Source organism: Lacrimispora xylanisolvens (assembly GCF_002934545.1).
In the GTDB taxonomy this organism is placed as follows: Bacteria; Bacillota; Clostridia; order Lachnospirales; family Lachnospiraceae; genus Lacrimispora; species Lacrimispora xylanisolvens.
This window is the reverse complement of record NZ_PTJA01000022.1, coordinates 1-53,573: the sequence shown is the minus strand read 5'-3', so window position 1 is coordinate 53,573 and position 53,573 is coordinate 1. Positions and strand designations below refer to the sequence as shown.

The following is a 53,573-nucleotide window of genomic DNA, read 5'->3' as shown; positions in this document are numbered from 1 at the left end:
GGAGAATCCCCAGAGATGTCCTTACCACTATACTTATAAAAAAGAATAAGTCTGAAAGCAATTTTTCTTGCTTACAAACTTATTATACGAGGAGAAGTCACATGGAACTGAAAATTAAGAAACTCAGTAAGCAGTTTAAGGATAAGACTGCCGTTGATGATGTCAGCCTGACTCTTACACCAGGTATATGGGGGCTGCTAGGCGCTAACGGAGCAGGTAAAACCACGCTGATGCGGATGCTGGCAGGAATTCTTAAACCTGCCAGAGGCGAAATTTTTTATAATGGTAAAGATATTCATACTATGGGAGAAGCATACAGGGACCGACTGGGGTATCTGCCACAGGAATTTGGATTCTTTCATGATTTTACAGTAAAGGATTACCTGGAATATGTAGCCGCTCTAAAAGATATCCCCCGAGAAGAGACCGGAGACCGGATTGATCATCTGCTTCATACCCTCACCCTGAGGGAAGTAAAGAATAAAAAAATCATCAAATTATCCGGTGGGATGAAGCGTCGGGTAGGGATTGCACAGGCAATGCTCAACGATCCTGAAATTCTGATTATGGACGAACCAACGGCTGGTCTTGATCCCGGAGAACGGGTTCGTTTCCGAAATCTTATTTCAGAATTTTCCCAAGAGCGTATTGTACTGATTTCTACCCATATTGTTTCTGATATTGAGTATATTGCCACACAAAATGCCATTATGAAATCGGGAAAAATTCTGGCTGCAGGAAAAACGGAGCAATTGGTACAACTGGCAGACGGAGAAGTCTGGTCCTGTCTGGTACCAGCTGAGAAGATGCCATTGTATGAAATGCAGCTGCGTATTATTAACCGGCGCAGTGAAGGTAACAACAGGGTTGCTATCCGTTATTTATCAGAAGAGAAAAAGATAAGTGATTCTGTAACAGTACCGCCCAGTCTGGAAGATTTATATTTATGGCTGTTTCCTGAGGAGAACATAAATGAGGGAGGAAGATAACTGATGAGAATGTTTTTACTTGAAATAAAACGAGTGGTTCAATCTCGCCGTGTCATATTCTTAATGTTTATTGCCCTGGCTATGTCGGTCTTAATGGCCTGGCTTCCAGTTATGTATGAGGATATTAACCAATATGGAGAGAATGGGGAAAAAGTAAGAGAATTAAATGGCCTGAGTGCCATTGCCTATAAAAAATCTCTTCGTTCTGCTTACAACGGAGAAGTGCTTCCGGAAAAACTCAATCGTGCTTTAATGGTTTATCAGAATGCGGTTTCTCCATATGGAGAAAACAGTCTCTATAGCGGAGACTTTCCGGTGTCCCTTTATATGGAAAACGTATTTCCGACAGAATCGCTGCTGGGCAGATTGCCGGAAGCATTTTCAAATCCAAAAACGGGTCAGGCAGCCAGCTTGATGGAAATTTCTTCGGCTGATACGGAGCGGTTTTACCAGCAGACAGTCGAACATTTAAAACATATTATGCAGATGGAGCAAAAGGACCATAAAGAAGTACAGGAGCAGGCGCTGAGAAAATTTGCCAAAGTGAAAATACCGTTTCAGCTTTATTCCGGATATTCCAGGGATGCTTTTGATTATATCGCTTTATATATCTTCCTTCTTATTATTCTGTGTACAGCTGCCGTTACACCTACCTTCTCCAATGAGTATCAGACTGGCTCGGACAGCATTTTACGCTGTACCAGGAATGGGGGTATGAAACTGGCTATCGTGAAAATATTGGCGGCACTGACTATTTTTTCATCTGCGTTTATTATTTGTATCTCCCTTCATCTGTTAATCTCAGACCTGGCATTTGGAACGGAGTGCATGAAAACATCCATGCAGATGCTGTTTTCTGTCATCAGTCTGCCTGCTCTTAATTTAGGACAGCTTCAAATTGTTCTGGCAATTGGAGGACTTGGGTCTCTGCTGGCAACGATCAGCTTTACCTTGTTTTTGTCGGCCAGATTTAAAGACTCTGTTTCTGTTGTTTTAATTGCTGTTATCGTGTGCCTGCTCCCGGTTTTTACCTATTCTTCCGGATTTGACTGGCTTACGTTTCTTTTACCGTCTGGAGGAATGGGCATGCAGAACAGCTTACTTTATCAGCTGACAGATTTTAAATATCTGCATATTGGAACAGTCAGCATCTGGACTCCTTATGTAATCATGGCAGCAGCGGTAATTGAAACACCGTTATTTCTTTTTCTGACAGTGCAGACTTATTGCAATCATCAGGTTGATTAGAGATTTCGTTTCCTGGCTTTGAACCGTATAAAAGCTTAAATAAGTTTTATACTAATAAAAAAGTCAAAATGGAGTTAATATGAAAGCAAATAAGAGACTGACAAAAGCATTTAAACATGCTGAAACCATACCCTTTGATAAAAATTCTAAATTTATATTTTTTAGTGACAGTCACCGCGGTGATGACAGTGTTTCAGATGAATTTATCCGCAACCAGAACATTTTTTTACATGCTCTAAATTATTATTACAAAGAGAACTACGTTTATATAGAAGTGGGCGACGGCGATGAATTATGGGAATATAAAAATTTCAGTGTCATCCGATTGGCCCATACGGATGTGTTCACTGTAATGAAGAAGTTTTACGATTCCGGACGGTTCATTATGTTATATGGGAATCATAATATTTATCTTAAGTCCAAACATTTTGTAAAATCCAATTACTATGAATTTTATGATTATTACAATCAAAAGACGGTGGATTTATTTAAGGGAATCAAACCAAAAGAGGCTTTGGTTTTACAATATAAAGAAAATGGGCAGAAGATCTTTGTACTTCATGGACATCAGGGAGATTTTATGAATGATCAGTTATGGGTTGTGTCCATGCTGCTTTTGCGCTATTTTTGGAGATATCTCCATCTGGTGGGTTTTGATAATCCCACAAGCCCTGCCCGTAATTTATTTAAAAGGCATAAGATAGAACGGATCTATGATGAATGGATCAAGAAAAAAAAGGTTATGCTGATCTGCGGTCATACCCACAGACCTAAATTCCCAAAAGCAAATGATCTGCCCTATTTTAATACTGGCTGCTGTACCCGGACAAGAGGAATATCAGGCATTGAGATAATGAATGGTGAGATCCTGATGGTTGACTGGAGGATCGCAGCCGATGAAGAGGGAGGGCTGAAAGTCCTCCGAACTGTAGTCAGAGGACCGGAGCCCATTGAAAAATACAATAGCAGGAAATAAACCAGACTTTTTAAAAGGATATTTCAAAAACAGCTCCCTGTTCCTGGTTATACGCTTTAATTCTGCCGTTCAGCAGCTCAGCTGCAGATTTTGCAATGGCAAGCCCTAATCCGAAATTACCATTTTTCCCTTTATAGAAACGGTCGAAGATAAAGGGAATGTCGTTTAGGGGAATTCCGTCGCCGTCATCTGATATGATCAAAGATACGATTCCGCCTTTTTTTTCCAGGGAAATGGTGACTTTCTGCCTGGCATAGCGCATGCAGTTGGACACGATGTTAATTACTGCCTGGGAGAGAATAACGTCGTCAGTCTGAATCATTACGTCATATTCAGGCAGAAGCAGTTCTAACTGTTTCTCTGATTTAGCCGCCAGCCCCATAAGACGCTGGGTATAATCTTTTAATAAATGACACAGGTTGACCTCTTCCCACTGTGGTTTGTACGTTCCGCTTTCGTAGCGGGAGAGTGTGAGCAGCTCACTTACAAGTTCGTTTAAGCGTATGCTTTCACGTTTGATGATCTGAGCTGCTTCTTTTGTATCAGGGAAGATGCCGCTTTCAATTCCTTCGGCATACCCCTGAATGGACATGAGTGGAGTTCGTAGTTCATGAGAAGCATTTTGCAGAAATGTCTTCTGATTTTTATCATAGGTCTCCAGCCTTCCCACCATGATACTGATGTTATCATAAAGCTGCTTAAACTCCAGTGTATCCTGGGGAATGTTAAAATGGCTCACATCAAAATCCCCCTGCCCGATCTGCAGGGAAAGAACTCCAAGCCTGGTGATGGGCACTGTAATATGTGCCGCAATTTTCTCTGAAAAATAGATGGCGATAAGGATACCAAGAAGCATGATGGCAAAAAGGATAAGATTGACTGCTCCCAGATATTTATTCATTCGGTCTGCCGGAAGGACAAATACGGCTGTCAGATTGCTTAAATCGTCATTATTCAGGGAATAGGCGATGGTGAAGTACTTTTTACCGTTTACAGGAATGGTGTAAACGGTGCCCTGGTTCATCTTAAGATACTCATCCTTTATCACATCTAAATATGCAATCTGGGAGGGGGCAAGCTTTATCTGTGATGGAAATACAGGTTTTGCATCCCGGTCCAGAAGATAGAAATCCATACCTTGTGAAAAATGAGAGGATTTAAGGGCCATGAGGATATTCCTTGCCATACTCAATGCTTTCTTCTCTGAGGGCTGGCCTCCGTCTGTTTCCAGTTCACTTTTTATTTCCTTTTCCACTGCCCGGATAGTAGTTTTTAATTCATTTTTTGCAGTCGCATTGCTGTAGATGCGAAAGGAAAGATTAAATAATATAAGGGTGGCCAGGGGAATCAGTATAAGAAGGGTTAAAAATGGCTTCTGGATTTTATTTTTTATACTCTTCATGGGTATCTCCTAATTCCAGGCGGAAACCAAAACCCCAGACAGACTGTATTTTTACGTCTGCTTCCGCAGCTGCCAGTTTTTTTCGCAGTCTTTTAATCACATCATCGGTTGCTCTGGTATCCGCTTCAAAATCAAATTTCCAGACATGCTTTAGCAGTTCTTCCCTGGATACTGCCTGTTCCTTTTTTTCCAGCAAATAGACCATAAGGGCAAATTCCGTGGGGGTAATATCCAGTGTCTTATCGTTAACGGAAAACTCTCTTTTATTTACATCAGCCTTTATATTTCCAAAAAGATAGATTTCTCCCTTGTAGCTGCCTAAGTCCAGCTCCATTCTCCGAAACAGTGCTTTTACTCTGGTTACAAGCTCCATGGGAGAAAAAGGCTTTGTTAAGTAATCATCAGACCCCAAGGTGATTCCTGCTATGCGGTCTGCTTCGCTGTCTCTGGCAGAAACAATTACAATCAGTGCATTACTTCTTTTCCTGATCTCCCGGCATAACACCAGTCCGTCCGTACCAGGCATCATAACATCTAAGATTACCATATCTGAAGGATTTTTATCAAAGGCGGCATACAATTGGTCTCCGTCTGGAAATGTCTGTACCTCAAACCCCTCAGCAGCCAGAAAAAGCTGTATTAAGTCCCTGATGGGCTGTTCGTCATCTGCAAGGTAAATTCGTTTCTTTTCCATTTATTAATAACCCTTCCTTTCGGCTGTTTCGTATATTTTATCATTTTCTTTTTCGAATTCATAGAGCTGCCACAATTTTGCCACAGTTTCACCTTTGAAATGCGTCAGGTAATGGTAGTATGATTTCAAACAGAAAAGAAAAAATCCCCCTCTATGAAAGGAGTAACAATTATGAAGAAATCAATGAAATCGATTACCTCTCTTTTAACAACCGCTATGCTTATCACAGGAACAGTAGCCATTCCAGCTCAGGCAGCGACAACAGCAGTAAATCCAACGAAAGCAGCAGCAACAACACAGACAGGTAAGGCTGATACAGCAGCAAAGGCAACGGAAGCAGCAAAAACAGCAGTTGCAGCAAAAACAACAGAGGCAGCTAAGACAACAGAAGCAGCAAAAGCGGATTCCGCAAAGGCAGCAGCTGCTAAAACAGATAAGAAAGCCGTTACAAAAAAGGCAGCGAAAGTAAAGAAACATAAAAAAGCAGCTGCAAAGAAGACCAGCAAGGCTAAAACACATAAAAAAGCAGCTGCAAAAAAGACAAAAGCAGTAAAAAAACAGAAAAAAGCAGCAAAGGTCAATAATACAGCAGCAAAGACAGCAGCCAAAAAAACTGCAGCAACTACAAAAACCGCAGCAACTACGAAAACTGCAGCTACTACAAAAACTACAGCAACTACAAAAGCCGCAGCTGCTACAAAAAAATAATACATAGGAATATATAAATATATTTTAATCATCGACTGCACTATTTATAGAATTGAGACCGAATTTCTCTGGTTCTCAAATATATTAAATAGTGCAGTTTTTCTAATCATTTCTCTAATCTTCCATATAAAATCCATCTTGTGTATAATGCACAAATAAGAACTGCTATTTTAATTAGATTTTACACGTTGACATAACGCTGTTTTTTCTCTATACTTAATCCATTATAAGGATTGTTACTCTTTGAGGCATTACCTGTTTTATTTGGTATGCTTTCAGAGAGTTTTTTGTTTATTTACGTACTTTCAAGTGAGGAAATATTATGAAGGTTATAAAAAAGATTAACAATAATGTTGCATTATGTGTGGATAATCATAAAAAAGAGTTAATTGCTTTTGGCAAGGGAATCGGTTTTCCCCCTATGCCTTATGAGATCAGTGATCTTAGCTCCATTTCAATGACCTTTTATCGAATGGATCAGAGCTTTTATAAATTATTAGAGGAAATACCAGAGGAAGTTTTTGAGGTATCGGCAATCATTGTTAAAAAAGCTCAAATGACACTGGATTGCAGTTTGAATCCCAATCTTTTGCCAGGACTTGCGGATCATATTCATTTTGCATTAAAGCGTATAGAGAAATACAAAGAAATGAAAATGCTTTTTTCCTATGACATCGAACAATTGTATCCGGCAGAAACTTCCTTGGCAAGATATGCAGTTGGGCTGATTGAACGGAAGCTGCGCGTAAAGCTGCCCGACAGCGAAATAACCAATATCGCAATGCATTTCGTAAATGCAGAAGAAGAAAACATAGGTGAAACCAACGGGGAGATTGATACTGACCAGCTGATTGATGAGGTCACTGGAATGATTGAACAGACATTTGAAACAGAGATAGACCGGGAAGGGTTTAATTATAACAGGTTTGTCATGCATTTCAGATATTTTTTGAAGCGAATTATAGAAAAAAAGCAGTTTATAGATGATAATGGAGCTTTATTTGGAACACTGAAGGCTGAAAAGCCGGAGATTTACGATTGTGCCGTACAAATCAGTGACAGAGTGGTTGAACGGCTGCATGCAGAGATAACTCAGGATGAGATACTATATCTGATGATACACATTAATCGGATTATAAAAAATAATACAATCAATTAAGGAGATTAAGATGGGATTATTTGATAAAATAGGACAGAGATTCAGCAGCAGAAAAATTGTTTATATGCCGATTACCGGTAAAGTAATTTCATTAAGTGAAATTAACGACGGTGTATTTTCGGAAGGCATTCTTGGAAAAGGAGTTGGTATTATACCTGAGGAAGGTATTGTATACGCTCCATTTGACGGAGAGGTTATTTTAATTGCAGACACAAAGCATGCCATTGGTTTAAAAAGTACCCAGGGTGTTGAACTCATCATACATGTGGGAATGGACACCGTGGAGATGAATGGGAAAGGCTTTAGCCAGCAGGTAAAAGTCGGAGATTCAATAAAATGCGGACAGCAGATTATGACATTTTCTTTAGAGGAAATAAGTAAAAGCGGCTATGTGTCCACAACGGCAGTGATTGTAACCAATTCGGATCAATTTAAAACAGTTGAAGTTCTTTTAGAAGGCGATCAGGAAAAACAAAAAGAGCTGCTTAGTCTTTCTTAAATGATCAGCCCGGTTCCTATGAATGGAACCGGGCTGTTTCCTTTCTGGTTATTTTAATGATTATAAACTGGTGGACCTTTCTTCCGTCTTTGCCGCTTTTTCATCAACCTTGGTCAGCTTTACCAGCTCATACCAAAGGACCGATGCAGCTGCCAGCCCCAACGCAGTTAACATCTGCAAAGCAGAGAGTGGAGCCAGCTTTAAAAGTCCTGCGAGAGGTGAATAGAGGATGACTGCAAGGAGAATAACGGTACCTGCGTTGACAGCCCACATAACCTTATCATTCAGAAGCTGTCTGATGGAACAAAAGATGTTGTCATAGTCCGAGCTGTTGACCTGCACAAGAAATAAATTTGCCAGCATGATAATGGAAAGCCCCATGGAACGGGCGGCAGGTGCATGGGCAGGACTGTTTCTCACAGTGTAGTAATATGCTCCAAAGGAAGCTGCAAATACAAACAGACCCTGGAGAATGCTTTTTGAAAGCAGTTTCCCAGTCAGCAGCTTTTCTTTTGGATTGCGGGGATTGCGTTTCATAATGTTGGTTTCGGCCGGCTGGCGTTCCAGCACAATGGAGCAGGTGGGGTCAATCAGTACTTCCAAAAGAACCACATGAAGAGGCAGGAGTAAAAGAGCAGCAGGGGCAATGCCAAGGAATGGGCCCAGCAGGGAGGAGAAAGCGATGGGAATATGAATTGTAAACACGTAACCCACAGCTTTGCGAATGTTATCATAGATGCGGCGTCCGTCCCTGATGGTTTCCACGATGGTGGTAAAGTTATCATCCATTAAGATAAGGTCGGCGGCCTCTCTGGACACCTCGCTGCCTCGTTTCCCCATAGCAATCCCAATGTCGGCATATTTAAGGGCGGGAGCGTCATTGACGCCATCGCCGGTCATAGCCACAATATCGCCATTTTCCTTAAATGCTTTTACAATCCGCATCTTGTGCTCCGGGATAACCCGGGAGAAGATGGAAACGTTTTTAACAGCCTCCTGCAGCTGGGTATCAGTCATGGCTTCCAGCATTTCTCCCGTAATAATACGGTCGCTGCCGGGAATACCGATTTTCCTTGCAATTGCGGAAGCAGTAATACCATTGTCACCGGTTATCATGACGACACGGATGCCGGCTTCCCTGCATACGGCTATATCATTTTTCACACTTTCCCTGGGAGGGTCTGCCAGACCCACCAGTCCCAGAAATGTCAGGCGGCAGTCTGTAATAGAGGCAGGAATCGCCTCGTCATTGTCAGGATTTGCAGTTGCAATTCCAATCACCCGTAATCCTTCCCTGGATAAATCGTTAATTTGTTTTTCAGCAATTCCTCGTTCCTTATCGGTGAGTTCACAGATTGTCAGGATCCGTTCCGGGCTTCCTTTTGCAGCGATAACCAGCTGACCGTTCCGGCGCCAGACATGCCCCATCATTTTCAACTCATTGGTAAAGGCGTATTCGGTCACAAATTCATTATGAAACAGACTTTCTTTTGATATACCATGCTCTTCACAGTAGGCGAGCATGGCTTTTTCCATGGGATCATAGGTATCTGTTTCACAGCCCAGTCCCATTGTTTCGATCAGTTTTCGTTCCTGTTGGTTTCCAGTCCACACTTTTTGAACCGTCATCTGATTCATGGTGATCGTGCCGGTTTTATCCACACACAGGACTGATACGGCACCAAGTGTCTCTACACTTGGCAATTTACGCACCAGTGAATTCTTCTTAGCCAGTCTCCAGGCTCCCATAGAAAGAAAGACGGTGAGGATGACCGGAAACTCCTCCGGGATCATAGCCATGGCAAGAGTCACTCCGGAAAGGATACTTTCAATAAGCCGGTCGCTGAATCTGTGATCAGGGATATTAAACCAGGTAAAGATTCCTACCATCAGGAAAAGAACACCTGCTATTACGGCGCAGGTCTTCACCAGCTTTCCGGTCTGCTTTTGCAGCGGGGTATCTTCCTGAGGTGTAATGGCAACTCCCAGACCGATTTTGCCGTATTCAGACTGCGCTCCGATCTTATCCACTTTAATGGCTCCGGTGCCCTGCATAACCAGTGTTCCGGCATAGCAGTAGTCCTTTCGCCAATAGTCTTTTGCAGACAATTCATTTCCTGCAGGTATTTTATAGACTCTTTCAGCCTCGCCGGTCAGAGTGGATTCATCTATACATAAATCAGCACAGCGAATCACCTCACCGTCAGCCGGAATCTTCACACCTTCGTGAATCATCATTAAATCACCAGGCACAAGATCTGCGCTGGCAATCAGTTTTTCAACCCCATCCCGAATTACCGGAATTGTGGGTGCAGAAAGGTCTTTCAGAGCGTTTAAGGTTTTATCTGTTTTCCATTCCTGAATTACATCAATGCTGATTATGCCAATAACAAAAATAAGCATAATGGCACCATCTCTGGGTTCTCCCAGAATAAAATAAATGACAGCTGCAATGATTAGTAAAAGGAACATGGGTTCGCAGATAATGTGAAAAACTTTCTTGAAAAAGCGTTCCTTCTTCTGCGGTATCAGTTCGTTTTTACCATACTGATGCTGTCTTAGTCTGGCCTCCTCGCTGGATAGGCCATTGTAATTTGGGGTGTCTGTCATAAAAAAAATCCTCCATCTCTCGCCAATGCGGCGGTGTCATGATTTCTCCTATGGCACTCCATTTGAGTTCGTTGTTCCGTAAATGCGTATAAAAAAAACACACCGGCGGAACATACTACTGTCCCGCAGATGTGCAAAAATTGCAATCCGCTGCCGTTCGTTGGACGGCCCAGCCCCACGCCCATTCGGGCATCGCCTGCTCAGTTTGTACTGTTGATCTCGAATTCCATTGGAATATAATGCAGTGCAAAGAGATTTATATATTATATGAAGAGGAATAGAAAATGTCAACTACTTTATTTGAATAAATTCCATTCTCCGTCTTGACGTGTGACGGAAGAATTACGTATAATTAATAAATTGAAGGATAGAAGGGATACTGTGTGCATGGGAGATTCAATTAATAAATGTGATTGTCAGGCGATTAACGAGGAATTGGCGGAAAGAGTGAAATCAGAAATGGAAGACGACGGCTGTTTTTCCCTCCTTTCTGCATTTTTTAAAATAATCAGCGATGATACCAGAATAAAGATTATGTATGCGTTATCAAAAAGTGAATTATGTGTAAATGATCTGGCTGTAATTCTAGATATGACGAAATCTGCAATCTCTTATCAATTAAGGCTTCTTAAGGGGTCAGGCCAGGTAAAATCCAGAAAAGAAGGTAAATTTGTCTATTATTCGTTAGACGATGAACACGTATTTGAAATCATAGAGAATGCTTTAATTCATGTGAAGCACCAAAAATAGGATACCATACAGCGCCTTTGCTATTGCATGAGGCGCTGTATTAAAATTTTATCCAATGATCATATTTTTCTCATAATATTTTGATATGATTGGAGATAAAAAGGGAGGAATCAGGTATGAAGAAGAACAGGACAATCCTAATTGTGGATGATGAAGAAAAAATAGTGGAGGTATTGAAGGCGTATTTAGAGAAAGCGGAATATGAGATCCTTTATGCCTATGATGGAGCAACGGCTATACAGCTGTTTCGGGAAAATGACGTATCCTTGATGTTGTTGGACTTAATGCTGCCGGATATGATGGGAGAAGATGTGTGCCATATGATCCGGCTTCACTCCCGGGTGCCGATTATCATGCTGACAGCCAAAACAGAGGAAAAGGATTTAATAAACGGACTTAAGATGGGGGCAGATGATTATATATTTAAACCGTTTAGTCCAAGAACAGTAGTGGCTAAAGTCGAAGCAGTTCTAAGAAGAGTGGAAAGCGATCAGTTAACAGGAGTGCCTGTGTCATTTCATCAGGGAGATCTGGTCATTGATTTCAAAAATGGAGATGTAAGGGTGCGGGGAGAAGATGCAGGTCTGACGCCTACCGAGTATAAGATTCTGATTACCCTGGCAAAAGCCCCTAACCGGATTTTCACAAGAGAACAGCTGATTATGTACGCCCTTGATAATAATTTTGACGGTTATGACAGAAGTATCGATACTTATATAAAAAGTATTCGTACAAAGATAGAGCATGACAGGAAAAAACCGGTCTATATTCTCACAGTTCACGGGATGGGATATAAATTTGCCGGAGAAAAACCATGAAAAGAACGTTAAAGAACACACTGATTTTATCCTATTCTGTTCTGGCATTGCTGATTGTTTTCGGGTTGAGTTTTTTGTTTAATCTGACAGCAGACAAAATATTTGAAGAATATGCAAAGAAGCAGCATAAAAACCAGACTCAGCAGATTATTTCACAAATTGATCAGCTTTATCTTCCTGCTTCCGGTACCTATGATTTGGAAGGTCTTAAAATAATCGGATATGCCACGTTACAGAACGGAATCCTGATTCATGTACAGACGATCAACAAAGAAATCGATTGGGATATAAAAAACCATAGAAGACAGGAATGCAATATGGTACTCAGCCATGCAAAAGATCTGATGCAAAGCAGGTATCCCAATTTTAATGGAAGTTATCTGGAAGAGACCTATCCTCTGTCATATGAAGGTGCAAAAACAGGAACTCTGAAAATAGGCTACTATGGTCCCTATTCCCTCAGTGATGATGAGCTGGATTTGCTGAAGAGTTTAAACCATTCCCTTGTATTAATCGGCTGTGCAGCCCTTTTTGTAGTCATTGTTTTAGGATTTTTAATAGCCCGGTCAGTGTCAGAACCAATTACCAGCGTCATCGATGTGGCTCAGAGAATAGCCGGGGGAGAGTACGGTGCTCTGGTAGAGAAAAAATCTCCGGTGCAGGAAACAAGCAGGATGATTGAATCCATTAATGAAATGTCACTGGCTCTGAAACTGGAAGAAAAACAGAAAAGCCAGATCACATCCGATGTGGCCCATGAACTCAGAACACCATTAGCCAACCTACAAAGCCATATGGAAGCCATGATAGACGGAGTATGGGATCCGACGACGGACCGGCTGGAGAGCTGCCATGGAGAAATTCTGCGTCTGGTAGGGATTGTTGAGCAGTTAAAGGAACTGTACGATTTAGAGAACAGAAATCAGGCTCTGGATCAGTCGGAGTTTGAATTCGGAGATCTATGCAGGGCAGTATTTCGGGATTTTGAGATAACTGCAAAAGAAAAACAGATCAGCCTGATTCAGATTCTTCCAGACAAAGCTCCGGTTTATGGAGATTATTACCGTTTAAAGCAATGTATGGTAAATCTTATTTCCAATGCACTGGCTTATACCGGCCAGGGAGGAGAAATTACAGTAGAATACCACAACCGGGAAAGTGAGGTTCGGATTATGGTCTCCGACAACGGAATTGGAATACCCGGGGAAGAACTGCCCTATTTATTCGACCGTTTTTACCGGGTTGATAAGTCAAGAAGCAAGAAGACGGGGGGAATGGGAATCGGATTGTCCATTACAAAGGCAATTGTTGAAAATCATGGAGGAAGGATTGAAGCAGCAAACCGGCCAGAAAAAGGGGCTGTATTTACAATGATTCTGCCCTGTTAATATCGTGGAAAAAGAGCACCGTCAGCAGACTGCTGACGGTGCTTTTTCCATCTCCATAAAATCCCCATATTTATATGATAAATTGAAAAACGAGTCTGAATATCGCCTATGGTGAAAAAGGAGAGTGTAAAATATGCGCCAGGATGGCGGTAGAGAAAAAAGGAAATACGGAAAACGGAGTAAGGTAAAAAACAGTAACAGGACACTGCCGGTAATACTTGCGGGATGTATCTTTGCTATGGCAGCACTTTCACTGACGTTTGCTTTCTATCGAAAAGAAAAACAAAAAGACACAGAAAGCCTGGCCGTTTCCCAGGGAAAAGAAATTATCATAGAAACAGAGACAGAAAAGAAGATTCCTGATGATCTGAAAATCGATGGGATTTCTCTTACAGGGCTAAACAAAAAAGAGGCGAAAGAGAAATTGCTGGATCAATATCCATGGGGTTTAAAACTGAAGTATAAGGAACAGACAATAGCCTTAAAAAATCCGCTGACCGGGCTTATTGACCAGCAGCTGGAGGATATTTTTTCACAGAATAAAGGCGGTGAATATAATCTGGACTTGACGGCTGCGAAAGAGGATGTGGTACTTCAGGTGGAAGATGCCGCCGCTAAGTGGAATAAAAAGCCCAGAAATGCCCAGCTGACAGGTCGTGACAATAAGAATAACACCTGGATCTATTCAGAAGGCGAGAGCGGAATCCAGATTGATGAAGAAAAAACAGTTAACAAGATCATGAAGCTTATTACGGAAAAGAGTTTTCAAGGGGATGTGGAAGCGGAGACAGTAGTAACATCTCCGGAATTAACTGTTTCCAAAGCCAGAGAAGCTTACCAGGTAATTGGTACGTTTACCACAACTGCCACAAGTAATCAAAATAGAAACAATAATATCCAGCTGGCGGTAAATGCATTAGATGGTCTTATTATTAATCCGGGAGAGGAATTTTCGTTTAATAAAACCACTGGGAACCGTACGGTAGAGCGTGGGTATAAACCGGCAGGAGCTTATCGAAACGGCGAATTTGTAGAAGAACCGGGAGGCGGTGTATGTCAGGTATCCTCTACTCTTTACAATGCAATCATTGGTTCAGGATTAACAACAACGGAGCGCCACCCTCACAGTTTTGAGCCTTCTTATGTAATCCCTGGAGAAGATGCGATGGTAAGTTATGATGGTTATAGCGGACCGGATCTTCGCTTTATTAATAACGATACCACTTCCCTTGCAATACGGGCTGTTTTTAAAGATAAGAAGATAACCATTTCCATAATTGCAAGACCGGTTCTGGAAAAAGGAGTTACGGTATCCATGCGCTCTGAGAAGACAAAAGAGTATGATCCGCCAGAGCCAAAATACGAGGAAGACCAGACCCTTAACTCAGACCAGAATGTGGTAATTACACAAGGGGTTAAGGGAAGTACCTGGAAAACCTATTTAGTCACATCAAAAAGTGGCGGAAAGGCAGAAGAAGTCTATCTTCATACCAGTACTTATAAAGGAAAGCCAGGTCTGGTAAAAAGGAATACAACTGGTGTTGTAATTCCGGCGGAAACAAAGGAGACCATCAAAGAGACGGTCAGAGAGACCGTTATAGAGGAACCACCTGTGCCATCACAAGAACAGGAAACGGAAGCGGTCGTAAGTCCTTCCATTGCAGAAACGAAAGAGAGCAAAGCCCAGGTCCTGGGACCTGGGGTATAATCATACATCGGACAACGGAAAGGATTAAAAATACAGCATGTTGAATATCATAAAAGAACATAAGCAGGCAGTGGTTTTTCTCATTGCAGCTGCATTGCTGGCAGCAGTCTACGCTATATTTATATATAGTCGCCCCACAGCAAACTCTCCGACCCAGCAGAAAGAAGCAGCAGCTGCTGCAGACGAGAGCAGTCCGGTTGTAAAGCTGGAAACAGAAAGTGAACCGGTTTTGCCTGCGACAGAAAGTGAAGCACAGAAAATTCCCATGCCGGAAAATTTAAAAGAAGGTATGGAGCATCCTTTTGTTGCAGAATTACAGGAACGGCTGATGGAACTGGGATTTATGGAAAATGATGAGCCCACTCAGTTCTACGGGCCTGTAACTGCGGGAGCCATAAAGACCTATCAAAGGCAGAATAATCTGACTCAGGATGGAGTTGCGGGACAGGAGACACTGGCAGCCCTTTTTTCTGAGGGAGCAAAATATTATGCAGTGTCTCTGGGAATCTCCGGAGAAGATGTAAAACGAATCCAGAACAGACTGTATGAGCTGGGTTATCTGACTAAGAAAGAAGAAGTGAACGGAGATTTTAATGAAGAAACCCAGAAAGCAGTCATTAAGCTTCAGGAGCTGAACCAGCTGTCAATAGACGGAAAGGTTGGGCGGCAGACAATTAATCTGCTCTACAGCGAAGAGGTAAAACCCGATTATCTGGCGTATGGAGAGAAGAATGATGTCGTTCTTGAAGCTCAGAAGCGTTTAAAAAGCCTTGGTTACCTAACAACAGTGCCTGACGGCAATTATGGGAATGACACGGTTATGGCGGTAAAACAGTTCCAGTCCAGAAACGATCTGGTTGTAGACGGATTTTTAGGCCCTTCCACAAGAATTGCTTTAGAACAAGGGGAAGCTACGCCCAATGGGATTGTACTGGGAGAGCAGGGAGAGAGCGTAAAACGGATTCAGGAGCTTTTAAACAAATACGGATATCTGTCTTCTTCCAATGCTACCGGTTACTTTGGAGAGATAACAGAGCAGGCAGTGAAGCGGTTTCAGACGGACAATGGTCTGAAATCAGACGGATCGGTTGGAGTACAGACGCTTTCTCTGCTGACAGGAGATAAGGGAGTGAAAGCGGGCACGGGTTCCCGCCCCAGTGCAGGAGAGTCAGGCAATAGCGGCGGAGGCAAAACGGTAAATGGAAATATAAAAGCATTGATTGATGTTGCGGCATCAAAGGTGGGTTCAAAATATGTATGGGGGTCAAATGGACCAAGTTCCTTTGACTGTTCCGGCTTTGTTTACTGGAGTCTGAATCAGGTCGGAGTAAGACAGAGCTACCTTACCTCGAGCGGGTGGAAAAGCATGGGGAAATATAAACGCATTTCCAATTATGACGATATAAAGCCAGGTGATATTGTTGTGGAAAAGGGTCATATGGGAATCGCCGCAGAGGGCGGAAAGGTGATTGATGCTTCCTCAGGCAACGGAAAAGTAGTTTACCGGCAGCGTTCTGACTGGTGGAGAAACAACTTTATTGTGGCGTGGAGAATATTCGAATAGGAAAATTATTTATCTTGCTAAATTCATTCTTTTGTATTATACTATGGACAAATGGATGGTGATTGCATTTGCAAGCTATACCTGTTTATTATGTTATTGTGGCATTTTTTGCCCATAATACATGATAAACAGGTTTTTTTTCGCCAAAAACAGGAACTTGAGGATTATTATTACATTGGACAGGGGTGAGAAGCATGATCATTTACAAAATTTTTAATAACAACGCAGTCGTTATCAGAGATGAAAATGGGGTGGAGAAGGTTGTTATGGGCTGCGGTCTGGCATTTAAAAAGAAGAATGGAGATGAGCTTGATGAAAGCAAAATCGATAAGATCTTTGTTTTGTCTGATCCCCTAATAAACAACCGGTTTCAGGAGCTGGTCGCCAACATTCCCATCGGCTATGTGGAGCTGGGAGAAGAGCTGATTGAATATGCTTCCAAGGTATTAGAGGCAGACTTAAATGATACCATTCATCTATCGTTAATCGATCACATTTATTCTGCTGTGAAACGGTTCCAGGAAGGAATCACAATAAAAAACGCCATTTTATGGGATATTAAGAAGTTTTATAAGAAAGAGTTTGAAATTGGTTTAAAAGCACTGGATATGATTGAAAAACGTTTTTCAATCCGCCTGCCGGAAGATGAAGCGGGATTTATCGCCATTCATTTTGTGGAAGCTGTTACAAAAAAAGGTTCCGAAGAGATTCATCAGGTTGCGGAACTGATCTCAGAGATCACCAATATTGTTTCCTATAATTTTCACCTGTTTTTTAAAGAAGACTCCTTATATTATTACCGTTTTATCACGCACCTGAAGTTTTTTGCCCAGAGACTTCTGGAGGGGAAAACCTATCTTGATGATGAGCAGGATGATCTGCTGTTAATCATTAAGAAAAAATATGTGAATGCCTATGAGTGTGCGGAAAAGATTTGTGAGTTTCTCAGAAAGAAATATAACTACCAGGTATCCAATGATGAAAAACTGTATTTAACGCTTCACATTGAACGAGTTGTTTATAAGACTGTTTTATGACAAGATGGTTACATTAGGTTGGCTAAACTTTCATATTTCAAATAAAAAAGAAAAATGGAGGATTTAACAATGGGAAAATATGACCTGTTGGCAAAAGACATTATCAAAAAAGTCGGCGGCAAGGATAACATTATAAGCCTTGTACACTGCGTAACCCGTCTGCGCTTTCAATTAAAAGATGAAAGCCTTGCAGATGATGAAGCATTGAAACAGACAGAAGGTATCATAACAGTGATGCGAAGCTCCGGTCAGTATCAGGTTGTCATCGGAAACCATGTTCCACAGGTTTTTACAGATGTATGTAAAATCGCAAATATTTCATCAGAGAAAGAGTCGGAAAAAAAGAAGATGAGTTTCCGGGAGAAATCACTGGATCTGATCTCCGGGATTATGATGCCAGCAATCGGAATCCTTTGTGCCTGCGGTATGTTAAAAGGATTTAACTCCATCCTATCCTACCTGGGACTTTATTCCAATGAAGACGGTATTTATATTCTTCTCAATGCAATCGGAGATTCCATCTTTTATTTCTTCCCGGTTGTTATCGGTTACAACACCGCAAAGAAAATAGAGATGAATCCGTTCCTGGGTCTGATCATAGGAGCCGCTCTGTGTTACCCAACCATTAACGGCGTGGATGTGCCTCTGTTTGGACATGTGTTTAATGCAACTTATACGTCCACACTGCTTCCAGTCATATTAATCGTAGCTGTAGCAAAGCCTTTGGAGAGCTTTTTTAACCGGATAATCCCGGATATGGTGAAAACCTTTATCACACCAATGCTTGTGCTGTTAATATCAGTTCCTCTTGGTTATGTGGTAATCGGGCCTCTTGCCAACATGCTGTCCAATGGTATTTCACAGGCGGTATTGTCTGTATATAAACTAAGCCCAATCGCTGCCGGATTTTTAGTAGGCGGATTCTGGCAGGTAATGATTGTATTTGGTGTTCATATTGTACTGGTTGTGCTGTGCATTACAAATATTATATCAGGAACTCCGGATCCGATCCTGGCATTTACCACCTTTGTTACCTTTACAACAACCGGTATGGTTTTCGCTATGTGGCTGAAAACAAAGGATAAGGGCTTAAAGCAGATTGCACTTCCTGCATGGATTTCAGGTTTTTTCGGAGTGACGGAACCGGCTATTTACGGAATTTTACTTCCCAGAATGAAACATTTCGTTCTTTCCTGCCTCTGTGGAGCTGTCGCTGGTGCAGCAACGGCCGCTTTAGGATTAAAATATCACACAATGGCAGGTATGGGGCTGTTTGAGATTCCGGCACTGCTTGATCCGGCACAGCCGGGAGTAAGTCTGGTGAGAGCAGTAATTGCTGCAGGGATTTCACTGGTAATTGGTTTTGTTGTTTCTTTCGTAACCTTTAAAGACGAAGAACCTTCTCAGACGAAAGGGGAAGAAAGTGAATCTGAAAAATGTAAAAAAGAAGTGATTGCATCCCCGTTAACCGGTAAAGTCAAACCCCTCAGTCAGATTGAGGACGCGGCATTTTCCAATGAGACGATTGGAAAAGGGGTTGCAATTACACCTTCAGAGGGAAAAGTGACGGCTCCATTTAACGGCACGGTTATGATGCTGTTTCCAACAAAGCATGCCATAGGACTTATGTCTGATCAGGGCTGTGAAGTAATCATCCACATTGGAATGGATACGGTTCGTTTAGACGGAAAACATTTTGATGCCCATGTGAAAGAGGGCGACAAGGTGAAAAAAGGAGATCTTTTGATTACCTTTGATAAAGATGCAATAGAAAAAGAAGGATATTCTCTTGATACCCCGGTTATCGTGACTAATACAAATGATTATATGGATATTATTGCAATGATGGAAGGCGGTTCAACCGTCCGCCGCGGTGATGATTTCATTGCCATATTATAACAGACAGGAGGAATGAAATTGTTTCCAGATAAATTTTTATGGGGTGGTGCTGTTGCAGCCAACCAGTGTGAGGGAGCCTGGGAGGCTGATGGAAAAAAAGAGAGCATCTGTGATCATTTGACGGCAGGATCCCTTAATAAGAACAGGGTTTTTACCTCTGAAATTCGTAAGGAGGAACGTTATCCCAGCCATACCGCAGTTGATTTCTACCACCACTACAAAGAAGATATCGCATTGTTTGCAGAAATGGGGTTCAAGGTATTCCGGCTTTCCATCGCCTGGAGCAGAATTTTCCCAAATGGAGATGATGAAATTCCCAATGAGGAAGGATTGCAATTCTATGACCGGGTTTTTGACGAGTGCCGCAGGTACGGAATTGAACCAATGGTGACACTGAGCCATTTTGAGATACCGTACCACCTGGTAAAAGCATACAAAGGATTCACAGATCGCAGAGTAATCGGTTTTTTTGAACGCTATGTAAGGTGCGTAATGGAGCGGTATCAGGATAAGGTAAGGTATTGGCTTACCTTTAATGAAATCAATTTTGCCACCATGCCAATGGGTAATCTTGAGGTGCTTGGCATTATTAACCGGGAAGACGATGAGGTGGCAAATCCCTTAGATGATAAAAACCTCCGCTTTCAGGCACTCCATCACGTGTTTCTTGCCAGTGCAAGAGCGGTGGCGGCAGCGAGAGAAATCAATCCGGAATTTAAAGTGGGCTGTATGATTGCTCATATCACCATGTATCCGTTAACTTCCAGACCGGAGGATATGCTTCTTCTGCAGGAACTTGATCATTTAATTAATGACTTCTGTGCAGATGTTCAGGTAAAGGGAAGTTATCCCGGATATGCACTGCGCTATCTGGAAGAGAATCAGATTCAGCTGGCTGTTGAACCGGAGGATGAGGCTGTATTAAGAAATGGCTGCGTTGACTTTTATTCATTCTCTTATTATATGAGTAACTGCGTCACGACTGAGGAAGGTCATACCACCACACTTGGAAACCTGTTGGGAGGAGTGAAAAATCCCTACCTGGAAACAAGTCAGTGGGGCTGGCAGATTGATCCCAAAGGTCTCAGGTATACGCTTAATAAGATTCAGGACCGTTATGGGATTCCGATTTTCATTGTTGAAAACGGACTTGGTGCGGTTGATCAGCCCGATGACAATGGATTTATTCGTGATGATTACAGAATTAACTATTTAAGACAGCACATAACTGAAATGGAACGTGCCGTTAACAGTCATGTAAATCTCATGGGATATACCGTATGGTCCGCTCTTGATATCGTCAGCTCGGGTACTGGTGAAATGAAAAAACGGTATGGCTTTATCTATGTGGATAAGGACGATCAGGGAAATGGAACAATGAAACGGGTCAGAAAAAAATCATTCTACTGGTACAAAAAAGTGATTGAAACCAATGGGGGAGATTTAACGGATATAGAACTATAATAACAGGGACATGCCGGGGGTGTTATCTTCCGGTATGTCCCTGTTTTGTAATATACTATTGACAGAAATTCAAACCGGGAGTACTATCTATTTAGAATAATATCTAAATAGATTGGAGGATCATATTGGGCTTTCCAGATACGTTTAAGGCTCTCTCAGATCCCGCCAGACGGGAGATTCTAATGATGCTGAGAAACGGCCGTTTATCTGCGGGACAGATTGCAGAAAAATTTGATATGACAAATGCTACGATTTCATACCACCTCACTCAGTTGAAAAAGGCGGATCTGGTATTTGAATCTAAGCACAAGAATTTTGTTTATTATGAACTGAATACATCGGTATTTGAGGAGCTGATGCTTTGGCTGTCTCAATTTAAGGGAAAGGACAAGACTGATGAAGAATAAAAAAACAATTATTATAACCTCTGTTTTGTGTATGCTTCCGGAGATTCTCTCTGTAATACTTTATAAAAGGCTGCCGGAGCAAATCCCGGTACACTGGAACAGCGCAGGTGAAATTAACGGATATCTTCCCAAAGCCATGGCTGCATTTGGAATGCCATTTGTATTTCTGCTGCTCAACTTCCTGGCAAGCATTCGTCTGCTCTATGATCCCAGATGGAGGGGGCAGTCCAGGGCACTCCGCGTAATTGGAATCTGGATGGTACCTCTTATTTCCCTGGTCATGATACCCGCTACGCTTCTTATGTCACTTGGTGTTAAATTTCCAATCATGTCATTCTCCTTTTATTTAACAGGCATTGTGCTTATTATAACTGGTAACTACTTACCGAAGAGCAGAAGAAATTACGTAATGGGAGTGAGACTTCCCTGGACGTTAGATAATCCGGATAACTGGAATAAAACAAACCGGCTGGCCGGTCATATGATGGTGGCCGGAGGTCTCCTCCTCCTGGTAAGCGGTTACCTGCATCTGACTGCTGCTTTCCATGGAGTCTCTGTCCTTATTTTCATAGTGGTTCTAATCGTTGTGATACCTACTATTTATTCCTTTGCCCTATATAAAAAAGAGCAGGATACAGGTAAATTATAAGCTGCAGAAAAGGATGAAAATTATGTCGTCTTCCCTTATTACCAAGAATGCCCTGGCACAGTCATTAAAATCTCTGATGATGCATCACTCATTGAATAAAATATCGGTGAAAATGGTAACCGATGCCTGCGGTGTGACAAGACATACCTTTTACAATCATTTTCATGATGTTTATGAGCTGCTAGACTGGATATTTGAGAATGAAGTAATTGATGAACTGGATGAACACTGCCGTCTGTCCAACTGGAAGGAAGGGCTTATGATTGTACTCAATTATACTCAGGAAAACCGTGTAATCTGCACCAATACCTGCAGATCTATGGGACGTGAGCACCTGGAACTGTTTCTGTACAAAACTTTTACGAGAGCACTGACCGGGGTTATTGAGGATATTTCCAAAGACTTAACCACAGTTGTGGAAGAGAACATCAAAAAGGAAGTATCGGAATTTTATTCCTATGCAATCACTGGTGAATTTTTAAAATGGATCAATAATGGTATGAAAGAATCAAAAGAAGATGTTGCAGACAGGATTGCCAGAATGCTTGACGGAACGATTCTTTATATGATAAAGAAAATAACAGCCTGACGATGATTTTTTCACACTTTTGATAAACTGTGAAAAAATGATACAGATAAAAATTCTGTTCATTGAAAGAGAAGGCTGAAATAAGTAAAATCACCTTGTAAATGATAATCAAACGAGCATCACTGATTTATTAGGAAAGGGGATTTTATTATGAACAACTATCAAAGAATCAACCCAAAAGCACCCCACAATATTGAAAAAAGAAACGCCTATTTATTGGGAGGCGGAATTGGTTCACTGTCCGCAGCCGCATTCCTTTTAAGGGATGCTCATATGCCAGGAAAAAACATTCATATACTGGAACAGCTGGAGGTTTCGGGAGGCTCTATGGACGGGGCCGGTACTGCCGAAACAGGATATACGGCACGAGGCGGAAGGGAAATTGAAGAACATTTTGAGTGCTTCATGGAACTGTTCAGCTTTATTCCTTCTTTAAAGGATAAATCAATCAGCGTTTTAGATGAATTTGTTCAGTTAAATAAAGAGGAGCCCATTCTATCTCATTGCAGATTAGTGGAAAATCAGGGTCAAAAAGCGGATTTCTCTGATTTGGGCTTATCCACACCCAATGCCATGGAGCTGGCAAAACTCCATATGCTGACGGAAGATGCACTTGGAGCCACAACCATAGAAGAGTTTTTCAGCGAAAGCTTCTTTGAAACAAAATTCTGGTATTACTGGGCAACCATGTTTGCATTTGAAAAATGGCACAGCGTAGTAGAAGTGAAACGCTATATGGAGCGGTTTATGCACCTGATTGGAGGTATGAACCGGCTGGATGGGATACTTCACACAGAATATAATCAGTATGATTCTCTGATTCTTCCGTTAATTACCTGGCTGAAGGAACAGAATGTTTCCTTTGAATATGGCTGCAAGGTGACTGACATTGATTTTAATATTTCAGGAAATGAAAAAACAGCCACTGCGATTCATCTGATCCGAGCTGGAAAAGAAGATGTGATTGAAGTGGCAGAAGATGATTTAGTACTGTTTACAAATGGTTCCATGACTGAAAATACCACCAGAGGCGATTTAAACCACCCGGCTGTGCTCAATCGTTCTGAGGAAAAAGGGTGTTTTAGCGTATGGAAAAAGATTGCTGCAAAATCACCGGATTTCGGACACCCGGAAAAATTCTGTGAAGATATTGATAAATCCAAATGGATGTCCTTTACCGTAACATTAAAAGACGATGATACGGTATTCCCTTATCTCTATCAGCTGACTGGCGATAAACCAGGAATGGGAGGTCTGGTTACAATTAAAGATTCCAGCTGGTTTATGAGCTGGGTTGTGCCAAAACATCCCCATTTCATCAATCAGCCCGATGATGTCAAGGTTCTCTGGGCTTATGCACTGAATATGGACGTTCCCGGAGATTATGTAAAGAAGACATTTTCAGAATGTACCGGCCGTGAGATGTTGGAAGAGCTGCTGTATCATATGGGACTAGAAGAGAAAATACCGGAGATACTGTCACATACAGTCAATGTGATACCAAGCATGATGCCTTATATAACCGCCCAGTTTATGCCCCGGGTTGCCGGTGACAGACCGGCGGTAATTCCACAGGGAAGCAAAAACTTTGGATTCCTGGGGCAGTTTGCAGAAGTACCCGGCGATTGTGTATTTACTGTGGAATACTCAGTCAGAAGCGCAATGATGGCGGTATATGGTCTGATGGATCTTGGAAAAGAAGTGGATCCGGTCTACCCATCCCAATATGATATCCGGGTTCTGATCAATGCAGCCAAGACATGTCTGGGGGTAGATAAGCTTCCTCTGAAGAATATTCCTCTTGGACAGCTGATCATGAATACCGAACTTAGTAAGCTGCTTTAACTATAACAGAATAATCAGTCAGCCGCATGGCTTTTGTATTGTATTACAGAAGCCATGCGGTTTTTTCGTTCTATCAGCAGACTGTTTATCAGGTTATTGTCTCCTGGGCAGGCAGAAGGCGGGAGGAATGCTTTGCGGATAGTGAAAAATGTTTTCAGGATCGTATTTCGCCTTCACTTCAGTCAGCCTTTCAAAATTTCTTCCGTAATAGGCTTTAGACCAGTTTTTTATGGAAAGGTCGGGAGTATTAACATATACACCTTTTGTAAATGGTTCCATATCCTTTCTAAATTCCCTTACCCACCGGATCCCTGGATCTGCTCCCTCTGGTGTTTTCCAGGTGGAGAAAAAAGAGATGTTTGAAAGTGCCTTACGGTAAAAATATGCCGTGGCGTCATTGGGAACTTCTGCAACTGCCCCTCCCAGACCATGGAAAAATACAGAGGCAGAATAGGTGGGAGGACGGTTAATATAGCGTTCAATAATATTGATTGCTTCATCAGGCAGCAATTCATATAAAAAGGGTCCCACGCTTTTGAATGGCTCTGGGGAATCTGGCTGAGTGGCGGCTATTTTTGCAGCTGCCTCCACCCAGGGGATCTCTTCAATGTACACGCTCTGAGGGGAACCAGTTTCAAGCAGAGGACTTAAAAGAGATCGAAGTTCTGTTGAGGTACCGAGAAAAACTCCCTGCATCATGAGAAGGGTATTCTCTCCCGATGCCATGGTAAGCAGCGGAGTGAGTCTGTTGTCTGAACAGGGGAGTGTATATTTCTGCCAGATCTTAAGGACCGGTCTTAAGTCGGAAAGCGGCCAGGAGATTTGTGCATATGCAACGGTATCAATCCTGTGGGTGCGGAAACGAAACGAGGTACAGGCTCCAAAATTCCCGCCTCCGCCTCCCCGCAGAGCCCAGAACAGATCCGGATTTTCCTTGGCACTGGCATGAATCAGGCAGCCGTCAGCATTTATGATTTCAGCCTCTAACAGGTTGTCAATAATAAGACCCCATGGGCGAGACAGACTGCTTTGACCGCCGCCCTGTGTAAATCCCGCAATTCCTGTAGTGGGACAGAGACCTGGCGGGACCACAAGGCCACGTTCACCAAGCAGGATGGCCAGCTCATAATCACGAAGACCGGTCTGGACTGTGGCAGTACCGCATTTCATATTTATTTCTGCCTGCTTCATTTCGCTGACATCAATGACCAGTCCTCCATTTAAAACTGATAATCCTTCGTAATTATGACGGCCGGAGCGCAGCCTTATGGGAATATCCCGGCAGCGTGCCCACCTGATAGCATTGCTTACATCTTTGGCATTCTGTGCAAAAACGATGATAAGCGGATATTTATTAAAAAAGGTGTTAAAAACCTGACGCGCAGATGCATACTGAGGATCCTCCGGCAAAACCACTCGTCCAGTCAGTCTGGGACATTTTTCAATATACATGTCCATACCTCCTTATAGTTTGTCTGTATTACTCTTTATTATATGAATACAATTCATTGATTGTCAGCCAGGCTGTATGTACCTGATCTGCGATTAAATCCAGTATAAGTTGTAAATACAACGTATTTGTAATAATCCCTATGATATGATTTGATTGAAATAAATTAGAATTGGAGTCCGAGATGATTGATTATAGTCATGTCCTGTTGTTTTCCGGAATCAGTAATCAGGAACTGCTCCCTATGCTTGACTGTCTTGGGAGTTACAAAAAAAATTACAAAAGCGGTGAGATCATTATTCTCACTGAGGATGCTGTAAAAAGTCTGGGCATTATTCTTGGCGGTTCTGTAAAAATGATAAAGGAAGATATATGGGGAAATAAAACACTGCTGGCAGTGATGGAAGAGGGGGGACTGTTTGGGGAAATATTTACCTGCAGCCATGCACAGACGGCAACGGTGACCTTTGTCGCCGGAAAGGAAGCAAAGATTTTGTTTCTTCCCTTTGAAAAAATCTGGAACTCCTGTACCACATCCTGTGCCTGCCATCATAAGCTTATGGGAAATTTAATTTCCCTTCTTGCGGATAAGAATGTTCAGCTGATTGAAAAGCTGGAGGTGACCACAAAGAAATCGGTTCGGGAAAAAATAAGCTGCTTTCTTTCCATACAGGCGCAAAAGAATAACAGCAGATATTTTACTGTGAATATGGGGAGATTGGAGCTCTCGGAATTCCTTTGTGTAAACAGAAGTGCTCTGACAAGAGAGCTGAATCTGATGAGGTCAGAAGGGCTGATTGATTTTGACAGAAACACGTTTAAAATAATAAAAAATCAAAAAAATTAAAATTGATTGTGTTGTGTTGTAATAACAACCGACATAAATCAGGTTCGATGATATTCTTAATGAGCAACAGGGAAATAACAAAAATATGAAACGCGCACAAACTCCCAAATGGGGTGTGTATAAATTTACTTTAGGAGGTAAGGAATATGAGCATGTTTTGCTATCAGTGTCAGGAGACAGCAAAGAACACAGGATGTACAGTGAAAGGTGTATGCGGCAAGACAGAAGAGGTTGCCAAGCTGCAGGATCTGCTGATCTATGCAGTAAAAGGAATTTCTGAAGTAGTCGTAAAGACAGGAACAAACGCAGCTGATATCGCCCAGATTAATCATGAGGTGGTAAAGAGCCTTTTTATTACCATTACCAATGCAAACTTTGATGCAGCAGCAATTGAAGCACAGATCTTAAAGGTACTTGGCTTAAGAGATGAGCTGGCATCTGAAAAAGGTTATACAGGCAACAGCGATGCAGCAACCTTCCATGTAACAACCAGAGATGCTATGCTTGATAAGGCAGCTACAGTAGGCGTTCTTTCCACAGAGAATGAGGATGTACGTTCTTTAAGAGAGCTGATTATCTATGGTATTAAAGGTATGGCTGCTTATGTAGAGCACGCAATTAACCTTGGCAAAGAAAATACTGACGTCTATGGATTTATGTACAAAGGTCTGGCAGCAACCCTTGACAATACCCTTTCTGCAGATGATCTGGTTGCTTTAACCTTACAGACCGGTGAAGTTGGTGTAACAGCCATGGCTCTTCTTGATGAAGCCAACACTTCCCGTTACGGCAATCCGGAGATCACTTCCGTTAACATCGGTGTAAGAAAGAACCCGGCAATCTTAATTTCCGGTCATGACTTAGCAGATATGGAACAGCTTTTAGAGCAGACTGCCGGAACAGGCGTAGACGTTTATACCCACGGCGAGATGCTTCCGGCTCATTACTATCCTGCATTTAAGAAATATGATCATTTCGCAGGTAACTATGGAAATGCATGGTGGAAACAGTTAGAAGAATTTGAATCCTTCCATGGTCCGGTTCTCTTTACAACCAACTGTATCGTTCCTCCAAGAACTCCTGAAGCAGCAGCTAAAATCTTCACCACAGGCGCTACCGGCTTCCCAGGATGCACACATATTGAAGCAGATGAGAACGGAAAGAAAGATTTCTCCGCTATCATTGAGCTTGCAAAGACCCTTCCAAGTCCGGAAGAAATCGAAACTGGTTCCATCGTAGGCGGTTTCGCACATAATCAGGTATTTGCACTGGCTGATCAGGTGGTCGATGCTGTTAAATCCGGCGCCATCAAGAAATTCTTTGTAATGGCAGGCTGCGACGGCAGAGCAAAATCAAGAAACTACTATACCGAGTTTGCAGAGAAGCTTCCAAAGGATACTGTAATCCTGACAGCAGGCTGTGCAAAATATAAATACAATAAGCTGAATTTAGGCGATATCAATGGTATCCCCAGAGTCCTTGATGCAGGTCAGTGTAACGATTCCTATTCTCTTGCAGTCATTGCAATGAAGTTAAAGGAAATCTTTGGTCTGGCTGATATCAATGAGCTCCCTATCGCTTACAACATCGCCTGGTATGAGCAGAAGGCAGTTATCGTACTTCTTGCACTCCTTCACCTTGGCGTAAAGAACATTCACTTAGGACCCACATTACCAGGATTTTTATCTCCTAATGTTGCAAATGTGCTTGTAGATACCTTCGGTATTGCAGGAATCGGTGAAGTGGATGATGATATCGCATTATTCATGAATGCATAATTAGTCTGTTTAAAAGTCCATGGGACCTGTTGCTGATGCAGCAGCCCATGGACTTTTTTTATCAGATTACTTTTATAAAATGAGTTCAGGGTCAGAAATATCCAGTTTCAGATCCGCATCCTCCTCAGAGAGCTCTTCATCCTCCATGCCTTTTTCCACCCGGTATATACGAAAACCTGAGCTGCTATTATTCGTATTTTTAATAATTCGATAGCGATATCCAGTCTCTGATTCAGACGTTAAGCCCCCGGTTTTTACTTTTCCGTTTTCATCTACGAGAAACAGGCCTGTTCCATGATCTCCAGAAAATTCCGGAATATATACCAATTTGTATTTCATTTCTTCCTCTGCTGTGACAGCAAGTCCCTTGTAGTATAACGTTCCGTTAACGATTCCTGAGACTCCTTGCCCTTGTGAATAACCATTCTCTCTCTTTTTAGAGAAATAATATTCATATTCCGTCCCGTCATTTTTTAATGTCACTTTTCCTGTGGATTTAGCAGATTTTGATCCGAAATAATAATAGCCTTCCTTTAATGGGAAGGATCCATCTTTGTTATAGATATAAATTAAACCATCAACAAGGGTTCCTTTGGAGTTAAAAAGATACTGCTCGTCCTTAATTGTTACAAGCTGGACATAAGTCAGATCATCATCCCCACCGGATAAACCGTATTTTCCCTTTGTATCAACAGACCTTACTTCTGTGGTACGGCTGGCATTTGACTGTGTGGCTAATGATACAGAGCTTTTTGAGGCAGTGGTTATTTTACCTTTTTTATTAAAATAGTACCAGCATTCATCTTCATCCGGGTCTCCATTTAATCCTGGTGGAACGATAGAGAGCCATATATCTTTCTGGATAACCCCTACATTTTCTGCACCACAGTAAATATATCTGCTGGCGTCTTCATTATATTTATCTAACAATGCCCTGTCAGTCTGGTCGTCGACCTTTACGTATTCATCATCCGTATTATAAACCCAGCCATCCATCATTCTGCCTTCGGTATCAAAGCAGTATTCATAATCTCCAATGGTTACTGTCGTATTTCTCCGTATCTTACCATCGCTTCGGAAATTATACCAGTATTCCGCCCCGGTATTTTCCTCGTCAGAGGGGGGCGCTAACTTAAGCCAGCCGCTGGCTCTTGTTCCGTCTTCCAGGCAATAATAGGTATAATTACTGCTGATTTCGTCTGTCAGTTCGGCCGCTTCTCCATCTGTATATGTAATCCAGCCGGTCAGCATCTCCCCGGTGTCGGAAAAGAAATATTTTTTATCTCCGATCTGCTGTTTACCAGTCATCATTTCTCCATTTCGGTCAAAATAATACCAATATTGATTTTTATCAGAGAAATCATCCCAGCGTTCTGTATTGATCCATGTATTCTTCACCCGAAGACCATCGGAATCCACATAGTATTTTTCATCTCCATGAGAGATCCAGGCAGCAGTGGAGAGCTTTCCACTTTCACCAAGATAATAATACCCCTTTTCCCCTTTTTTCCATGCGGATTTTATATATTCCCCATTTTCTTCATAATGCCAGCCATATTCTGTCTCCGTCCAGCCAGCCGCTCTGGATACCATTGATGTATCTAAAATCATAATGGCTGCCGTTAAAATAATGAATGTATTTTTTGTCCGGTATATCTTCAAGTGTTACCTCCCTGGTTGTATGATCTGCAATTCGATTTTTAAAATTGCGGACTGTTTATCTCAAAATAATCACCTCCTGTTCTCTGTGTTTTTATTTACAAACATATTACGCCTATATGGTATAGTACATATTCGTTTTTGTAAAGCACATTTGTGCGTAAAACATACAAAACAGGCATTAATGATAGATTATTATTAATAAAAAACACAAATGATATTATTTATTAAGAAAGAATACTGAAATTATTATACGAGATGAAAACTGATACCATATATTACCAGACCATCAATGTTAACATAAAAAGTATTTTGCCGAAAACCTTTCATAGAATGGTTATCTAATGGAATTGTCGAAAAAAGTAAAACATTGTAAAAAGTGCACAAAAAATATGGTATAAATTTATGGAAATTCACATCTTGAATAATGGCTGGATGTAAAGTAATATTAGTATAAATTAAATTAATTAATTAATTGCTTTTGCATTTATTCGAGGTGAATTATGAAAGAAATCAGTATGGAGTTAATAGACGGTTCCTCATGGCTGTCGCCGGAGGAAATTGCCAGTGGTGTGGAAGAATATGGCTCTTACCTTGAAGAAGTAAAGTACGGGGAAGAACAGTATGAAGAAAATCTTGGCTGGCTTGATGTAGAGGAGTGGGCTGGAGAAAAGTGGATCACGTATTACCAGGAATTAGCAGCAGATGTCAGAAAGAATGCAGATGCATTCGTAGTTATTGGCATCGGCGGATCCAATCAGGCAGCGCGGGCAGTGGTGGATGCCATAGGAGAGACAGGCCCGGTAACCATTGTATGGGCAGGGAACAGCATTTCCGCAGACAGCATCCGAAGTGTGTTGCAGGAATTAAAAGGAAAGAGTGTATACATAAACGTAATTGCAAAAAATTTCGAAACACTGGAGCCTGGCATCGGATTTCGTGCTCTGCGCAGTTTCATGAAAAAAGAATACGGTGAAGAATATGTAAAACGGGTGATCTGTACTGGCTCAGAGGGAAGTCATTTAGAAAAGCTCTGTAAGGTGAACGGATTTCACTTCCTTCCGTTTCCTGCTAACATCGGAGGGCGCTTTACGGCACTTTCCCCGGTAGGGCTGTTCCCCATGGCTGTGGCAGGAATCGATATTAGTGCAATAGCCAAAGGTGCACAGTTCATGCGCCAGCGTCTTCTTAAGGAAAGCGCCTCAGAGAGTATGGCTCTGGAATATGCGGTTATAAGAAATCTGCTCTATCAAAAGGGGTTTAGCATGGAGATGCTTTCTTACTTCGAACCGCGGTATTTCCGCTTTGCAAAGTGGTGGATGCAGTTATTTGGCGAAAGCGAAGGAAAAGACAACAAAGGCCTATATCCTCTGTTTGGAAACTTTTCTGAGGATTTGCATTCCATCGGTCAGTTTTTACAGGATGGATCCAATGTGATTTTTGAAACGTTCCTGGAGGTTCAGGATACAGGATCCTCTTACGTTCTGCACAATGATAATGTGGATGATCTGTTTGATTATTTAGACGGTAAGGATTTTGATGAAATAAACCGGGCAGCATTTGAGGCAACAATTACAGCACACAGTAAAAAGTTTCCGTGTGTGAAAATAAGCGTTCCTGCTGTTGATGAGGAAACCTTTGGCCAGCTGTTTTATTTCTTCGAGTTTGTATGTTATTTGTCAGCAAAGATTCTTGGGGTTAACCCGTTTGACCAGCCAGGAGTGGAAGCGTATAAACAGTATATGTTTCAGGCCCTGGGAAAAAATGAAAACAAGATTCAGGCAAACGGTTATGGGGCAGCTGTCGGTGGCAGAAGTGCCAGTAGTATCTCTTTTTAATATCAGGTGCATGAAAAACACTTGAAATAATAAGGCATCAGAGAAGGAGGAATTTTTTATGAAAAAAGGTTTTAAGAAAATTTGTTCGCTTGCCCTGGCTGTGGTAATGACAGCTTCTACGCTGGCAGGCTGCGGCGGATCCAAGTCAGAAACGACTGAAAGCAGTGCAGGCGGCAGCAGCGCCGCAGCTGAAAGTACAACAGCGGGCACTGGAAATACCCAGGCGGCAGCTACAGGCGGCGATGGTGTATTGGATATCGGTTATAACCAGATGGTGGAAAGCTTAACACCATTCAGGGGTAATACCTTAAGAAATGCTCCGTTTATGACCCAGCTGTATGAATCTCTGGCAGTTGTAAATGAAATCCGGGAAATGGAGCCGCTGATTGCAAAATCATGGAAGACAGATGATGACGGATTTACATATAATATTGAGATCTGGGACAGAGTAAGCGATTCCGCAGGTAATAAAATCGATGCATCTGATATTGTCTGGTTTATGCAGGAGTCCATGAAACGGGCATTAAAGCCTGTATTTGCAAAGGTTGAAAGTGTGGAACAGACTGGCGACTATACATTGACAGTTAAGATGAAATCCAATATTGTGGGTACATTTGAATCACTTTTAAGAGATACATACGCAATCTCTAAAAAAGCTTTTGAAGCCAGCTCTGATGAATTTGGTGCATCACTGGTTTCCACATCACCTTACATGATCACCGAATATACAGCAAATTCCAAACTGTCTTTTGAAAAGAGAAGCGATTACTGGCAGGATGAGGCAAATATGCCAAAATGTGTACGTCCTTCTGTTAAGAAGCTCAGCTACCACTGTATTACAGAATCTTCCCAGATGGCAATTGCTCTGGAAACCGGTATTGTAGACATGGTAATGAATCTTGATCCTTCTTCTGTAAAACAGTTTGCTGACAACAAGGATTACACCGTTGAACTGGCAGATGGTTCTCAGGGATATCAGATGTTTTTCTCCGGCGCAGACAGCAGTGTCGTTGCTAATAATGTGAAACTGCGTCAGGCAATCTGCTACAGCATTGATGAGAACGGTCTGATTACCGGTCTTCTTCAGGGCTATGGTACACCGATGTATGATGTCTGCCCGCCGATGTTTAACGGATTTAACCAGAAGTGGATGGAAGAAGATTATTACAATTACAATGTTGACAAGGCAAAACAGCTGCTTGCAGATTCTGGCTATAACGGTGAATCAATCAGCATTCTTACAACCAGTAATACGTTGTCCCAGAGAATGGCGCAGATGCTTCAGAGCTACTTAATGGCAATCGGCATCAAGGTTGAGTTAAAGATTGTTGATATGGCGTTATTTACTTCTATCCGTCTGGATGGTACTCAGTATGACATTGTACTTAATACAATTGGTGGAACATTCTTAAGTGACCACTGGTCTATCCGGTATGATCCTGCTGCTTATAAAACCGGAGACGCAACAAGCCGTCATGACAATACTCTGGCAGAACTTTTATATAAGACCTGGACACCAAGCGGCTATACAGAGGAAAACATTGACGCAGTTCATAAGTATATCAAGGATAATGCAATTGCCTATGGAATGTTTAATCCTCAGACGATTATAGTAATTAGAAAAGATGCAGGTTTAGAAAAAGAAGTACTTGAGTACCAGGGTTATATTGCTCCGGCATCCAGTACATTTACCAATTACTAAAAATATCAGAAGCAGAACAGTTTTATACTAATTCTAAGCTGAGGTGCGCAGAAAAGCATAACAAGGCTGCGCACCAGTCAGCTTCAATGGAGAATAATCTATGTTAAAATATGTATTGAAACGATTGATCTGGATGATACCGATTGTTCTGGGAGTTGCAATTCTGGTTTTTATTATGATGACCTTCTGCCCGGGAAAGCCGGAGGAAATAATCCTTGGTCCATCCGCGACGGAAACAGAACTTGCTGCGAAACGTCTGGAACTGGGACTGGATGATCCGATTGTGCTTCGTCTCGGCCGGTATATGAGTGATGTTTTTATCCATTTTGACCTTGGAAAATCCTGGCTGACCAATGTGGATATTACCAGTTCTATTAAGGAACGTCTTCCAAGAACATTGATGCTGACTATTACTACCTTATTAATATCCGTTGGTATTGGTATTCCATTGGGTGTGATAGCTGCAATCAAGCAGAATAAATGGCAGGATTCCCTGTGTATGGTGCTTGCACTGATTGGTGTGGCAATCCCCAATTTCTGGCTTGCGTTGCTGCTGGTTTTACAGTTTTCTGTAAAACTCAACTGGCTCCCTGCGTTGGGAATCGGAACCGGGCTGGCCGGAATTAAATATTACATTCTGCCTGCAATTTCCGGAAGCACCGGAGGTCTTGCAAGCTGCGCCAGGCAAACCCGGTCTGCCATGTTAGATGTCATTCGTGCCGATTATATCACAACTGCCCGTTCAAAAGGGGTACCGGAACGGGATGTAATCATGAAACACGCCTTAAAAAACAGTTTAATCCCTATTATAACTGTTATGGGAACCATGTTTGGCCATTTCCTTGGAGGTGCGATGATCATTGAAACAATCTTTGCTATTCCGGGTATGGGCACCTATATTATCGGTGCTGTAAACAGCCGTGATTATCCCATCGTGCAGGGCGGCTCCATTTTCCTTGCAATCACATTCAGCTTCTGTATGCTTATTGTAGATTTACTTTATGCACTGGTAGATCCGCGAATCAAAGCGCAGTATGCATCGGGCAGGAAGAAAAGGAAGGTGAAAGCAAATGCCTAAGACGACCGGACATGCCAAGAATCAGGGTGGTTTTACAGCTGTTATGAGACAGATGAGTAAGAATAAAGCGGCAATGCTTGGCCTTTTAATTCTTTCAACTGAAATCATCCTGGCAATCCTGGCTCCTTACATTATACCTTATGATTATTCCTTTATGGACATGGCAAATATGTTTGCCACACCATCATTTTCCCATCCGTTCGGATGCGATGATATGGGAAGAGATATATTCAGCCGTGTGCTCTTTGGCGCAAGGTATTCCATTTCCATCGGTATCATAGCGGTTGCCATTGGCTCTGTTATTGGTTGTACCATTGGTGCAATTGCCGGTTATTTCGGCGGACAGGTGGACAATCTCATCATGCGTTTTTTGGATATTATTCAGGCAATTCCAGGAATGCTTTTAATGATCGTTATTTCTGCCGTACTGGGACCTGGTTATTTTAATACAATCGTCGCATTATCCATAGGAAGTATTTCCGGTATGGCCAGAATGCTGCGTGCCCAGATGCTCAAGGAGAGGGAAAATGAATACATTGAAGCCGCCCAGTCCATTAACTGCAGCAAATTCCGGATTATTACAAGTCATCTGCTTCCCAACTGTATTTCACCCATGATTGTATCTGCCACCATGGGAGTGGCGCAGACCATAACGATGGCAGCTGGTTTAAGCTTTATCGGTCTTGGTGTTCAGCCTCCTATTCCTGAATGGGGTGCCATGTTATCAGCAGCCCGCCAGTTTATTCGTCAGGCTCCTCATCTGGTTTATTTTCCAGGGCTTGCGATTGCAGTGACGGTTCTTGCATTGAATTTACTGGGAGACGGCTTAAGAGATGCTCTCGATCCCAAATTGAAGAATTAAGGAAGGAGGAACAGCTGTGCATCAGAAAGAAATCAATACAGATATGCCGTTCCTTTCTATAAAGGACTTAAAGGTGGAATACAAATCGGATGGTCAGATTGTCCATGCCGTTAATGACGTAAGCCTTCAGCTTGAGAGGGGAAAAACCCTGGGACTGGTTGGTGAGACCGGTGCAGGAAAAACTACCATTGCAAAATCAATCCTGCGGATTTTACCCGATGTTGGCAGTCATATAGCAAATGGTGAGATTTACCTGGAAGGGGAAAATCTCTTGAAATTATCAGAAACTGACATGAGAAAGATCCGTGGAAACAAGGTTTCCATGATATTTCAGGATCCCATGACAGCATTAAACCCCGTTCTTCGTGTCGGCGATCAGATCGCAGAGGTGGTGAGTCTGCACAGCGACAGCAACAATCGGGCAGAACATGAAAAACGGGCAAAGGAAATGCTTGAAATTGTAGGGATTCCTGCAGAGCGTTATTATTCATACCCTCACCAGTTTTCCGGCGGTATGAAGCAGAGAGTAGTCATTGCCATCGCATTGGCATGCAATCCCGACCTTCTTCTGGCAGATGAACCAACGACGGCTCTTGATGTGACCATACAGGCTCAGGTGCTTGATCTGATCGCAGAGTTAAGAAACAAATACAACACAGCCATGCTGTTAATTACCCATGATATGGGGGTTGTTGCACAGGTATGCGATACTGTTGCAGTCATCTATGCAGGCAGCATTATTGAGTATGGAACAAAGCAGCAGATTTTTAAACATCCCTCCCATCCCTATACCATCGGTCTGTTTGGCGCAATCCCCGACATGAATGAGGATGAAGAATGGCTGCACCCAATTGACGGACTGCCGCCGGATCCAACCAACCTGCCTCAGGGCTGCTCCTTTGCACCTCGATGCAAATTTGCAACAGATGCATGCCGGAAGGAACCAATCAGCATGAACAAGACTCAGGATGGACACGACTGCCGCTGCTGCCGTATTGAAGCCGTTATGAAGGGGGAGGATTAAATGAATCCGGTTATTGAAGTAAAGAATTTAAAAAAATATTTTACAACTCCCCGCGGTATGCTTCACGCTGTTGATGACGTCACCTTCACCATTGAAAAAGGACGAACTCTGGGCGTTGTAGGAGAGTCAGGCTGCGGAAAGTCCACCCTGGGAAGAACCATTATCCATCTCCATGAAAGTACAGAAGGACAGATTTTATTAAACGGAAAAGATGTCACCAACTTAAAGGGGAAGGATTTACGGCAGGCCCGTGAAAAGATGCAGATTATTTTCCAGGATCCATACTCCTCTCTTGATCCGCGTAAAACCATAGACAGTACGATCCGGGAACCCCTGATTGTATCAAGACGTTTTACAAAAAGCCAGATTGATCAGAAAACTCAGGAATTAATGGATCTGGTTGGTATAGATGAACGGTTGAGAAAAGCATACCCCCATGAGCTTGACGGCGGACGCAGACAGAGGGTGGGAATTGCCCGTGCGCTTGCATTAGAGCCTGAGTTTGTGGTATGTGATGAGCCGGTATCCGCCCTTGATGTATCAATCCAGGCACAGGTACTGAACCTTTTGAAAAAGCTTCAGAAGGAAAAGGGCCTGACCTATATGTTTGTTACTCATGACATGTCAGTGGTACGCCATATTTCCGATGATATTTGTGTTATGTACTTAGGACAGGTTGTTGAGAAATGCTCTTCAAAGGAACTGTTTCAAAACCCGCTTCATCCTTATACAAGAGCATTGCTTTCTGCAATCCCATCCACAGATATTGATAAACCAAATAAGCGTGAGATTCTGCGCGGTGAAATCACATCGCCGGTCAATCCAAAACCAGGCTGCCGTTTTGCGGCCCGCTGTCCCTATGCGAAAGAGGAGTGCTTAAAACAGCAGAAGCAGGAAGAAGTATCCCCTGGACATTTCGTGACATGTTGCCGTCTGCAGGAAATAAGTTCCTCGTATAATTAAGGAAAAAGACTCCAAAAACGCTAAGGAAAAATCCGTGTTTTTGGAGTCTTTCTGGCAGGATCAGAAATGAAGGTCGCCTGCGTTATAGGTTTGGATCTTGTTACTGAACCGCATCTGTATTTCATCTAAGCGCTGTTTGGAATAGGTGAGATAAATCAGGTCCTTTGGGGGCCAGTGAAGCATCATGTCAAACCGGTCTTCGTCTGTTAAAGCTGTTTTTGAAATGTAAATATAGAGTGATCCGGTGTTCCTGGAATCTTTTCTGGTGAACAGTCTGGTTCCTGCCACACCCACTTCCCCAACTTCATCCCAGGTGTAGGATTGAAGCGTTTTCCAGGGGAGAAAGCAGCGAACGCCTGTCTGGTCCACACAAACGGAAGCAGCGTAGGTGAGCATTGGCTTTACAAAGAGAAGCCCGATCAGAAAAAATACGGCTGCTGACCCCAGACGCGATAGGATGATCAGGCTGATAACAATCATAAGAGAAAACAGGACGGTGGCAATGCTAACTGCAGCCTTAAAGGTATCGACAAGGTGTGTTTTTTTCATGTGGTAATAGTCCTCTCATTAAATTAAACAATTTAAATAATTAATACCATTATAACCAATGAACCGTATTGTGTCAAATTGCAAAAAGATAAAAAATATAAATAAATGGAGGTATTTGATATGGAATTGTACAAGGACCCACATCAACCGATAGAAGCGAGAGTGGAGGATCTTCTTTCCAGAATGACTCTTGAAGAGAAGGTTGCCCAATTATGCGGTGATTTACCGGCTTCATTTATAGAAGATGGAAAAGTAAATACAAAGCTTTTAAAAGAGAAATTCCCTGACGGCCATGGACGTTTTACGCAGTATTCCATTGTTGGTCTGGTAAGCCCGGAGCAGATTTCCAGAATCAGCAACCAGATACAGCATTATTTTGTGGAAGAGACCAGACTTGGAATACCGGTTGCGTTACAGGCAGAGAATCTTTGCGGTTATCCTGCAGCAGGGGGCACCCTTTTCCCGGCAATGATCAATATGGGATGTACCTGGGAACCAGAGCTTGCCAGTAAAATGAGTGAAATTATCGGACAGGAGAGCCGCAGTGTGGGAATTACCTCTGCCATGAGCCCGGTAATCGATATCGTTCAGGATCCCAGGTGGGGAAGAACTTATGAGACCTTTGGAGAAGATCCTTATCTCACCAGTCAGTTCGGCGTTCACTATGTAAAAGGAATGCAGGAGCAGGGCGTCAGCTGTATCGCAAAGCATTTCCTGGGATATTCCTCAACACAGGGAGGCCTAAATACTTCAGCGTGCCGAATGGGAAAACGGGAGCTTTATGAGATATTTGCAACACCTTTTGAGGCTGCGGACAAGCTGGCAGGACTGGATGCCATGATGGCGAATTATGGAGAGATAGATGGGCTTCCTGTGATTGTTAATAGGGATATTATTGAAAATCTGCTTCGTAAGACCATGGGCTTTGATGGAGTTTTAACCTCTGACGGTGCCGCCGTTTTAAAAACATACCAGTACTTCAAGGTTGCAAAAACCTATGAAGAGGCAGGATATCTGGCGAAAAAAGCGGGCACAGACACAGAGATACCTGTAGGAGCAGCTTTCCGTCAGCTGCCAGGGTATGTACGCTCTGGTGAACTCAGTGAGGAATGCATCGATGCTTCTGTCCGCCGTGTGCTTACCGTAAAATTCAAACACGGTCTGTTTGAGAATCCATATTGCGAAGAAGACAAGGTAACAATAGCATTATGCAATGATTCAAAGAATGAACTGAGTGAAGAAATTGCAGCCAAATCAATGGTTCTGTTAAAAAATGACGGCGTACTCCCTCTTAAAAAAGGAACAAAGGTGGCATTGATTGGCCCTCATGCAGATTCACTGCGGTATCCGGTGAGCGGTTACACCTACCCGGCATACGTAGAAATGCTGAAGGCCGGTGCCAGCGGTCAGTCAACTGGTTTTAATGGTCTGGCTGATGAGCAGGAAAAAGCACAAAGCAGTGAAAAGAAATACAAAGGTCCATTTGCAGTTATGTTTAATATGTTCTCAAAGGAAGAACAGAACGCCATGAACGATATGGAGTCGGCGTTAAGAAGAACGGGAACACGCAGTTTAAAAGAAGTTCTCACAGAGCGTTTCACGGTATCCTATGCGCAGGGCTGCAGCATTACAGGCGAAGAGACAGATGGTTTTGCCGAAGCAGTGGACGCAGCCGGAGAGTCAGATGTAATTGTAATGGCATGCGGCGGAAACTCAGGCTGGGTCAATGTAACCGGAGGTGAGGGGAAAGACCGTCAGTTCCTTGATCTGCCAGGTGTTCAGCAGAAGCTTCTGGAAGCAGTTGCAGCAACTGGCAAACCAGTAGTTCTGGTGCTTTATGGACCAGGTGTATTTGCAGTTAACTGGGCACAGGAAAATTGCGGGGCAATTCTGCAGGCATTTATGCCCGGTCCCTTTGCAGGTAAGGTTATTACCGATGTGTTAGACGGAACCACAAATCCCGGAGGAAAGATGACAATGACTGTGCCCAGATCAACCGGACAAATCCCCATCTATTATAACCACCGCATCGGATCCGGTTATAACAGTGGAGGAGATATTACCTCTTCTTCCATCTTTTCCGGGGGATATGTGGATGGTCCTGCCGATCCGCTTTACTGTTTTGGTCATGGTCTCAGCTATACCACGTTTGAACTTTCTGATCTGGAATTATCTGCAGCTGAAATTCCAACAGACGGAAAACTGGAAATCAGCTGTAATATAAAAAATACCGGTGATGTTGCCGGCGATGAAGTGGTACAGCTTTATACCAGTTTTACTGAGGCTCATGTAACACGTCCAAGCAAGCAGCTTTCCGGATTCCTCCGTGTGTCCCTGAAGCCAGGAGAGGTAAAACAGGTTGTATTCCATCTGGATATGGCACAATTGGGATATTACAACGAAAATATGGAATTTGTGGTTGAGCCGGGAACAATGCACCTGATGCTGGGGACAAGTTCAGCAAATCTTACCTTAAACAGCCGAGTGATGCTGACTGGAAAACCCGCAGATATGATGGGCAGACGCTCTTATGTGTGCCATACAGAAGTTCATTAGTTAAAAAGGAACAAAACTTATGGAGAAAAGACCTCATATTATTATCTTCAATCCCGATGAAATGCGTTCTGACTGCCTTGCGCATCTGGGGCAGAATAAGGCAGCCAGGACTCCGTTCTTAGATGAATTCGCCAGGACGGAAGCAGTATCGTTTCGTAATGCCTTCTGCCAGAATACGGTATGTGTTCCCAGCCGGTGCAGCTTTTTTACCGGTCTCTATCCTCATGTGGGCGGGCATCGTACCATGCAGCATCTGCTGCGCAGTCATGAACCAAGCTTGTTTTCCCAGTTGAAGGACGCAGGTTATTATGTCTGGATGAACACCCGGAATGATTTAATAGCAGGACAGATACCAGGTCTTATGGAAGAGCATGCAACTGAGATCTATTATGGGGAGGAATGTCCCAAGCCGCCGGGTCCGGAAAAGAAAGATTTTCGGGGGCAGATGGGAGATAAGAACTATTACTCTCATTACGAAGGCCGGCTGTTGACCGATGAGAACGGAATCCACTATTCCGATGATGACGGAGTGGTGGATGCGGCGATTGACCGGATATTTCACCGTGTCAATGACCAGCCCCTGTGTATGTTTCTTGGCTTAATGTATCCCCATACCCCCTATGCAGTGGAAGAACCCTATTTTTCAGCCATTGACCGAAGCCTGCTGCCCGGACGTGCTGCAGCAGGAAGAGATAAGCCGGAGATGGAGACAGCCCTGAAAAATCTCATGGCTATGAATTCCTATACGGAGCAGGACTGGGATGAGCTGCGAGCCTGTTACTTAGGGATGTGCATGAAGGTGGATGAACAGTTCCGGCGCTTATGTGATGCACTGAAGGAAGCTGGAATCTACGACGACTGCGCCATCTTTTTCCTTAGCGATCACGGTGATTATGCCGGTGACTTTGATTTGCCGGAAAAATCCCAGAATACGTTTGAAGATTGTCTCACCAAGGTTCCGCTGCTTATAAAACCGCCTATGGGAGAGCGGGTTGATGCTGGAATCTCTGATTCTCTGGTAGAACTGGTGGATTTTTATGCAACTGTGATGGATTATACCAATACAGCCCCCAGTCATGATCACTTTGGAAAATCTCTTAAGCCTGTTGTCTTGGACCGGAGTGTACAGCTTCGTGATACCGTTTTTTGTGAGGGCGGCAGAATGCCATGGGAAACACAGGCGGATGAATACCATCCGGCAGCCGGCAGTTCCGGCGTAATTCCAAAAACCAGCATGTACTGGCCAAGGCAGACAGCCCAGCTGGACCCAGATGCCCATTGTAAAGGAACCATGATACGGGATCATTTTTACAAATATGTTCACCGGTCAAACGGTCGCCATGAATTTTATGACCTTCAGTCTGATCCTCTTGAGGAAAATAATGTTTACGGGAATCCGGAACATGAAACCAAAACAATGGAATTCAGGCTCCGCCTTCTGGACTGGTATCAACAAACCTGTGATATTGTTCCAAGGGATTGTGACAGACGTATGAGCGATCGAATGATGTGGTCCAAATTAAAACAGGACTGTCCTCCCCAGCTGGAGGAACAGGCATGGGAAATGATCAGGGATGGAAAGGGTATGGCTTACATCAAAGCCCAATTGGCAGCAATGCAGACAGAGAATTAAAATAACAATGCGGTTTCAATTATCTTTCAGTCCAGACTGATAATTGAAACCGCATTGCTGTTCTATTCGATGAAGGTTTTCAGATCATTTTGTACCGCAGCAGCAGCAGCGCCTAAAGCACCGCTATAGGTGTCGGTCTCAACAAACATAAAGTTGGTATCGATATCAGTGGCTGTATATAAATTCCGATGAATGACATCCATGAGCTGATCTTTGTTCTTCTGATTCTGGAAGATGTTTCCGTCAATGAGGATGCATTTAGGTCTTACGAAATTATCAATATTGGCAATTCCGATTCCCATATGATAGACCGCATCTTCCAGGATCCCATTCACACTCTGATCTCCCTCAGACTGGGCTTTTATTATTTCATAAATGGTTGGAGACTCAGCATTTGCACATATACCACGAAGAATATCTGCCTTACCGTTGTTGAGCTCGCTGATGCAATTGGAAATGATCGCCCGTTCACTTGAAAATGCCTCAAGGCAGCCGTGGTTCCCGCATCTGCAGAGAGGACCGTGGGAGTCAACCACCATATGTCCCACCTCGCCCTGACCGATAATGGATTCCCGAAAACGATCATGAGTATACATCAAGGGACAGGCAATCCCTGTTGAAACCATAAAGTATGCAAAGGAGTGATATTGGTCCATTCGTTCATGATCAAATAAATAGGAGCCATAGGCTCTTGCGCAGGCATTGTTTTCGATTGAGACAGGTCCGTCGTAGTTAAGCAGCCTGGATAAATCGCCTTTCAAATCTTTATTTTTCCATTCATAGCCTGGAAGAACAATGAGTTTTCCCTTGTTGCGGTCCACAAGACCCGGTATGCAAAGACCAATACCAGCGATTTTTGCCTTTGGTATTTTACTGGTCCGAAGCAGCTTCTTAACCAGTTCTGAAGTTTCTGCCATGATTTCCTCATAATCACTGTAGGCCGTATCATCTGCAATTGCCTTTATCAGTTTGCCACGGTAATCGGTGATGCAGGCACGGCGCATAGTACCCCGTGTTTCAATTCCAATAAAATATCCGCCGTCGTCTGAAATATCAATAAGAGATGCCTTCCGCCCAAGGGTTTTTCCGGAAGCTTTTGTGTTTTCCACCTCTTTAATAAGCCCTTTGGAAAGTAGAAAATTCACAGTGGTGGTGATTGTGGGAAGGGTAAGTGACAGCTTTTCTGATATTTCAATTCTGGAAATGGGGCCATCGTGATAAATCATCTGGCGAATCGCGGACTGATTCGTGACCTTAACTCTTGATAAATTATTTCCATTGGCAATCTGCATGTTATTTGGATCCTTTCTGTATATGTATCAAATATTATTTTTTATTTTAAATGAGGATAACGGGGAATGATGTGCTCCTGTGTTGCAAGGTCAATCTGATTTAAGTCGTCGATTACCTGCTGGGGATTGAAGAAGCGTACAAAGTCATCAATCATTTTGGTCCCCTTAAGAGCAAGTTCATCACGTTCCGCAACGGAGCGGCAGCCTTCCCCTCCGCCATGGTCTGAAAATTCTTCATAGAAAAACCCCACATTACCAGGTGAGGTAGCAACGGCATTCAGTCTTTGAACCGCTGATTTCAGGGGATTTTGGGAAGCGGCATGAACCGGTTCTTCCTTCTGAACTGCATCTGGATCAACGAAAAGGTAATCCAGCTGGTTCATTTGTTTATAAGCGCCGTACATAAGCTCTTTAAATGGCATGCCTTTAACCTGCCAGCCGTTATCTTTTGCAATTTGTATCGCCTGAAGCAGGCTGATATGAACGAACGGGACTTTTTTGTCATGAAATGCATCCATAATAAAACTGTTGATTGTTAAATAGGCAGGACCATGACCGGAGACGAATATCTGCTTACGAAAGCCCTGCTTTAACAGGCTGTCAGACAGCTGCCTCAGATAGGAAGCACCTTCTGCAATGCTTAAGTATACCGTACCCCGTCCAGTCCGTGTCGCACCGGGATAAAAGAAGGGAAGACCGGTTAATGACAGGCTGTCGGTTGCTTCGGCCATCTTTTCCGCAATCGCTTCCACATAGATGGTCTCACAATCAAGTGGTAAATCACCATGAAGCTCCACAGTTCCCACAGGGATAAAAATAACATCTCTGCCACGGTCTAAATACTCCTCAACTTCAACATTTCTCATTTTATTTAAAATATGTGTTTTCATATTTCCTCCCGGGCTGGTTTGCAATAATTAAATGATTTAATATTCATAATAGCAGAATAATTAAGAAAATACAAGTTTTAGAAAATATTTGTTGACAGTAGATATTGAAATTATTTCGTTGTAATGATATAATAAATTAAATTAATTAAAAAATAGAGGGGAAGGAAAAATAACGTGATGATGGACGTTTTACTCTACATGTCAGATCAGCATTCCTACAACTTGCAGGGGTATGCCGGAAATAATATAGTAAGAACTCCCAACCTGGATCGTATCGCCAGGGAAGGGACAGCACTTACCAGTGCATATACGGCATGTCCGCTGTGTGTTCCAGCCCGGGCATCCATGATTTCAGGACAGCTTCCCAGTAATAACGGTGTTTTGTTTAATTTTAATTCCATTCATTCTGACAGCGCTACCTTTCTTCACAGCCTGACTGTATCCGGTTATGAAACGGTACTTTGCGGACGTATGCATTTTGTCGGACCGGATCAGCGTCATGGTTATGCAAAGCGCATTGCAAAGGAGCGGACTCCTGTGTATCACAACAATGCTCCAAAAACAAAAGAGGAGATGGAAAACAAATCAAAAGTGATGGGTTTTGATGAGAACAGTTCACTCTACTATATAGGCGGTGGGGATTCTCCAGTTCTTGCATATGACCGGTATGTTGTAGGTGAAGCACTGGATTATTTAAGCAAGGAACATGAAAGACCGCAGTTTATTACAGTAGGAACCTATGGACCCCATTTCCCGTATGTGGCTCCGGAGGAACTTTATGAGTATTATTATGATAAAGTCAGCCTGGAGGATGTTTCAGAGAACTATCAGGGACATCCCGCTCTTGATGGTAAGTTTACAGAGGGAGATCCGGAAGTGGCGAGAGCAGCGCGTGCGGCTTATTACGGTCTGGTTGAGCAGCAGGACCGGCATATCGGAACCGTGTATGATGCATTTCAGAAATACTTAAAACGGACTGGTCATGAGGGGATATTTATTTATGTTTCCGATCATGGTGATATGAATGGCACACATGGTTATTACGGTAAGCAGGTGTTTTATGAACCGTCATCCCATATTCCATTCTTAATTCAGGGAAATAACATTCCAGCCGGACGAAGGATTGACAGTCCCACCAGCCTTTTAGATATGGGTCCTACCATCTGCGGATTGACCGGAGCGGAGATATTAGAAGGGGATGGGAAGGATATTTCTGCCCAGATCATGGAGAGCAGCCAGGATGAAGACCGAATGGTAGTCAGTGAACTGTATACATATTTAAGCAATGGAGAGACATCACTTGGAAGGCTGGTTCGTTATCAGCAGTGGAAGTATATTACTTATTCGGGATTTCCAGAGGATGACGTGCTCTATGATTTAGAACAGGACTTAAACGAAGAGCATAATGTAATCGCCCGTTTTCCTGAGATTGCAGAAAAACTAAGGCAAAAGGCTGATTCCTATAAAAGTTATGATCAGGTAATGGAACACGAAAACTGGGTGATGAAGCAGCTTCGCATCCTGATGAAATGTGATTATGATAATCCCGATGAAAGATGGATTCCTTCTGGCCTTAAAGAACTTGATAATCCGGTTAAAAGCAAAAAACCATTTCAGCCTACACCATGGGCAGCACTGATGAGAAAACGGCTGAATGAACGATAAATAACAAGATACAGGGAGGAAATAACAATGAGAGTAAAACAGATTAAAGATATCGATGCTTTTTTTAAGGCGCTGGCAACCTGCCAGGGAAGAGTGGAACTGATTACAGATGATAAGGATGTACTGAACCTGGCATCAAAGCTGACCCAGTTTATTGGTCTTACCAGAGTATTCAGCAATCCTGAAATAGAATCCTATGAGATCGTCTGCTATAACGGAGAAGATTATCAGAAGATTAAAGAATATCTGGTTCCAGCAGAATAGATCAATCATTACAGCTTCGGAAAAGGTTTACGAAAACGTTTGACTAATGAGTTGTAGAAATGAAGTTTTTATTCAACTATAATTTGATAAAGATCAGAGTGTACAGTCGAAAGGGGAAAAAACTATGCCAATTATACCATTAAGACCTCTCTTGGAGGCAACCGACAAATATCAGTTTGCACAAGGCGCCTTCAATGTAAATGCAGTATCCCAGATTAAAGCAGCAATTGAGGTTCATGAAATGTTAAGAAGTCCGGTCATATTACAGGGAGCAGATTTGGCCAACGGTTTCATGGGCGGAAGAACAGATTTTTTAAACTCAACCATTGAGGACAAGCGCATTGGAGCAAAGAACATCGGAGCTGCTGTCCATAAATACGGCGCCTATTCTCCCGTTCCCATTGTCCTTCATTTAGACCATGGGAAAGACTTTGATTCGGTAAAAGCAGCCATTGACGGCGGCTATACTTCGGTAATGATTGATGGTTCTTCTCTTCCTTTTGATGAGAACGTGGAACTGACCCGTGAGGTTGTAAAATACGCACATGAGCGGGGCGTATCGGTAGAGGGGGAACTGGGAGTTCTGGCCGGAGTGGAAGATCATGTATTTTCTGATGCTTCCACCTACACCAATCCCATGAAAGCAATTGAGTTTTTCAAAAAAACAGAGGTTGACTGTCTTGCAATTTCCTACGGAACCATGCATGGAGCGGTAAAAGGCAAGAACGTAAAGCTTCGCAAAGAAATCGTTATTGCAATCAAAGAATGTTTAAGACATGAGAAAATATTTGGAGTATTAGTATCCCACGGCTCCTCAACTGTGCCCAAATATATTGTTGACGGGATCAATGCTCTTGGCGGTGAGATTACCAATGCAGATGGGATATCAGTAAACGAAATCAAACAGGCAATTGCATGCGGAATAGGAAAAATTAATGTGGATACTGATTTGCGTCTGGCAGTAACAAGGAATTTACGGGAATATTTCTATCAGCACCCGGATAAGAAAAACAGCCCTTCCGTTGGGAAGATATATGAACTGCTGGAAGAAAAGAAATCTGCATTTGACCCCAGGGTTTTCCTGACCCCTGTTATGGATACGGTGATGAAGGGGATTGAGACGGATGATGACATCAGAACACTGGGAGAGTGTATTGAACAGGGCGTAAAGGAAGTTGTGGGAACCTTAATTGTTGAATTCGGCTCTGTAGGCAAAGCGTCTTTGGTGGAGCAGCTTACCACCGATGATATGATCCGCAAATATAGAAAGTAACCGGAAAGGAATGCCATGAAGCACATATTTTTAAATTTAAAACGATTTGATATTCCAAGGGAATACAGCGGAGTAAACAGCATCGCCAGCCCGCAGGAATGGGGCGCATATATTGTTGGTAAAGTCCAGGAAGAACTGAAAGAGTATAACGCCGATGACGTGGAGTTTGTAATGTATATGCCGGAAGCGCATATTATCAATGCAGTTCAGGAACGGAAGGAAGATTCTAACCTTAAGATCGGCTGTCAGAGTGTATTTCGTGAGGATACCGCGAAAGGAGCAAACTTTGGTGCCTTTACCTCCCAGAGAACCGGCAATTCCATGAAAGCAATTGGCTGTGACAGCACAATCATCGGTCATTTTGAGGAAAGAAAGGACAAGGCTGGTATTTTATCCGAAGCCGGTGTGACTGACCTTGATGCCGTTAACCGGATTTTAAACAAAGAGATTAAGGCGGCGATTGAGGCAGGACTTGACGTGCTTTACTGCATCGGTGAAACGGCTGACCAGCAGGAGAACTGGAAGGAAGTTTTAGAAAGTCAGCTGACCATCGGGTTAGATGGGGTGGATATCAGTAAAGTGGCAGTGGCTTATGAGCCAGTATGGGCAATCGGACCTGGAAAAACACCGCCTGACAGAGAATACATCAGAAAAATAGCCTGTTTTATCAAAGAAGTAAAAAGCGGGATTGCAGTAACCTATGGCGGGGGACTTAAAACGGATAACGCCGGCATGCTCGCCTCCATACCTGAAATCGACGGCGGACTCATCGCACTTACGAGATTTTCGGGAGACATTGGTTTTTACCCGGAGGAGTATCTGGAAATTATACGTACATATTTAGGATAGAGAAAGAGGGGTACCTGAAATGAAATTACAGTTTGAATATGGACATGGTTTTGTCAATGCGGAACTGCCGGATGACACCGATGTATTTATACCTGGAGAAACTATAGCGGATCCGCCTTATATACCGGAGGACCAGCTGGAAGCTAAAACCCTTGAATCCATTCGTAATCCAATCGGAATGGAACCATTAACCAGACTTGCGAAAAAGGGATCAAAAGTAACCATAATTTTCCCTGACAGGGTAAAGGGCGGGGAACAGGAAACGGCTCATCGTAAGATTTCCATAAAATTAATTCTTCAGGAATTATACAGTGCAGGAGTGGAAAAGAAAGACATTCTTTTAATCTGTTCCAATGGTCTTCACAGGAAGAACACCAAGGAGGAGATTTTTAATATCCTTGGTAAGGATTTATTCCATGAATTCTGGTTCACCCATCAGATTATTAATCACGACAGTGAAGATTACGATCACCTGGTTGATTTAGGAGTCACAGACCGGGGCGATCCGGTTATCATGAATAAATATGTATATGACAGCGATGTGGCCATCCTGATCGGACATACACAGGGCAACCCCTACGGCGGCTATTCCGGCGGCTATAAGCATTGTTCTACCGGAATTACCCACTGGAAGTCCATTGGTTCTCATCATGTTCCTGAAGTTATGCACCGGGCTGATTTTGTTCCGGTCAGCGGTAAATCATTAATGAGATCAAAGTTTGATGAAATCGGCGAGTATATGGAAACCCGCATGGGCAAGAAGTTTTTCTGTTGTGATGCCGTGCTTGATACCAATTCCAGGCAGATTGAAATTAACAGTGGTTACGCAAAAGAAATGCAGCCTGTTTCCTGGAAAACAGCAGATAAGAGAACCTACGTGCCATTTGCTGAGAAGAAATATGACGTTATGATATTCGGCATGCCTCAATTCTTCCATTACGGGGACGGCATGGGAACCAATCCGATTATGCTGATGCAGGCTCTTTCCGCGCAGGTCATCCGTCATAAGAGAGTGATGAGCGACAACTGTGTGATTATCTGTGCGTCTACCTGCAACGGCTATTTCCATGACGAGTTATGGCCATATACCAGACAGATGTATGAGATGTTCCAGACGGATCACATGAATACACTTCCTGATATGAACCGCCTTGGAGAGTATTTCGCCACAAACGAAGAATATATCAGAAAATACCGTTATACCAATGCATTTCACCCGTTCCACGGCTTTTCCATGATTTCCTGCGGACATCTGGCCGAGAAAAACACTTCCGCCATTTACATTGTAGGAGCAGAACAGCCAGGTTATGCAAGAGGAATGGGATTAAAAACAAGAGCAACCATTGAAGAAGCACTGGCTGATGCAAAACTCAAATATGTGGGATCAAATCCGAATATCCTGGCACTTCCAAAGGCTTTTAAAACAGCAGCTGTTCATCTTATGATGAAGGACGAGGTATACAGCGGAGACAACATGTATCATCATCATTAATAGTTTAAAACATGGAATAAGGACTGGTGGATTAATGCAGCATAGTAAATGGGTTACGATGGAAGAAGGAATTTTAGAAGCGTATATAAGGAATCTAAGCGGGGAAATTGTACTTGGAATTGATGGTTTTATTGATCAGGTATGGCAGGTTGTTGAGACAAGAACTCAGGATAACAACTACATTCTCATTGATAAGATGCAGGAGTTTGGAAATCTCATTGTAAACCGCAGGGAAGGCGGCATGGCAAATGAGCTGATTAAAAAGAGAAGAAGCTATGGCGGATTTACTGCCAATACCGGAAAAGCTCTTGGAAATATGAATCTGCCCACAACCCTGATTGGAATGTATGGAAAAGAAGAAATTGATAGGATCTTTCATGATCTTCAGGAAAAATGCAAGCTAATCTCCGTTGGGGATCCGGTCGTCAGTACGATTCTTGAATTTACCGACGGAAAAATAATGATGCCTAATTTAGATGAGCTGTTAAACTTTACATGGAAGGACTTCTTAAGCATAATTGGGCATGAGCAATTACAAAAGATATTATTAAATGCGGATATTGTATCCCTGGGTTACTGGTCCAACATGCCTGATTTTGATACGTTTATGATGGAACTTACTGAGAACTATTTTCATACAAACCAGCCCAGAAGATTGTTCTTTGATTTTGCAAATATCAAGAAGCGGAGTAAAGAGGCGATTCATGGAACCTTCCAGGTCTTAGAGAGAATTAACCATAAAATTCCGGTGAGTCTCAGTTTAAATGAGCACGAAGCTGTTATATTATTTTCCTATTATGACCGGAAATTCTCTGAGAGCAGTGAAGAGGTTGCCAGGGATACCCAGTTCATCAGGAATATAATTGGGCTTGATGAGCTGATTGTACATACCCCTCAATATGCAGTGATGTCATCCGAATCAGAGGGAGTGGAATTACTGGAACAGGATTACTGCGATGCGCCAGTTATAACCACAGGAGCCGGAGATACGTTTAACGGCGGTTACATCGCTGCCTGTCTTGGTGATTTAAAGGCAGTGGAACGTCTTGCCATTGCCAATGCAGCAACCAGGTTTTATATCAGCAACAGCCATACACCCGACAGGCAGGAACTGATCTCAGAGATAAAGCGGATTAAAAACGTTTTAAGCTGAAGCCTGAAATAAAAAAAGGAATCGGAATGCAATTACGTTCCGATTCCTCTTCTGATCCTGCTTAATTTGCAGCAGCTTTCTCTTGTGATAATCTGAAACGGGAGTTCTACGGTTGCATGAATTCCTTTTCCATTCTCAATCCGGTCAATCAGGATCTTTGCAGCCATCTTTCCCAATTCCTCCATTGGAATACGGATAGTGGTCAGCATGGGAGACATGTACTGGGCAGTATCAATATCATCAATGCTGATAATTGAGAAATCCTGGGGTACGGAAAAGCCGCAGTCTTTGATGGCTTTCATGGCACCGATTGCAGTGGAATCATTGGCGCAAAACAACGCGGTGACAGTTTTTTCCTCTTGTTTCTGGAGAAATGCTTTTACACCGTTATATCCCCCCTCCGGGGACATGGGGGCTGCTATGATATGTTCCCGTAAAACAGGCAGCTTTAAGTCTTTCATAGCATCCAGATACCCCTGGTATCTTAATTCTTTCTGCTTTTCTCCCACATAAGCAATGGAACTGTGACCCAGCTTATGAAGGTATTGAATTGCAGCCATAGATGCCTGGTATCCGTCGCTTACGATCTGATCAAACTCTGTATCGATTTTATTTAGTCCTACATAAACAACGTGTTTGTACTGCTTTTTGATAAATTCCAGCAAACCCTTATCGAACCGGCCCAGAACTGCTATGCCGTTTACCCGGTTGTTTGTTATGACCTGATAAGTGGCGGCATCGTTTATATCATAAGCGGAGAAGGAATATTTCATAATATACCCCTGTCTGTAAACTTCCTGTTCAATGGATCTTGCTATCTTTGAAAAGAAGGGATCATCAGTGGTGCTGTTGGATCGTGCAAAGATACAGCCGATTGTTTTCACAGGGGCCGAAAGGCCATCGGGATCTCTGTTCAGCTTTAAACTTCTTGCTGCCGTATTGGGAGTGTAATTGGTTTCCCGGACAATGCGCCATATGGTATCCTGTACTTCTTTGCTGGCGGCTTTGGAATTGTTATTATTTATTACACGGGAAACAGTGGAGACCGACACACCCGCTAAATTTGCTATTTCTTTCAATGTCATGGAAATTCCTCCTGTAATGCAATTATACAGGATTTAGTATAACATTTCGATTACTGTCTATGCAAACGTTTGAGTAAAATTGTTACATATATTTGTGTAAAAATGTTAGAATGAATCTCACAAACAACAGGAGGCAGAAGATATGGACAATACATTATATTTGGATTGCAGTTATGGGATCAGCGGAGATATGTTTGTGGCTTCCATGCTGGATCTGGGAGCTGACAGGGCTGTTATGTTAAAAGCATTGGAAAGTCTTCTGGTTCACGGATTTGAAGTGACAATAAGCAGAGTGGAAAAGTCCGGACACAATGCTTGTGATTTTAATGTAATTTTAGATGAAAAACATGAAAACCACGATCATGATATGGAGTATCTTCACGGTTCAGCAAAGGAGAATTCTCATAACGAAGCCCATCATCAAGACCATGAGTGCAGAGGAATTGAAGAAATAAAGGAAATTATCCAAAAGGCAGATATGACCCAGGGTGCAAGAACGCTGGCAGTAAAGATATTTACAATTCTTGCACATGCAGAAGCGAAAGCCCATGAGGTTCCGGTAGAAAAAGTCCACTTTCATGAAGTGGGAGCGGTAGATTCCATTGCAGACATCGTTGCAGCGGCAGTCTGCTTTGACAATCTGGGGATCAGCAGAACCATTATTCCCAAGATTTGCGATGGAACTGGAACCATTCGCTGCCGCCACGGCCTGCTGTCTGTTCCAGTGCCTGCAGTGAAAAATATTGACCTGGCACACAAGCTGAACCTTCACATGACTGAAGTGGAAGGGGAATTGGTTACTCCTACAGGAGCCGCAATTGCCGCAGCGATCCGTACGGATGAGCAGCTTCCCGGTCATTTTACCACGTGCAGAACCGGTTTGGGTGCTGGAAAGAGAGCTTACAAATGTCCAGGTATTTTAAGAGCGGTTCTGATAAAGGAAGATTAACAGCGGTCCTGGCAGGTTACCTGGTTTAGAAAAAATTCATCATAAAATAAGAGTGGAGTCGGTGAAAAATTATGAAGCTGCATGAATATATATTGTTTGGACTGATTGGTTTAAGTGCTTCCACGGCAGGGGCGGTTTGCGGTATTGGAGGCGGGGTGATCATAAAGCCTCTTTTAGATGCGTTTGGTTTGCTAAGCGTGGAAGCCATAAGTTTTCTATCCGGTTGCACAGTGCTTGCCATGGCATGTTTTTCTGTGTTAAAATCAATTTCAGGCGGAGATTCTTCTGTTGACAGAACAACTGGCACACCTCTGGCAAT

At 42.8% G+C, this 53,573-nt stretch carries 44 protein-coding genes, 1 pseudogene and 1 riboswitch; of the genes and pseudogenes, 36 read left to right on the top strand and 9 right to left on the bottom strand.

The genetic code is table 11. The features are described from left to right. Positions 1-101: 101 nt before the first annotated feature. The 3 genes from BXY41_RS26190 to BXY41_RS26180 all read left to right on the top strand — a co-directional run bounded on the left by BXY41_RS26190 (position 102) and on the right by BXY41_RS26180 (position 3,213). Positions 102-989, top strand: coding sequence for an ABC transporter ATP-binding protein (locus BXY41_RS26190; protein WP_104439824.1), 888 nt, complete (start codon positions 102-104; stop codon positions 987-989). Positions 990-992: 3 nt separating this feature from the next. Next, entirely contained in the window at positions 993-2,237 is a 1,245-nt protein-coding gene (locus tag BXY41_RS26185; protein WP_104439823.1) for an ABC transporter permease, read from the top strand. 79 nt (positions 2,238-2,316) lie between these two features. Continuing rightward, on the top strand, positions 2,317-3,213 hold the full coding sequence (locus tag BXY41_RS26180; RefSeq protein ID WP_104439822.1) for a metallophosphoesterase: 897 nt from the start codon (positions 2,317-2,319) through the stop codon (positions 3,211-3,213). Positions 3,214-3,223: 10 nt separating this feature from the next. Here the strand turns inward: BXY41_RS26180 and BXY41_RS26175 are convergent, their stop codons facing one another. Further along, positions 3,224-4,615, bottom strand: a complete 1,392-nt coding sequence (locus BXY41_RS26175) for a sensor histidine kinase (protein ID WP_104439821.1) — start codon at positions 4,613-4,615, stop codon at positions 3,224-3,226. Further along, positions 4,596-5,309: a response regulator transcription factor gene (locus BXY41_RS26170; RefSeq protein WP_104439820.1), complete on the bottom strand. Its 714-nt coding sequence runs from the start codon at positions 5,307-5,309 to the stop codon at positions 4,596-4,598. Before BXY41_RS26170 ends, BXY41_RS26175 begins: the two co-directional genes overlap by 20 nt. 171 nt (positions 5,310-5,480) lie before the next feature. On the opposite strand from BXY41_RS26170, the gene BXY41_RS26165 reads away from it, so the two are divergent. The 3 genes from BXY41_RS26165 to BXY41_RS26155 all read left to right on the top strand — a co-directional run bounded on the left by BXY41_RS26165 (position 5,481) and on the right by BXY41_RS26155 (position 7,675). Next, positions 5,481-6,017 (top strand): hypothetical protein, encoded by a 537-nt coding sequence (locus BXY41_RS26165; RefSeq protein ID WP_104439819.1) that lies wholly within the window; start codon positions 5,481-5,483, stop codon positions 6,015-6,017. 322 nt (positions 6,018-6,339) lie between these two features. Continuing rightward, positions 6,340-7,176: a PRD domain-containing protein gene (locus BXY41_RS26160; protein ID WP_104439818.1), complete on the top strand. Its 837-nt coding sequence runs from the start codon at positions 6,340-6,342 to the stop codon at positions 7,174-7,176. 10 nt (positions 7,177-7,186) lie between these two features. Then, positions 7,187-7,675 (top strand): PTS sugar transporter subunit IIA, encoded by a 489-nt coding sequence (locus BXY41_RS26155; RefSeq protein WP_104439817.1) that lies wholly within the window; start codon positions 7,187-7,189, stop codon positions 7,673-7,675. A gap of 60 nt (positions 7,676-7,735) precedes the next feature. On the opposite strand, the gene BXY41_RS26150 is transcribed toward BXY41_RS26155, so the two are convergent. Next, a complete protein-coding gene (locus BXY41_RS26150; RefSeq protein WP_104439816.1) occupies positions 7,736-10,285 on the bottom strand; it encodes a cation-translocating P-type ATPase in 2,550 nt (849 codons plus the stop codon). A 116-nt stretch (positions 10,286-10,401) separates the two neighbouring features. Further along, a riboswitch (NiCo riboswitch) is annotated at positions 10,402-10,499 on the bottom strand. A 173-nt stretch (positions 10,500-10,672) separates the two neighbouring features. Here BXY41_RS26150 and BXY41_RS26140 point away from each other — a divergent pair. The 12 genes from BXY41_RS26140 to BXY41_RS26085 all read left to right on the top strand — a co-directional run bounded on the left by BXY41_RS26140 (position 10,673) and on the right by BXY41_RS26085 (position 24,403). Next, positions 10,673-11,035, top strand: a complete 363-nt coding sequence (locus tag BXY41_RS26140) for an ArsR/SmtB family transcription factor (RefSeq protein WP_104439814.1) — start codon at positions 10,673-10,675, stop codon at positions 11,033-11,035. Positions 11,036-11,151: 116 nt separating this feature from the next. Then, a complete protein-coding gene (locus BXY41_RS26135; RefSeq protein ID WP_104439813.1) occupies positions 11,152-11,853 on the top strand; it encodes a response regulator transcription factor in 702 nt (233 codons plus the stop codon). Beyond that, positions 11,850-13,241 carry a sensor histidine kinase gene (locus BXY41_RS26130; RefSeq protein ID WP_104439812.1) on the top strand — a complete coding sequence of 464 codons (1,392 nt, stop codon included), beginning with the start codon at positions 11,850-11,852 and terminating at the stop codon, positions 13,239-13,241. Before BXY41_RS26135 ends, BXY41_RS26130 begins: the two co-directional genes overlap by 4 nt. A 133-nt stretch (positions 13,242-13,374) precedes the next feature. Continuing rightward, positions 13,375-14,949: a VanW family protein gene (locus BXY41_RS26125; protein ID WP_104439811.1), complete on the top strand. Its 1,575-nt coding sequence runs from the start codon at positions 13,375-13,377 to the stop codon at positions 14,947-14,949. A gap of 37 nt (positions 14,950-14,986) precedes the next feature. After that, entirely contained in the window at positions 14,987-16,513 is a 1,527-nt protein-coding gene (locus BXY41_RS26120; protein WP_104439810.1) for a C40 family peptidase, read from the top strand. 194 nt (positions 16,514-16,707) lie between these two features. Further along, positions 16,708-17,550 carry a BglG family transcription antiterminator LicT gene (gene licT, locus BXY41_RS26115; RefSeq protein WP_104439809.1) on the top strand — a complete coding sequence of 281 codons (843 nt, stop codon included), beginning with the start codon at positions 16,708-16,710 and terminating at the stop codon, positions 17,548-17,550. Between the two features lie 69 nt (positions 17,551-17,619). After that, on the top strand, positions 17,620-19,449 hold the full coding sequence (locus tag BXY41_RS26110) for a beta-glucoside-specific PTS transporter subunit IIABC (RefSeq protein WP_104439808.1): 1,830 nt from the start codon (positions 17,620-17,622) through the stop codon (positions 19,447-19,449). A 12-nt stretch (positions 19,450-19,461) separates the two neighbouring features. After that, entirely contained in the window at positions 19,462-20,913 is a 1,452-nt protein-coding gene (locus BXY41_RS26105) for a glycoside hydrolase family 1 protein (protein ID WP_170072607.1), read from the top strand. 125 nt (positions 20,914-21,038) lie between these two features. Then, the gene (locus BXY41_RS26100) at positions 21,039-21,320 is read left to right on the top strand and encodes an autorepressor SdpR family transcription factor (RefSeq protein ID WP_170072605.1); all 282 of its coding nucleotides are present in this window, start codon (positions 21,039-21,041) and stop codon (positions 21,318-21,320) included. Then, positions 21,310-21,969 (top strand): SdpI family protein, encoded by a 660-nt coding sequence (locus tag BXY41_RS26095; protein WP_104439805.1) that lies wholly within the window; start codon positions 21,310-21,312, stop codon positions 21,967-21,969. Before BXY41_RS26100 ends, BXY41_RS26095 begins: the two co-directional genes overlap by 11 nt. 22 nt (positions 21,970-21,991) lie before the next feature. Continuing rightward, on the top strand, positions 21,992-22,558 hold the full coding sequence (locus BXY41_RS26090; RefSeq protein WP_104439804.1) for a TetR/AcrR family transcriptional regulator: 567 nt from the start codon (positions 21,992-21,994) through the stop codon (positions 22,556-22,558). A 150-nt stretch (positions 22,559-22,708) separates the two neighbouring features. Further along, positions 22,709-24,403 carry an oleate hydratase gene (locus tag BXY41_RS26085; RefSeq protein ID WP_104439803.1) on the top strand — a complete coding sequence of 565 codons (1,695 nt, stop codon included), beginning with the start codon at positions 22,709-22,711 and terminating at the stop codon, positions 24,401-24,403. A gap of 93 nt (positions 24,404-24,496) precedes the next feature. On the opposite strand, the gene BXY41_RS26080 is transcribed toward BXY41_RS26085, so the two are convergent. Next, positions 24,497-25,855, bottom strand: coding sequence for an FAD-binding oxidoreductase (locus BXY41_RS26080; protein WP_104439802.1), 1,359 nt, complete (start codon positions 25,853-25,855; stop codon positions 24,497-24,499). A gap of 182 nt (positions 25,856-26,037) precedes the next feature. Between BXY41_RS26080 and BXY41_RS26075 the strand changes: the two genes are divergently transcribed. Both BXY41_RS26075 and hcp read left to right on the top strand, forming a co-directional pair. Continuing rightward, positions 26,038-26,700 (top strand): Crp/Fnr family transcriptional regulator, encoded by a 663-nt coding sequence (locus BXY41_RS26075; protein WP_104439801.1) that lies wholly within the window; start codon positions 26,038-26,040, stop codon positions 26,698-26,700. 146 nt (positions 26,701-26,846) lie between these two features. Then, on the top strand, positions 26,847-28,478 hold the full coding sequence (gene hcp / locus BXY41_RS26070; RefSeq protein WP_104439800.1) for a hydroxylamine reductase: 1,632 nt from the start codon (positions 26,847-26,849) through the stop codon (positions 28,476-28,478). Between the two features lie 72 nt (positions 28,479-28,550). Here hcp and BXY41_RS26065 read toward each other — a convergent pair whose 3' ends face one another. Then, positions 28,551-30,140: an N-acetylmuramoyl-L-alanine amidase family protein gene (locus BXY41_RS26065; RefSeq protein ID WP_104439799.1), complete on the bottom strand. Its 1,590-nt coding sequence runs from the start codon at positions 30,138-30,140 to the stop codon at positions 28,551-28,553. A 500-nt stretch (positions 30,141-30,640) separates the two neighbouring features. Here BXY41_RS26065 and BXY41_RS26060 point away from each other — a divergent pair, with 500 nt between their 5' ends. From BXY41_RS26060 to BXY41_RS26035, 6 genes are all read left to right on the top strand, one after another. Continuing rightward, a complete protein-coding gene (locus tag BXY41_RS26060) occupies positions 30,641-31,975 on the top strand; it encodes a phosphoglucose isomerase-related protein (RefSeq protein ID WP_104439798.1) in 1,335 nt (444 codons plus the stop codon). Positions 31,976-32,033: 58 nt separating this feature from the next. Then, positions 32,034-33,677, top strand: a complete 1,644-nt coding sequence (locus BXY41_RS26055; RefSeq protein WP_104439797.1) for an ABC transporter substrate-binding protein — start codon at positions 32,034-32,036, stop codon at positions 33,675-33,677. Between the two features lie 100 nt (positions 33,678-33,777). Next, a complete protein-coding gene (locus tag BXY41_RS26050; RefSeq protein WP_104439796.1) occupies positions 33,778-34,755 on the top strand; it encodes an ABC transporter permease in 978 nt (325 codons plus the stop codon). After that, the gene (locus BXY41_RS26045) at positions 34,748-35,617 is read left to right on the top strand and encodes an ABC transporter permease (RefSeq protein ID WP_185140401.1); all 870 of its coding nucleotides are present in this window, start codon (positions 34,748-34,750) and stop codon (positions 35,615-35,617) included. The genes BXY41_RS26050 and BXY41_RS26045 overlap by 8 nt, the downstream gene beginning before the upstream one ends. Positions 35,618-35,633: 16 nt before the next feature. Further along, on the top strand, positions 35,634-36,641 hold the full coding sequence (locus BXY41_RS26040; protein ID WP_490393072.1) for an ABC transporter ATP-binding protein: 1,008 nt from the start codon (positions 35,634-35,636) through the stop codon (positions 36,639-36,641). After that, on the top strand, positions 36,642-37,604 hold the full coding sequence (locus BXY41_RS26035) for an ABC transporter ATP-binding protein (RefSeq protein ID WP_104439795.1): 963 nt from the start codon (positions 36,642-36,644) through the stop codon (positions 37,602-37,604). It begins immediately after the preceding gene. Positions 37,605-37,664: 60 nt separating this feature from the next. Here BXY41_RS26035 and BXY41_RS26030 read toward each other — a convergent pair whose 3' ends face one another. Beyond that, the gene (locus BXY41_RS26030; protein WP_104439794.1) at positions 37,665-38,153 is read right to left on the bottom strand and encodes a hypothetical protein; all 489 of its coding nucleotides are present in this window, start codon (positions 38,151-38,153) and stop codon (positions 37,665-37,667) included. A 120-nt stretch (positions 38,154-38,273) separates the two neighbouring features. On the opposite strand from BXY41_RS26030, the gene BXY41_RS26025 reads away from it, so the two are divergent. Together BXY41_RS26025 and BXY41_RS26020 are read left to right on the top strand one after the other, a co-directional pair. Beyond that, complete coding sequence (locus tag BXY41_RS26025) at positions 38,274-40,709, top strand: glycoside hydrolase family 3 N-terminal domain-containing protein (RefSeq protein WP_170072603.1); 2,436 nt, start codon at positions 38,274-38,276, stop codon at positions 40,707-40,709. A gap of 19 nt (positions 40,710-40,728) precedes the next feature. After that, positions 40,729-42,342 carry a sulfatase family protein gene (locus BXY41_RS26020; RefSeq protein ID WP_104439792.1) on the top strand — a complete coding sequence of 538 codons (1,614 nt, stop codon included), beginning with the start codon at positions 40,729-40,731 and terminating at the stop codon, positions 42,340-42,342. 62 nt (positions 42,343-42,404) lie between these two features. On the opposite strand, the gene BXY41_RS26015 is transcribed toward BXY41_RS26020, so the two are convergent. Further along, positions 42,405-43,634, bottom strand: coding sequence for an ROK family transcriptional regulator (locus BXY41_RS26015; protein ID WP_104439791.1), 1,230 nt, complete (start codon positions 43,632-43,634; stop codon positions 42,405-42,407). Positions 43,635-43,675: 41 nt separating this feature from the next. Next, positions 43,676-44,524 (bottom strand): creatininase family protein, encoded by an 849-nt coding sequence (locus BXY41_RS26010; RefSeq protein ID WP_104439790.1) that lies wholly within the window; start codon positions 44,522-44,524, stop codon positions 43,676-43,678. A 177-nt stretch (positions 44,525-44,701) separates the two neighbouring features. Here BXY41_RS26010 and BXY41_RS26005 point away from each other — a divergent pair, with 177 nt between their 5' ends. The 6 genes from BXY41_RS26005 to BXY41_RS25980 all read left to right on the top strand — a co-directional run bounded on the left by BXY41_RS26005 (position 44,702) and on the right by BXY41_RS25980 (position 51,220). Then, the gene (locus BXY41_RS26005) at positions 44,702-46,189 is read left to right on the top strand and encodes a sulfatase-like hydrolase/transferase (protein ID WP_104439789.1); all 1,488 of its coding nucleotides are present in this window, start codon (positions 44,702-44,704) and stop codon (positions 46,187-46,189) included. A 27-nt stretch (positions 46,190-46,216) separates the two neighbouring features. Continuing rightward, positions 46,217-46,453, top strand: coding sequence for a polya polymerase (locus tag BXY41_RS26000; protein ID WP_104439788.1), 237 nt, complete (start codon positions 46,217-46,219; stop codon positions 46,451-46,453). 124 nt (positions 46,454-46,577) lie between these two features. Beyond that, a complete protein-coding gene (locus BXY41_RS25995) occupies positions 46,578-47,726 on the top strand; it encodes a class II fructose-bisphosphate aldolase (RefSeq protein WP_104439787.1) in 1,149 nt (382 codons plus the stop codon). Between the two features lie 15 nt (positions 47,727-47,741). Beyond that, positions 47,742-48,575, top strand: a complete 834-nt coding sequence (locus BXY41_RS25990; RefSeq protein WP_104439786.1) for a triose-phosphate isomerase family protein — start codon at positions 47,742-47,744, stop codon at positions 48,573-48,575. Positions 48,576-48,594: 19 nt separating this feature from the next. Further along, complete coding sequence (locus BXY41_RS25985) at positions 48,595-50,067, top strand: lactate racemase domain-containing protein (RefSeq protein WP_104439785.1); 1,473 nt, start codon at positions 48,595-48,597, stop codon at positions 50,065-50,067. A 34-nt stretch (positions 50,068-50,101) separates the two neighbouring features. Continuing rightward, positions 50,102-51,220: a carbohydrate kinase family protein gene (locus BXY41_RS25980; RefSeq protein ID WP_104439784.1), complete on the top strand. Its 1,119-nt coding sequence runs from the start codon at positions 50,102-50,104 to the stop codon at positions 51,218-51,220. A 32-nt stretch (positions 51,221-51,252) separates the two neighbouring features. Here BXY41_RS25980 and BXY41_RS25975 read toward each other — a convergent pair whose 3' ends face one another. Continuing rightward, on the bottom strand, positions 51,253-52,305 hold the full coding sequence (locus BXY41_RS25975; protein WP_104439783.1) for a LacI family DNA-binding transcriptional regulator: 1,053 nt from the start codon (positions 52,303-52,305) through the stop codon (positions 51,253-51,255). 142 nt (positions 52,306-52,447) lie between these two features. On the opposite strand from BXY41_RS25975, the gene larC reads away from it, so the two are divergent. Next, positions 52,448-53,254: a nickel pincer cofactor biosynthesis protein LarC gene (gene larC, locus BXY41_RS25970; protein ID WP_104439782.1), complete on the top strand. Its 807-nt coding sequence runs from the start codon at positions 52,448-52,450 to the stop codon at positions 53,252-53,254. 71 nt (positions 53,255-53,325) lie between these two features. Further along, a pseudogene (locus tag BXY41_RS25965) lies at positions 53,326-53,573 on the top strand (sulfite exporter TauE/SafE family protein); the annotation flags it as partial.

Bases quoted from the DNA above. Each gene is read 5' to 3' on its own strand.
- BXY41_RS26005 (WP_104439789.1), top strand. From the start codon at position 44,702: ATGATGGACGTTTTACTCTACATGTCAGATCAGCATTCCTACAACTTG.
- BXY41_RS26170 (WP_104439820.1), bottom strand. From the start codon at position 5,309: ATGGAAAAGAAACGAATTTACCTTGCAGATGACGAACAGCCCATCAGG.
- licT (WP_104439809.1), top strand. From the start codon at position 16,708: ATGATCATTTACAAAATTTTTAATAACAACGCAGTCGTTATCAGAGAT.
- BXY41_RS26095 (WP_104439805.1), top strand. From the start codon at position 21,310: ATGAAGAATAAAAAAACAATTATTATAACCTCTGTTTTGTGTATGCTT.
- BXY41_RS26150 (WP_104439816.1), bottom strand. From the start codon at position 10,285: ATGACAGACACCCCAAATTACAATGGCCTATCCAGCGAGGAGGCCAGA.
- BXY41_RS26080 (WP_104439802.1), bottom strand. From the start codon at position 25,855: ATGTATATTGAAAAATGTCCCAGACTGACTGGACGAGTGGTTTTGCCG.
- BXY41_RS26185 (WP_104439823.1), top strand. From the start codon at position 993: ATGAGAATGTTTTTACTTGAAATAAAACGAGTGGTTCAATCTCGCCGT.
- BXY41_RS26105 (WP_170072607.1), top strand. From the start codon at position 19,462: ATGAAATTGTTTCCAGATAAATTTTTATGGGGTGGTGCTGTTGCAGCC.
- BXY41_RS26025 (WP_170072603.1), top strand. From the start codon at position 38,274: ATGGAATTGTACAAGGACCCACATCAACCGATAGAAGCGAGAGTGGAG.
- BXY41_RS26000 (WP_104439788.1), top strand. From the start codon at position 46,217: ATGAGAGTAAAACAGATTAAAGATATCGATGCTTTTTTTAAGGCGCTG.
- BXY41_RS26085 (WP_104439803.1), top strand. From the start codon at position 22,709: ATGAACAACTATCAAAGAATCAACCCAAAAGCACCCCACAATATTGAA.
- BXY41_RS26140 (WP_104439814.1), top strand. From the start codon at position 10,673: ATGGGAGATTCAATTAATAAATGTGATTGTCAGGCGATTAACGAGGAA.
- BXY41_RS25985 (WP_104439785.1), top strand. From the start codon at position 48,595: ATGAAATTACAGTTTGAATATGGACATGGTTTTGTCAATGCGGAACTG.
- BXY41_RS25995 (WP_104439787.1), top strand. From the start codon at position 46,578: ATGCCAATTATACCATTAAGACCTCTCTTGGAGGCAACCGACAAATAT.
- BXY41_RS26090 (WP_104439804.1), top strand. From the start codon at position 21,992: ATGTCGTCTTCCCTTATTACCAAGAATGCCCTGGCACAGTCATTAAAA.
- BXY41_RS26060 (WP_104439798.1), top strand. From the start codon at position 30,641: ATGAAAGAAATCAGTATGGAGTTAATAGACGGTTCCTCATGGCTGTCG.
- BXY41_RS26030 (WP_104439794.1), bottom strand. From the start codon at position 38,153: ATGAAAAAAACACACCTTGTCGATACCTTTAAGGCTGCAGTTAGCATT.
- BXY41_RS26135 (WP_104439813.1), top strand. From the start codon at position 11,152: ATGAAGAAGAACAGGACAATCCTAATTGTGGATGATGAAGAAAAAATA.
- BXY41_RS25975 (WP_104439783.1), bottom strand. From the start codon at position 52,305: ATGACATTGAAAGAAATAGCAAATTTAGCGGGTGTGTCGGTCTCCACT.
- BXY41_RS26020 (WP_104439792.1), top strand. From the start codon at position 40,729: ATGGAGAAAAGACCTCATATTATTATCTTCAATCCCGATGAAATGCGT.
- BXY41_RS26190 (WP_104439824.1), top strand. From the start codon at position 102: ATGGAACTGAAAATTAAGAAACTCAGTAAGCAGTTTAAGGATAAGACT.
- BXY41_RS26050 (WP_104439796.1), top strand. From the start codon at position 33,778: ATGTTAAAATATGTATTGAAACGATTGATCTGGATGATACCGATTGTT.
- BXY41_RS26180 (WP_104439822.1), top strand. From the start codon at position 2,317: ATGAAAGCAAATAAGAGACTGACAAAAGCATTTAAACATGCTGAAACC.
- BXY41_RS26045 (WP_185140401.1), top strand. From the start codon at position 34,748: ATGCCTAAGACGACCGGACATGCCAAGAATCAGGGTGGTTTTACAGCT.
- BXY41_RS26120 (WP_104439810.1), top strand. From the start codon at position 14,987: ATGTTGAATATCATAAAAGAACATAAGCAGGCAGTGGTTTTTCTCATT.
- BXY41_RS26075 (WP_104439801.1), top strand. From the start codon at position 26,038: ATGATTGATTATAGTCATGTCCTGTTGTTTTCCGGAATCAGTAATCAG.
- BXY41_RS26055 (WP_104439797.1), top strand. From the start codon at position 32,034: ATGAAAAAAGGTTTTAAGAAAATTTGTTCGCTTGCCCTGGCTGTGGTA.
- larC (WP_104439782.1), top strand. From the start codon at position 52,448: ATGGACAATACATTATATTTGGATTGCAGTTATGGGATCAGCGGAGAT.
- hcp (WP_104439800.1), top strand. From the start codon at position 26,847: ATGAGCATGTTTTGCTATCAGTGTCAGGAGACAGCAAAGAACACAGGA.
- BXY41_RS26015 (WP_104439791.1), bottom strand. From the start codon at position 43,634: ATGCAGATTGCCAATGGAAATAATTTATCAAGAGTTAAGGTCACGAAT.
- BXY41_RS26155 (WP_104439817.1), top strand. From the start codon at position 7,187: ATGGGATTATTTGATAAAATAGGACAGAGATTCAGCAGCAGAAAAATT.
- BXY41_RS26175 (WP_104439821.1), bottom strand. From the start codon at position 4,615: ATGAAGAGTATAAAAAATAAAATCCAGAAGCCATTTTTAACCCTTCTT.
- BXY41_RS26035 (WP_104439795.1), top strand. From the start codon at position 36,642: ATGAATCCGGTTATTGAAGTAAAGAATTTAAAAAAATATTTTACAACT.
- BXY41_RS26125 (WP_104439811.1), top strand. From the start codon at position 13,375: ATGCGCCAGGATGGCGGTAGAGAAAAAAGGAAATACGGAAAACGGAGT.
- BXY41_RS26165 (WP_104439819.1), top strand. From the start codon at position 5,481: ATGAAGAAATCAATGAAATCGATTACCTCTCTTTTAACAACCGCTATG.
- BXY41_RS25990 (WP_104439786.1), top strand. From the start codon at position 47,742: ATGAAGCACATATTTTTAAATTTAAAACGATTTGATATTCCAAGGGAA.
- BXY41_RS26110 (WP_104439808.1), top strand. From the start codon at position 17,620: ATGGGAAAATATGACCTGTTGGCAAAAGACATTATCAAAAAAGTCGGC.
- BXY41_RS26130 (WP_104439812.1), top strand. From the start codon at position 11,850: ATGAAAAGAACGTTAAAGAACACACTGATTTTATCCTATTCTGTTCTG.
- BXY41_RS25980 (WP_104439784.1), top strand. From the start codon at position 50,102: ATGCAGCATAGTAAATGGGTTACGATGGAAGAAGGAATTTTAGAAGCG.
- BXY41_RS26160 (WP_104439818.1), top strand. From the start codon at position 6,340: ATGAAGGTTATAAAAAAGATTAACAATAATGTTGCATTATGTGTGGAT.
- BXY41_RS26010 (WP_104439790.1), bottom strand. From the start codon at position 44,524: ATGAAAACACATATTTTAAATAAAATGAGAAATGTTGAAGTTGAGGAG.